The sequence below is a fragment of the Alsobacter sp. SYSU BS001988 genome (genome assembly GCF_054796215.1).
This window is the reverse complement of the sequence record NZ_JBTAMK010000007.1, coordinates 1-54,827: the sequence shown is the minus strand read 5'-3', so window position 1 is coordinate 54,827 and position 54,827 is coordinate 1. Positions and strand designations below refer to the sequence as shown.

At 68.9% G+C, this 54,827-nt stretch carries 57 protein-coding genes, 1 tRNA gene and 1 other RNA gene (1 of these 59 running past the window's edge); 35 read left to right on the top strand and 24 right to left on the bottom strand.

Going from position 1 to position 54,827, the window contains the following annotated elements:
- From ACYVO7_RS14715 to ACYVO7_RS14630, 18 genes are all read right to left on the bottom strand, one after another.
- Positions 1–294, bottom strand: partial view of a TPM domain-containing protein gene (locus ACYVO7_RS14715; protein WP_460450566.1) — the 5' portion only. The gene continues 324 nt to the left of window position 1, outside the view; the window shows 294 of its 618 coding nt (coding positions 1–294); it begins with the start codon at positions 292–294; its stop codon lies off the left edge, out of view.
- On the bottom strand, positions 294–1,091 hold the full coding sequence (locus tag ACYVO7_RS14710) for a TPM domain-containing protein (RefSeq protein ID WP_460450565.1): 798 nt from the start codon (positions 1,089–1,091) through the stop codon (positions 294–296). The genes ACYVO7_RS14715 and ACYVO7_RS14710 overlap by 1 nt, the downstream gene beginning before the upstream one ends.
- 26 nt (positions 1,092–1,117) lie before the next feature.
- Entirely contained in the window at positions 1,118–1,714 is a 597-nt protein-coding gene (locus ACYVO7_RS14705) for a LemA family protein (protein ID WP_460450564.1), read from the bottom strand.
- 110 nt (positions 1,715–1,824) lie between these two features.
- On the bottom strand, positions 1,825–3,177 hold the full coding sequence (tolB, locus tag ACYVO7_RS14700) for a Tol-Pal system beta propeller repeat protein TolB (RefSeq protein WP_460450563.1): 1,353 nt from the start codon (positions 3,175–3,177) through the stop codon (positions 1,825–1,827).
- A 59-nt stretch (positions 3,178–3,236) separates the two neighbouring features.
- The gene (tolA, locus tag ACYVO7_RS14695) at positions 3,237–4,583 is read right to left on the bottom strand and encodes a cell envelope integrity protein TolA (protein ID WP_460450562.1); all 1,347 of its coding nucleotides are present in this window, start codon (positions 4,581–4,583) and stop codon (positions 3,237–3,239) included.
- A gap of 34 nt (positions 4,584–4,617) precedes the next feature.
- Positions 4,618–5,079, bottom strand: a complete 462-nt coding sequence (gene tolR, locus ACYVO7_RS14690) for a protein TolR (RefSeq protein WP_460450561.1) — start codon at positions 5,077–5,079, stop codon at positions 4,618–4,620.
- Positions 5,080–5,103: 24 nt separating this feature from the next.
- A complete protein-coding gene (tolQ, locus tag ACYVO7_RS14685; protein ID WP_406854722.1) occupies positions 5,104–5,817 on the bottom strand; it encodes a protein TolQ in 714 nt (237 codons plus the stop codon).
- Between the two features lie 184 nt (positions 5,818–6,001).
- A complete protein-coding gene (ybgC, locus tag ACYVO7_RS14680; RefSeq protein ID WP_460450560.1) occupies positions 6,002–6,469 on the bottom strand; it encodes a tol-pal system-associated acyl-CoA thioesterase in 468 nt (155 codons plus the stop codon).
- Positions 6,459–7,334: a metallophosphoesterase gene (locus ACYVO7_RS14675; protein ID WP_460450713.1), complete on the bottom strand. Its 876-nt coding sequence runs from the start codon at positions 7,332–7,334 to the stop codon at positions 6,459–6,461. Before ACYVO7_RS14675 ends, ybgC begins: the two co-directional genes overlap by 11 nt.
- A gap of 41 nt (positions 7,335–7,375) precedes the next feature.
- A complete protein-coding gene (gene ruvB / locus ACYVO7_RS14670; protein ID WP_460450559.1) occupies positions 7,376–8,425 on the bottom strand; it encodes a Holliday junction branch migration DNA helicase RuvB in 1,050 nt (349 codons plus the stop codon).
- A 10-nt stretch (positions 8,426–8,435) separates the two neighbouring features.
- The gene (gene ruvA, locus ACYVO7_RS14665; RefSeq protein WP_460450558.1) at positions 8,436–9,053 is read right to left on the bottom strand and encodes a Holliday junction branch migration protein RuvA; all 618 of its coding nucleotides are present in this window, start codon (positions 9,051–9,053) and stop codon (positions 8,436–8,438) included.
- A gap of 18 nt (positions 9,054–9,071) precedes the next feature.
- Positions 9,072–9,593 carry a crossover junction endodeoxyribonuclease RuvC gene (ruvC, locus tag ACYVO7_RS14660; protein WP_406854716.1) on the bottom strand — a complete coding sequence of 174 codons (522 nt, stop codon included), beginning with the start codon at positions 9,591–9,593 and terminating at the stop codon, positions 9,072–9,074.
- Between the two features lie 59 nt (positions 9,594–9,652).
- Positions 9,653–10,399, bottom strand: a complete 747-nt coding sequence (locus ACYVO7_RS14655; protein WP_460450557.1) for a YebC/PmpR family DNA-binding transcriptional regulator — start codon at positions 10,397–10,399, stop codon at positions 9,653–9,655.
- 107 nt (positions 10,400–10,506) lie between these two features.
- Positions 10,507–11,328 carry a TIGR00282 family metallophosphoesterase gene (locus tag ACYVO7_RS14650; protein WP_406854714.1) on the bottom strand — a complete coding sequence of 274 codons (822 nt, stop codon included), beginning with the start codon at positions 11,326–11,328 and terminating at the stop codon, positions 10,507–10,509.
- 3 nt (positions 11,329–11,331) lie between these two features.
- A complete protein-coding gene (locus ACYVO7_RS14645) occupies positions 11,332–11,916 on the bottom strand; it encodes a 5-formyltetrahydrofolate cyclo-ligase (protein ID WP_460450556.1) in 585 nt (194 codons plus the stop codon).
- A gap of 12 nt (positions 11,917–11,928) precedes the next feature.
- Positions 11,929–12,085: non-coding RNA, 6S RNA (ssrS, locus tag ACYVO7_RS14640), on the bottom strand.
- A gap of 142 nt (positions 12,086–12,227) precedes the next feature.
- Complete coding sequence (locus ACYVO7_RS14635) at positions 12,228–12,596, bottom strand: cell division protein ZapA (protein ID WP_460450555.1); 369 nt, start codon at positions 12,594–12,596, stop codon at positions 12,228–12,230.
- A gap of 80 nt (positions 12,597–12,676) precedes the next feature.
- The gene (locus ACYVO7_RS14630) at positions 12,677–12,964 is read right to left on the bottom strand and encodes a DUF4164 domain-containing protein (RefSeq protein ID WP_406854711.1); all 288 of its coding nucleotides are present in this window, start codon (positions 12,962–12,964) and stop codon (positions 12,677–12,679) included.
- Between the two features lie 186 nt (positions 12,965–13,150).
- On the opposite strand from ACYVO7_RS14630, the gene tkt reads away from it, so the two are divergent.
- From tkt to ACYVO7_RS14565, 13 genes are all read left to right on the top strand, one after another.
- Positions 13,151–15,136: a transketolase gene (gene tkt / locus ACYVO7_RS14625; RefSeq protein WP_460450554.1), complete on the top strand. Its 1,986-nt coding sequence runs from the start codon at positions 13,151–13,153 to the stop codon at positions 15,134–15,136.
- A gap of 86 nt (positions 15,137–15,222) precedes the next feature.
- Complete coding sequence (gene gap, locus ACYVO7_RS14620) at positions 15,223–16,230, top strand: type I glyceraldehyde-3-phosphate dehydrogenase (protein WP_460450553.1); 1,008 nt, start codon at positions 15,223–15,225, stop codon at positions 16,228–16,230.
- Between the two features lie 199 nt (positions 16,231–16,429).
- Positions 16,430–16,750, top strand: coding sequence for a hypothetical protein (locus ACYVO7_RS14615; RefSeq protein WP_460450552.1), 321 nt, complete (start codon positions 16,430–16,432; stop codon positions 16,748–16,750).
- Positions 16,747–17,940: a phosphoglycerate kinase gene (locus ACYVO7_RS14610; protein ID WP_460450551.1), complete on the top strand. Its 1,194-nt coding sequence runs from the start codon at positions 16,747–16,749 to the stop codon at positions 17,938–17,940. Before ACYVO7_RS14615 ends, ACYVO7_RS14610 begins: the two co-directional genes overlap by 4 nt.
- Positions 17,941–18,017: 77 nt before the next feature.
- Positions 18,018–18,281 carry a hypothetical protein gene (locus ACYVO7_RS14605; protein ID WP_460450550.1) on the top strand — a complete coding sequence of 88 codons (264 nt, stop codon included), beginning with the start codon at positions 18,018–18,020 and terminating at the stop codon, positions 18,279–18,281.
- A gap of 90 nt (positions 18,282–18,371) precedes the next feature.
- Entirely contained in the window at positions 18,372–19,460 is a 1,089-nt protein-coding gene (fba, locus tag ACYVO7_RS14600; protein ID WP_460450549.1) for a class II fructose-bisphosphate aldolase, read from the top strand.
- Positions 19,461–19,600: 140 nt separating this feature from the next.
- Positions 19,601–20,260: a thiamine phosphate synthase gene (locus ACYVO7_RS14595; protein ID WP_460450548.1), complete on the top strand. Its 660-nt coding sequence runs from the start codon at positions 19,601–19,603 to the stop codon at positions 20,258–20,260.
- A 1-nt stretch (position 20,261) separates the two neighbouring features.
- Entirely contained in the window at positions 20,262–21,284 is a 1,023-nt protein-coding gene (locus ACYVO7_RS14590; protein ID WP_460450547.1) for a tetratricopeptide repeat protein, read from the top strand.
- Positions 21,285–21,382: 98 nt separating this feature from the next.
- A complete protein-coding gene (efp, locus tag ACYVO7_RS14585; RefSeq protein WP_406854704.1) occupies positions 21,383–21,949 on the top strand; it encodes an elongation factor P in 567 nt (188 codons plus the stop codon).
- 48 nt (positions 21,950–21,997) lie between these two features.
- On the top strand, positions 21,998–22,801 hold the full coding sequence (locus ACYVO7_RS14580; protein WP_460450546.1) for an inositol monophosphatase family protein: 804 nt from the start codon (positions 21,998–22,000) through the stop codon (positions 22,799–22,801).
- Between the two features lie 102 nt (positions 22,802–22,903).
- Positions 22,904–23,899, top strand: a complete 996-nt coding sequence (locus tag ACYVO7_RS14575) for a flagellar motor protein MotA (RefSeq protein ID WP_406854702.1) — start codon at positions 22,904–22,906, stop codon at positions 23,897–23,899.
- Positions 23,896–24,927 carry a peptidoglycan -binding protein gene (locus ACYVO7_RS14570; protein ID WP_460450545.1) on the top strand — a complete coding sequence of 344 codons (1,032 nt, stop codon included), beginning with the start codon at positions 23,896–23,898 and terminating at the stop codon, positions 24,925–24,927. Before ACYVO7_RS14575 ends, ACYVO7_RS14570 begins: the two co-directional genes overlap by 4 nt.
- A 3-nt stretch (positions 24,928–24,930) precedes the next feature.
- Positions 24,931–25,371 carry a GNAT family N-acetyltransferase gene (locus tag ACYVO7_RS14565; protein WP_460450544.1) on the top strand — a complete coding sequence of 147 codons (441 nt, stop codon included), beginning with the start codon at positions 24,931–24,933 and terminating at the stop codon, positions 25,369–25,371.
- 6 nt (positions 25,372–25,377) lie between these two features.
- Here ACYVO7_RS14565 and ACYVO7_RS14560 read toward each other — a convergent pair whose 3' ends face one another.
- Positions 25,378–27,240 carry an ABC transporter transmembrane domain-containing protein gene (locus ACYVO7_RS14560; RefSeq protein WP_460450543.1) on the bottom strand — a complete coding sequence of 621 codons (1,863 nt, stop codon included), beginning with the start codon at positions 27,238–27,240 and terminating at the stop codon, positions 25,378–25,380.
- A 138-nt stretch (positions 27,241–27,378) separates the two neighbouring features.
- On the opposite strand from ACYVO7_RS14560, the gene rpmE reads away from it, so the two are divergent.
- Positions 27,379–27,609: a 50S ribosomal protein L31 gene (gene rpmE / locus ACYVO7_RS14555; RefSeq protein WP_406854698.1), complete on the top strand. Its 231-nt coding sequence runs from the start codon at positions 27,379–27,381 to the stop codon at positions 27,607–27,609.
- A gap of 102 nt (positions 27,610–27,711) precedes the next feature.
- Here rpmE and rcdA read toward each other — a convergent pair whose 3' ends face one another.
- Both rcdA and ACYVO7_RS14545 read right to left on the bottom strand, forming a co-directional pair.
- On the bottom strand, positions 27,712–28,236 hold the full coding sequence (gene rcdA / locus ACYVO7_RS14550; RefSeq protein WP_460450542.1) for a protease adaptor protein RcdA: 525 nt from the start codon (positions 28,234–28,236) through the stop codon (positions 27,712–27,714).
- A gap of 431 nt (positions 28,237–28,667) precedes the next feature.
- Positions 28,668–28,862 carry a DUF1192 domain-containing protein gene (locus tag ACYVO7_RS14545; protein WP_406854696.1) on the bottom strand — a complete coding sequence of 65 codons (195 nt, stop codon included), beginning with the start codon at positions 28,860–28,862 and terminating at the stop codon, positions 28,668–28,670.
- Between the two features lie 87 nt (positions 28,863–28,949).
- Here ACYVO7_RS14545 and ACYVO7_RS14540 point away from each other — a divergent pair, with 87 nt between their 5' ends.
- The 15 genes from ACYVO7_RS14540 (at position 28,950) to ACYVO7_RS14470 (ending at position 48,845) form a co-directional block, all read left to right on the top strand.
- The gene (locus ACYVO7_RS14540; protein ID WP_460450541.1) at positions 28,950–29,966 is read left to right on the top strand and encodes an NAD(P)H-quinone oxidoreductase; all 1,017 of its coding nucleotides are present in this window, start codon (positions 28,950–28,952) and stop codon (positions 29,964–29,966) included.
- A gap of 242 nt (positions 29,967–30,208) precedes the next feature.
- On the top strand, positions 30,209–30,925 hold the full coding sequence (locus tag ACYVO7_RS14535) for a DUF1013 domain-containing protein (protein WP_460450540.1): 717 nt from the start codon (positions 30,209–30,211) through the stop codon (positions 30,923–30,925).
- 318 nt (positions 30,926–31,243) lie between these two features.
- Positions 31,244–31,774, top strand: a complete 531-nt coding sequence (gene pal / locus ACYVO7_RS14530; protein WP_406854693.1) for a peptidoglycan-associated lipoprotein Pal — start codon at positions 31,244–31,246, stop codon at positions 31,772–31,774.
- A gap of 157 nt (positions 31,775–31,931) precedes the next feature.
- On the top strand, positions 31,932–32,960 hold the full coding sequence (gene ybgF, locus ACYVO7_RS14525; protein ID WP_460450539.1) for a tol-pal system protein YbgF: 1,029 nt from the start codon (positions 31,932–31,934) through the stop codon (positions 32,958–32,960).
- Complete coding sequence (tilS, locus tag ACYVO7_RS14520; RefSeq protein ID WP_460450538.1) at positions 32,957–33,988, top strand: tRNA lysidine(34) synthetase TilS; 1,032 nt, start codon at positions 32,957–32,959, stop codon at positions 33,986–33,988. The genes ybgF and tilS overlap by 4 nt, the downstream gene beginning before the upstream one ends.
- Positions 33,989–34,157: 169 nt before the next feature.
- Entirely contained in the window at positions 34,158–36,080 is a 1,923-nt protein-coding gene (gene ftsH, locus ACYVO7_RS14515) for an ATP-dependent zinc metalloprotease FtsH (RefSeq protein WP_406854690.1), read from the top strand.
- Between the two features lie 141 nt (positions 36,081–36,221).
- Positions 36,222–37,580, top strand: coding sequence for a nucleobase:cation symporter-2 family protein (locus tag ACYVO7_RS14510; RefSeq protein ID WP_460450537.1), 1,359 nt, complete (start codon positions 36,222–36,224; stop codon positions 37,578–37,580).
- 165 nt (positions 37,581–37,745) lie between these two features.
- Entirely contained in the window at positions 37,746–39,089 is a 1,344-nt protein-coding gene (gene glmM, locus ACYVO7_RS14505) for a phosphoglucosamine mutase (protein ID WP_460450536.1), read from the top strand.
- A gap of 252 nt (positions 39,090–39,341) precedes the next feature.
- Positions 39,342–40,178: an outer membrane protein gene (locus ACYVO7_RS14500; RefSeq protein ID WP_460450535.1), complete on the top strand. Its 837-nt coding sequence runs from the start codon at positions 39,342–39,344 to the stop codon at positions 40,176–40,178.
- 172 nt (positions 40,179–40,350) lie between these two features.
- Complete coding sequence (locus ACYVO7_RS14495; RefSeq protein ID WP_460450534.1) at positions 40,351–41,523, top strand: phosphoserine transaminase; 1,173 nt, start codon at positions 40,351–40,353, stop codon at positions 41,521–41,523.
- A gap of 194 nt (positions 41,524–41,717) precedes the next feature.
- Positions 41,718–43,298 (top strand): phosphoglycerate dehydrogenase, encoded by a 1,581-nt coding sequence (serA, locus tag ACYVO7_RS14490; protein WP_460450533.1) that lies wholly within the window; start codon positions 41,718–41,720, stop codon positions 43,296–43,298.
- A gap of 115 nt (positions 43,299–43,413) precedes the next feature.
- The gene (locus ACYVO7_RS14485) at positions 43,414–44,271 is read left to right on the top strand and encodes a type 1 glutamine amidotransferase (protein ID WP_460450532.1); all 858 of its coding nucleotides are present in this window, start codon (positions 43,414–43,416) and stop codon (positions 44,269–44,271) included.
- Positions 44,272–44,372: 101 nt separating this feature from the next.
- Positions 44,373–46,037, top strand: a complete 1,665-nt coding sequence (locus ACYVO7_RS14480) for a mucoidy inhibitor MuiA family protein (protein ID WP_460450531.1) — start codon at positions 44,373–44,375, stop codon at positions 46,035–46,037.
- A gap of 208 nt (positions 46,038–46,245) precedes the next feature.
- Positions 46,246–47,538, top strand: a complete 1,293-nt coding sequence (locus ACYVO7_RS14475) for an adenylosuccinate synthase (protein WP_460450530.1) — start codon at positions 46,246–46,248, stop codon at positions 47,536–47,538.
- Positions 47,539–47,570: 32 nt separating this feature from the next.
- The gene (locus ACYVO7_RS14470) at positions 47,571–48,845 is read left to right on the top strand and encodes a histidine kinase (RefSeq protein WP_460450529.1); all 1,275 of its coding nucleotides are present in this window, start codon (positions 47,571–47,573) and stop codon (positions 48,843–48,845) included.
- Between the two features lie 33 nt (positions 48,846–48,878).
- Here ACYVO7_RS14470 and rpoH read toward each other — a convergent pair whose 3' ends face one another.
- A complete protein-coding gene (gene rpoH / locus ACYVO7_RS14465; protein ID WP_460450528.1) occupies positions 48,879–49,784 on the bottom strand; it encodes an RNA polymerase sigma factor RpoH in 906 nt (301 codons plus the stop codon).
- Positions 49,785–49,999: 215 nt separating this feature from the next.
- The gene (locus tag ACYVO7_RS14460; protein ID WP_460450527.1) at positions 50,000–51,025 is read right to left on the bottom strand and encodes an RluA family pseudouridine synthase; all 1,026 of its coding nucleotides are present in this window, start codon (positions 51,023–51,025) and stop codon (positions 50,000–50,002) included.
- Between the two features lie 119 nt (positions 51,026–51,144).
- Here ACYVO7_RS14460 and ACYVO7_RS14455 point away from each other — a divergent pair, with 119 nt between their 5' ends.
- Positions 51,145–51,564 (top strand): hypothetical protein, encoded by a 420-nt coding sequence (locus ACYVO7_RS14455; RefSeq protein WP_460450526.1) that lies wholly within the window; start codon positions 51,145–51,147, stop codon positions 51,562–51,564.
- A 12-nt stretch (positions 51,565–51,576) separates the two neighbouring features.
- On the opposite strand, the gene ACYVO7_RS14450 is transcribed toward ACYVO7_RS14455, so the two are convergent.
- Positions 51,577–51,642 (bottom strand) — tRNA-OTHER (locus ACYVO7_RS14450).
- Positions 51,643–51,767: 125 nt separating this feature from the next.
- Here ACYVO7_RS14450 and ACYVO7_RS14445 point away from each other — a divergent pair.
- From ACYVO7_RS14445 to ACYVO7_RS14425, 5 genes are all read left to right on the top strand, one after another.
- Positions 51,768–53,090 carry a tyrosine-type recombinase/integrase gene (locus tag ACYVO7_RS14445; RefSeq protein WP_460450525.1) on the top strand — a complete coding sequence of 441 codons (1,323 nt, stop codon included), beginning with the start codon at positions 51,768–51,770 and terminating at the stop codon, positions 53,088–53,090.
- A 22-nt stretch (positions 53,091–53,112) separates the two neighbouring features.
- Complete coding sequence (locus tag ACYVO7_RS14440; RefSeq protein ID WP_460450524.1) at positions 53,113–53,859, top strand: hypothetical protein; 747 nt, start codon at positions 53,113–53,115, stop codon at positions 53,857–53,859.
- Positions 53,860–53,951: 92 nt separating this feature from the next.
- Positions 53,952–54,164 (top strand): helix-turn-helix domain-containing protein, encoded by a 213-nt coding sequence (locus ACYVO7_RS14435; RefSeq protein ID WP_460450523.1) that lies wholly within the window; start codon positions 53,952–53,954, stop codon positions 54,162–54,164.
- A 214-nt stretch (positions 54,165–54,378) separates the two neighbouring features.
- The gene (locus ACYVO7_RS14430) at positions 54,379–54,555 is read left to right on the top strand and encodes a hypothetical protein (protein WP_460450522.1); all 177 of its coding nucleotides are present in this window, start codon (positions 54,379–54,381) and stop codon (positions 54,553–54,555) included.
- A partial coding sequence (locus tag ACYVO7_RS14425) for a DnaB-like helicase N-terminal domain-containing protein (protein WP_460450290.1) occupies positions 54,552–54,827 on the top strand: 276 nt, incomplete at its 3' end. The genes ACYVO7_RS14430 and ACYVO7_RS14425, both read left to right, overlap by 4 nt.

Genomic DNA, 54,827 nt, shown 5'->3' with positions numbered 1-54,827 from the left:
GGTCGCCCGGGGCACCAGGCGATAGCGCAGCGCCGGCGCGAAGAGGAGCGCGGCCACCGCCGCGAAGACGGCGAGTTGGGCGAGCAGGATCTGCTGCACGCTCCAGGCGGTCAGGAACACCAGCACCCAGGGCAGCAGCAGCGCCGCCGCCGCCGCATAGACGACGGGCACGAAGCGCCAGTCGCTGGCCCGCCGGGCCAGGACGCAGACGATCTCCGCGTCGGTCGCGGCCTCGGCCGCCCGGATCGCGGCCGCCACGCGGTCGTGCTCGGCTTGCGTCAAAAGCGGCGTCATCACCAGTCCCCCGAGGCGCCGCCGCCGCCGGACGAGCCGCCGCCGCCGGAGAACCCGCCGCCGAACCCGCCCGAGCCTCCGGACCAGCCGCCGCCGCCGCCGAACCCGCCGCCGAAGCCGCCCCCGCCGGTCGGAACGACGATCCAGTTTCCGCGGCGCGTGCGGTGCGCCGGCGCGCCCGGCCCGCCCCGTCCGCCCGACATCATCCGCCACAGGATGAACAGCACGATCGCCATGACGACGAGGTTCATGATCCAGTCGGACGAGCCGTCGTCCTGCGGCCGCACCTTGGCGCGTCGCTGCCAGTCCTCGGCGTCCCCGGTGAGGATGGAGACGATGGCGTCCACGCCGGCCTCGATCCCGCCTGCGAAGTCGCCGGACTTGAACTTGGGCGCGACGGCGGTGCTGATGATCACCTTGGACAGCGCGTCCGTGAGCGCGCCTTCCAGCCCGTAGCCGACCTCGATGCGGACCTTGCGTTCGTTGGGGGCCACCAGGAGCAGGACGCCGTTGTTGGTCTTGGCCTGGCCCAGCTTCCAGGCGCGGAAGAGCTGGTTGGCGTAGTCCTCCACGCTGGTCCCCTGCAGGGACGGCACGGTGGCGACCACCACCTGGTCGGAGGTCTTGTCCTCATGCGCCTTCAGCTTGGCGTCGATGCGCTGGACCGCGTCCGCCGACAGGATCGAGGCCTGGTCCACGACCCGGCCCGTCAGGGCCGGAAAGGTCAGGGCGGCCCAGGCGGCGGAGAGGCCGAAGGCGAGCGCCAGCAGCGCGGCCGCGAAGCGGTGCGTCGTCACGGGCCGGCCTCCAGCCGCCGCGCGGCTCAGAACGTGACCTTCGGGGCGGCCTGGTTCTCGGGCGCGGTCGTGAAGGTCTCCATCGGCTTGGCCGAGGGATAGAAGATCGCCGCGATCCAGCGGCCCGGGATCGTGCGGATCTCGGTGTTGTAGGCCTGCACCGACTGGATGTAGTCGCGCCGCGCGACAGCGATGCGGTTCTCGGTGCCCTCGAGCTGGGATTGCAGCGCCAGGAAGTTCTGGTTCGACTTCAGGTCCGGATAGGCCTCGCTCACCGCGATCAGCCGGCCGAGAGCGCCGGAGAGCTGGTTCTGCGCGTCCTGGAACTGCTTGAATTTCTCGGGATCGGTCACCGTGCTGGCGTCGACCTTGATGGAGGTCGCCTTGGCGCGGGCCTCGACGACGCGGGTCAGGGTCTCCTGCTCCTGCTTGGCGTAGCCCTTCACGGTCTCGACCAGGTTCGGGATCAGGTCGGCCCGGCGCTGGTACTGGTTCTGCACCTCGCTCCAGGAGCTCTTGGCCTGCTCCTCCAGCGTCGGGACGTTGTTGATGCCGCAGGCGGAGAGGGCGAGGGCGACGACGAGCGTCGCCGCGATGGCGCGAAGGCGGGACAGGACTGCCATGGGAACCCCCGAAACGGTTCGCCGGACAACGCCCGGCTGCGCGCTCGAATGTAGTGACGCATAAGCTTCACGCCAATGCGCCTTGCCAACTCGCTCGGGGGAGCGATGGTTCAGTTCAGCAAGGGACCCCAGGACGGGTCGGAGGCGTAGGCCGGCGACGGCACGGGCACCTCGACGCGGCCGGTGATGTCGACCATGAACACCTTAGCGCCGCCGCTGCCGCCTGCATCGCGGAAGAACATCAGGTAGCGGCCGTTCGGGGCCCAGGTGGGGCCCTCATTGTGGAAGCCCTCGGTGAGGATGCGCTCGCCCGAGCCGTCCGGCTTCATGATCCCGATCGCGAAGGTGGAGCCCTTCTGCTTGGTGAAGGCGATGTAGTCGCCGCGCGGCGACCAGACCGGCGTGGAGTAGCGGCCCTCGCCGAAGGAGATGCGCTTGGCGGGGCCGCCGCCGGCCGGCATCTGGTAGATCTGCGGAGCGCCGCCGCGGTCGGACTCAAACACCATCTGCGAGCCGTCCGGCGACAAGGAGGGCGAGGTGTCGATGGCGCTGGAGTCGGTGAGCCGGGTCGTCGTGCGGGACCGCAGGTCCATGACGAAGATGTTCGACGACGAGCCCTGGCTGAGGCTCATGACGATTTTCTGGCCGTCCGGCGAGAAGCGCGGCGCGAAGGTCATGCCGGGGAAGTTGCCGACGACCTCGCGCTGGCCGGTCTCGATATTCAGCAGGTAGACGCGCGGGTCGCCGCCGCCGAAGGACATGTAGGTCACTTCCTGGCTGGACGGCGAGAAGCGCGGAGTCACGACGAGGTCGTCGCCGCGGGTCAGGTAGCGGACATTGGCGCCGTCCTGGTCCATGATGGCGAGGCGCTTCTTGCGGTTGTCCTTCGGCCCGGTTTCGTCGACGAAGACGACCCGGCTGTCGAAGAAGCCCTTGTCGCCCGTCAACCGCGCGTAGATCGCGTCGGAGATGATGTGGGCGACCCGGCGCCAGTTGTTCGGATCGGTGAAATATTGCTGGCCGGTGAGCTGCTGGCCGGCGAACACGTCCCACAGGCGGAACTCCGCCTTGAGGCGGCCCGAGGGGTCGCGGGTGATGCGGCCGGTGACCAGCGCCTGGGCGTTGATGACCTTCCAGCTGTCGAATTGCGGGGCCGAGTCGACGCTGGAGACCTTCTCGACGAAGGCCTTCTTGTCGATGATCGAGAAGACGCCCGAGCGCTTCAGGTTGTTGGTGATCACGCCGGAGATCTGCGCGCCCAGATTAGGGTCCGCGCCGCCGAAATCGGTGATGGCGATCGGCATTGGCTGGAAGTTGCCGCGGTCGATGGTGATGGAGATCTCGGCCCCGGCGCCGGCGACGCCGGCCAGCGATGCGGCGGCGAAGCCGGCCGCCCCGAGCAGCGCGGAGCGGCGGGTGAGCGGCGGCAAGCCGAGGGGGAGGGCGGTCTTGGAAAGGGACATCGGACGAACCGTTGCTTTCTTTCAGGAAAGGATGGGGGAGGCGAAAAAGGCGGGTGGGATCAGCTCAACATTTCCTTGGCGTCGAACGTGATGTTCCAGTCGCTCCAGTCGCCATAGAAGGGAGCATATTGGGCGGGGATCCTGAACGGCGCGCATTTGCGGACGGCCCGCAGCGCGCTTTCCGCCATGGAGCGGAAGGCGGGGTCGCCCGAGGAGTTGGTCAATGTCGGCTCGGCCGAAAGGGATCCATCCTCTTTCAGCGACATCCGGATCCGCGGCTTCAGATTGTCGGCGTTGGCGAGCCCGGCGGGCGGGCTCCAGCACTGGGCCAGCTGCTCCTTGAGGAGCGAGCCGAGCGCGTCTTTCTGGCTGGGATTGAGCTTCTGGCCGGTCGCCTTCGGCGCGCCGAGGCTGGCGGTGCGGCTGATCTCCTTGCCGGTGGAGCCCGCCTGTGACGGCTTCTCCTTGGAATGCAGCATTTTCTCGATCGCCGAGGGATCGAATTTGCTCTCGGCCTTCTCGGCCGCCTTGGCCTGTTGCGCCGCCAAGGCGGCGAGCTTTTGCTGCTCTGCGGCGCGCTGGCGGGCCTCGACCTCGCGGCGTTTGGCTTCGGCCTCGGCCTCCTTGCGGCGCATGTCGGCCAGGATCTTGGCCTCGCGCGATTCCGCCTCCGCCTTGAGGCGGGCCTCTTCCTTGCGCTTGGCCTCGGCCTCCGCCTTGGCTTCTGCGAGGGCCTGAGCCTTGGCCTCCGCATCGGCCTTCGCCTTGGCGTCGGCGCGGGCCTTGGCTTCCGCCTGGGCCTTCGCTTCGGCCTGGGCCTTGGCCTCCTGCGCCTTCTCGAGCGCCTCCTGGGCTTCCTCGGCGGCTTTGGCCTGGGCGGCGGCCTTGGCCTGGGCCGCAGCGGCCGCCTTGGCGCGGGCCTGGGCCTCCGCGCGGGCCTGGGCGTCAGCGGCGGCTTTCGCCTCGGCTGCGGCGGCGGCCTTCTGAGCCTCGGCGGCGGCTTTCTGAGCCTCGGCGGCGGCCTTGGCCTCCGCGTCGGCGCGGGCCTTTTCGGCCTCGGCCTGGGAGTCGGCGGGGCGCTCGGGCGGCATCGGGACGGCGTCGGCCTGGGGCCGGCTCGGCGGGGTCGGCACGTCGCGCTTCAGGTCCAGCGTCTCGGGCTTGGTCTCCTCGCGCTCGGCGACCTTGTCGACGCGGGTCTTGGCGTCCGGCTTGACCTCCTTGGCGGTCTTCTCGCCCTTGGTGATCTGCGACAGCTGGCTCTCGGTGATGACCTCGACCGGAACGGCCTCGGACGCGTCGTCGAACTTCTGCGTGTCCGAAAAGGCGACGAGCGTCAGCCCCAGCAGGCCCACATGGACCGCCGCCGAGATGATCGCGCCAGGTCGGGACCGGTCGAACTTCACGCCGCCGCATCCCTCTTCGGAAGGGGCGCGCGGCTCATTTCTTGAGATCCTGCTCGGTGATGAGCGCGACCTTGCGATAGCCCGCCGCCGTGATCACCGACATCACGTCCGCGATCGCGCCGTAGTTCACGGCCTTGTCTCCGCGCACATAGATGCGCTCGTCCTGGCCCTGGCCGGCGCCCGCCACCGCGGTGAGCTTGGCCACGATCTCGTCGCGCGGGACGGCGGTCTCCATCAGGTAGATCTTGCCGTCCGCCTTCACCGAGATGGTCAGCGGCTGCTTGTCGATGTTCAACGCCGCCGCGCGGGTCTGCGGCAGGTCGAGCGGCACGCCCGCGGTCAGAAGCGGGGCGGCCACCATGAAGATGATGAGCAGCACCAGCATGACGTCGATGAACGGCGTCATGTTGATGTCCGACATCGGGCGATGGCGCTTGCCGCCGCGGCGGCGGCGTCCACCGCCCTGGGCTCCAGCGCCGGCTGCCGACATGGCCATGGGGGCGTCTCCTTGCGGACCGGATCAGGCTGCGATCCGCTCGTCGATCTGGCGGGACAGGATGGCGGAGAACTCGTCGGCGAAGCCTTCCAGCCTCGCCTGCTGCTTGGCCGCCTCGGCCTGGAGCTTGTTGTAGGCGATGACGGCCGGAATGGCGGCGAAGAGGCCGATCGCGGTGGCGAAGAGCGCCTCGGCGATGCCGGGCGCGACGACGGCCAGCGAGGTGTTCTTGGAGGCCGCGATGGAGCGGAACGACGTCATGATGCCCCACACCGTGCCGAACAGGCCGATGAAGGGGGCGGAGGAGCCGATCGTGGCCAGCACCAGCAGCTTGGATTCAAGCCGCTCCACCTCGCGGTTGATTGTGACGTCCAGCACCTTGTCGATGCGCTGGGAGAGGCCCATCACGGCCCGGCTGGAGCCCTCGAAGGAACGCTTCCACTCCCGCATCGCGGCGACGAAGACCGCCGCCATGGTGCTGGTCTGGCGCTCGTTGAGCATGCGGTACAGTTCTTCCAGCGACTGGCCCGACCAGAACACCTCTTCGAAGCGGTCCATGGCCTTGCGGGTCCGCGAGAACAGCAGCGTCTTGTCGATGATGATCGCCCAGCACCAGACGGAGGCGGCCAGCAGGCCCAGCATCACGAACTTCACCACGAAGCTCGCGTTCCAGAACATGTGCCAGACGGAGATCTCCGGGGCGGCGAGACCGCTCGCCATCACGTCGGTCGGATTCATCGGCAATGTCCTTTCGTCCTGCGGACCCGCACGGCTGCGGGCGGCCGGAACGTTGACGCGGGACAGCTTGATGCGAGCCCGTGTCAGTCGCCCCGGAATCCGGCGAAACTAAGGGCGCAGGCCCTTCTGGCGCCGCGCCTTTCACCCTGTTTCGAGTTAAGGCCCCGTCAGGGTTAACGTCGGGTTACCGGCGCGTCTTCGGGGACACATCCACCCCGGCGTCCTGCGCGGCGGCGGTGATGCGTTCGCGGATGTCGGGCGGCAGCCTCGACGGCCGGCCATGCACGACCGACGCGATGAGCACCTCGGCGGCGACGAGCGTCGCCTCGCCCAGCATCACCCGCTGGGTCAGCGTCATGCTGGCGGCCTTCAGCAGCGCCGGGCGGGTCTCGACCACGACCACGTCGTCCATGCGGGCCGGCTTCAACCAGTCGATGGTCATGCGGCGGACCACGAAGCCGAAGCCATGGTCGCCATGCAGCAGCGCCTGGTCGACGCCAAGGTCCCGGATGAACTCGGTCCGTCCGCGCTCCAAGAAGCGCAGATAGGAGGCGTGGTACACGACGCCCGAGAAGTCCGTGTCCTCGTAGTAGACGCGGATCGGGAGGGAGTGGGGAGCGGGGAGACGGCCGGCTTCGCTCTCAGGCGCCATCCTGGGCCTCGCCGAGTTCGAGCACGACGATCTCCGGCGGGCTGCCCAACCGGAGCGGCAGGATCGAGCAGCCGAGGCCGCCCGACACCACCAGATGCCGGCCGGACTCCTGGATGTGCCCATAGACGTAGCGGCGCCCGAACGCCGACGGCACCACCGGGGCGAAGCCGAAGAGGCGCACCTGCCCGCCATGCGTATGGCCGCTCAAGGTCAGGCAGACGCGGTCCGTCGCCTCGGAGAAGACGTCCGGCTCATGCGCCATCAGGATCAGCGGGTCCGAGGTGGTCACGCGCGACAGCAAGAGGTCCATGTCGTCCCGTCCACGGGGGCGTCCATCGCGTGGAAGGACGTGGAAGGCCCATTGGTCGCCAAGGCCGGCGAGCCAGAAGGAGAAGCCGTCCTTGTGCAGCAGCACCGCGTCATTCTCGTGAACGCGAATGCCCGCCGCGCGCAGCGCCTCGCCGGCCTGCGTCGGCCCGTCGCGACGCGCCATGGCGTCGGCGTCGTCCCACCAGTCGTGGTTGCCCAGGATGGCGTGAACGCCGAGCGGGGCGGAGAGGCCGGCGAGCAGCTTCGACCAAATCTCCGGCTCCATCGGCTGCGCGCCGATGAGGCGGCCGTGGGAGTAGTCGCCCAGCAGGACGACCAGATCCGGCCTGAGCGCATTGGCCCGCGCCACGATCTCCGCCCCGCGCCTCTCGGACATGAAGGGCCGGCAGAAATGCAGGTCCGCCAGCGCGGCGATGCGCAGTGTTCGACCGGCCGGCCAGCCTGGCGGGGTCAGCCGGTAGGCCTGCGTCCGCAGGCGGATCCACGGTTCGACCAGAGCCGCATAGGCGCCGCTGGTCGCGCCAACGAAGCCCATCGTCAACAGCGCCTTCAGGAGGCCGCGACGCGAGACAGTCCTCAAGCGTCGTCGCCTTCGGTGAAAAGCCCGAACTGGGCCGGCCCGTTGCGAGGTTCGGCCAGGCCCATGTGCCGGAAGGCATGGGGCGTGAGCAGGCGCCCGCGCGGCGTGCGCTGCAGGAAGCCCTGTTGCAGCAAGTAGGGCTCGATGATGTCCTCGATCGCGTCGCGCGGCTCTGAAAGGGCGGCCGCGATGGTCTCGATGCCCACCGGGCCGCCGCCGAAATTCACCGCGACCATCTTCAGATAGCGGCGATCCATCATATCGAGGCCGATCGCGTCGACGTCGAGCAGGCGCAGCGCCTTGTCGGCGACGGCGCGCGTCACCGTCTCGGCCCCGTCCACGATGGCGAAGTCGCGCACGCGGCGCAGCAGGCGCCCGGCGATGCGCGGCGTGCCGCGGGCGCGCTTGGCGATCTCGTTGGCCCCGTCCGGCGCCATGTTGAAACCGAGCACCCGTGCGCCGCGGCTGACGATGAGCTCCAGCTCGTCGACCGTGTAGAAATTGAGCCGGATCGGGATGCCGAAGCGATCGCGCAGGGGCGTCGTGAGCAGGCCGGCGCGGGTGGTGGCGCCAACGAGCGTGAACTTGGCGAGGTCGATCTTCACCGAACGGGCGGCCGGGCCCTCGCCGATGATGAGGTCGAGCTGGTAGTCCTCCATAGCCGGATAGAGGATTTCCTCCACGGCCGGGTTGAGCCGGTGGATCTCGTCGATGAAGAGCACGTCGCGCTCTTCGAGATTGGTGAGCTGCGCCGCGAGGTCGCCCGCCTTGGCGATGACAGGGCCCGAGGTGGAGCGGAAGTTCACGCCCAATTCGCGAGCCACAATCTGCGCCAGCGTGGTCTTGCCGAGGCCGGGCGGGCCAACGAAGAGCACGTGGTCCAGCGCCTCGCGCCGGGCCTTGGCGGCCTCGATGAACACCTTGAGGTTGGCCCGGGCCGCGGCCTGGCCGACGAAGTCGCCGAGGATCAGCGGGCGGATGGAGGACTCGAGGTCGTCCTCGCGCTTCTCGGGCTGCACCAGGCGGCGGGGCGGAGGGGTCACCATCGGTCAGCCCTCACCGCGCCAGCTCCCGCAGTCCCAGCCGGATGAGCTGCGGAGCCTCCGCGCCTTCGCCGCCATTCTTGAGCGCGGCCGCCACGGCCGCCGAGGCCTGGGCCTGGGCATAGCCCAGATTAACCAGCGCCGACACGGCGTCCGCCACGGGCTTCGGCGCGCTCCGGTCCTCCACCGCGCCGGCGAGGCGCACGAGGGCGGGGTCGAGCGAGCCCAGGCCCGGCGCCTTGTCCTTCAACTCGGCCACGATGCGGGCCGCGAGCTTGGGTCCGACGCCCGGCGCGCGGGCGACCGCGGCCTTGTCCTGCGTCCCGATCGCGGTCGCCAGCGCGCCGCCGTCGAGCACCGAAAGGATGCCAAGCGCCACCTTCGCGCCGACGCCCTGCACGGTCTGGAGCAGGCGAAACCACTCGCGCTCCTGGTCGGTGCGGAAGCCGAAGAGCCGGATCGCGTCCTCGCGCACCTGCGTCTCGATCGACAGCGCCACGGCCTCGCCGGCCGCCGGGAGCGCGCCCAGCGTCTTGGCGGAGCACTGCACCACATAGCCGACGCCGTGGACGTCAAGGACGATGGAGTCCTCGCCGAAGCTGTCGATGGTGCCTTTGAGCTTTCCGATCATCGCGTCATTCCAGCATGCTCAGCGGGCTCTCGCCAGCACGGCGGCTTCCAGGGCGCGGGCGCCGCGGTGCTGGGCGTGGGTGAGCGCCACCGCGAGGGCGTCGGCGGCGTCGGCCGATTGCGGGTCGGCCTTGGGCAGCAGCACCCGCACCATCATGTGGATCTGGTCCTTCTCGGCGTGCCCGGCCCCCACGATGGTCTTCTTCACCAGGTTAGGGGCGTATTCGGCCACCGAAAGACCGGCCTGGGCGGGCGCCAGCAGAGCGATGCCGCGGGCGTGGCCGAGCTTCAGGGTGGCGCGCGCGTCCTTGTTGACGAAGGTCTCCTCCACGGCGCACTCGTCGGGCTGGTGGGCGTGGATGACCTCGGCGAGTTGCTCGTGCAACTGCCGCAGGCGATCGGCCAGCGTCAGCTTGCCATCCGAATGCACCGATCCGCAGGCCACGAAGCTGAGGCGCGATCCCAGCGTGTCGACGACGCCCCAGCCGGTGTTGCGGAGGCCGGGGTCGATGCCGAGGATGCGAATCGCCTGAATGCTCATGCGCCCGAGTTAGCCCGAGCGCAGGCTGCGCCGCCAGTGCGGCGCCGCCTCGCCTTGTATCAGCCTGCCATCTTGGCCATGAGGGCGTCGGAGAACTCGGCGTTGGAGTAGACGTTCTGGACGTCGTCGTTCTCTTCCAGCGCGTCGAGCAGCTTCAGGATCTTCTCGCCGGCTTCGTCGTCGACCGAGACAGCGTTTTGCGGGCGCCAGACCAGGGCGGCCTTGCGGGGCTCGCCGAACTTCGCCTCCAGCGCCTTCGCGACGTCGCGCAGCGAGTCCATGGAGGTGACGACCTCGTGGCCGCTCTCGCCCGACGACACGTCGTCGGCGCCGGCGTCGATGGCGGCCTCCATCATGGCGTCCTCGGAGGCGACCTTCTGGTCGAACTCGATGACGCCGACCCGGTCGAACATGAACGACACCGCGCCGGTCTCCGCCAGGCTTCCGCCCGCCTTGGTGAAGGCGGAGCGCACCTCGCCGCCGGTGCGGTTGCGGTTATCGGTCAGGGCTTCGATGATCACCGCGACGCCGCCGGGCGCATAGCCCTCGTAACGGATTTCGTCGTAGTTCTCGGCGTCCGCGCCGATCGCCTTCTTGATGGCGCGGTCGACGTTGTCCTTCGGCATGTTCTCGGCGCGGGCGGCCTGGATCGCGGCGCGCAGGCGCGCGTTCATGTTGGGATCGGGCAGGCCCATCTTGGCCGCGACTGTGATTTCGCGGGCCAGCTTCGAGAAGAGCTTCGACCGCATGGCGTCCTGGCGGCCTTTGCGGTGCATGATGTTCTTGAACTGGGAATGGCCGGCCATGGCGGATCCTCGAAGACGCGTGGGACCGGACGGCGGCGCCGCGCGCGACCGGTCGGAATGGAGCGCGGGCCTTATACGTCGGGGCGCTTCGGAAATAAAGAAACCGGCTATTCCCAGAAGTGCGGACGCGCCTCGGCCACGTGCGGGCCGATCCGCACCGGCGCGACGTTCAGGGCCAGCCCCGTCTTGTCGGACACCTCGACGGCCACGCCCGCGAGGGCGCCGGGGCCGTTGGCGGGCTCCATGCGGGCCCCGGGCGTCTTCTGCAGGAAGCGCCGGATCGGCTCCTCCTTGGCCATGCCGAGGATGGAGTCATAGTCGCCGCACATGCCGGCGTCTGAAAGATAAGCCGTCCCGCCGCCGAGGATGCGGTGGTCCGCCGTGGGCACATGGGTGTGGGTCCCCACCACCAGCGTAGCGCGTCCGTCGACGAAATGCGCCATGGCGAGCTTCTCGCTCGTGGCTTCGGCGTGCATGTCGATCAGCACCGCGTCGCAGACCTCGCCCAGCGGGCACGAGGCGAGCTCGCGCTCAACCGCCGCGAACGGGTCGTCCAGCGGGTCGATGAAGAGCCGCCCCATGGCGTTGACCACCAGGACGCGGGCGCCGTTGCGGGCCTCCACGACGGTGGCGCCTCGGCCGGGCGTGCCGGGCGGAAAATTCGCCGGGCGCAGGAGCCGGGGCTGGCGCTCGATGAACACCAGCGCCTCGCGCTGGTCGAAGGAGTGGTTGCCCAGCGTCACCGCATCCGCGCCGGCGGCCAAGAGGTCGTCGCAGATCGCCTCGGTGATGCCGAAGCCGCCGGCCGCGTTCTCGCCGTTGATGACGACGCAGTCGAGTTTCCATCGCTCGCGCAGGCTGGGAAGCTGCTCGACGACCACGTTGCGGCCGGATCGCCCGACGACGTCGCCTAGGAAGAGGAGTCGCATTGATCATTCTCGAACGAGGGTTGCACGAATGACCTCGCTCTCAGTGACGATCCAGTCAAGGCGCCGGTCGTGGAGTTCCGTCGGGACGCGGTCGACTTCCTGCATCGAGAACGCGACTCCCACAGTGGTGAGAGGGCCGCCATCTGCGGTGAAGCGCGCGATGGCGCGGTCGTAATAGCCGGCGCCGTAGCCGATGCGGTCGCCGCGTCGGTCGAAGGCGGCGAGCGGGACCAGCATCAGCCTGGGGCGGACCTCCGGCGCGTCCTCGCCGGGCTCGCTCAGGCCGAAGCCGGCGCGCACGAGGGCGTCGCCGGGCCGATAGGCGCGGAAGGTCAGGCCCGACTTGCGCACCACCGGCAGGCAGAGCCGGGCGCCATGGGCCGCGAAGGCCTCCATGAGGGGCCGCGGATCGATCTCGCTGCGGATGGGCCAGAAGCCCGACACGGGCCCGGCATGGATCTCGGCCCGGAAGGGCAGGGCGTGGGAGGCGAGCGCCGCGGACATGCGCGCGCGGTCGCCCTCGTCCAAGGCGTCGCGTCTGCCAAGAATATCCTGGCGGATGGCGGCCTTGTCGAGGGTGAGCGTCATTGGAAAGCCGAGTGCGGAGCCACAGTGGCCGTGGGACGACCGATCCCGGGAAACCTACAGCGTAGGTGGGCGCCGTGTGCCCGAGTCCAGGGACAAGGGCGGGGACAGCTCCCGTTAGGATCGATAAGGCCCCGGGGATACATGGTCCTCACGCACCCCGCAGCCCCGCGAACCCGAATCTAGGTAGACCACGAACGAATTGCCAGCCCTATTTGCGAAGATCGCGGGCGTTGATGGTGTGCGATGCCGCACAGACGCAAGCTTGACGGCGGCGCTCCGCACAGGAAAGCCGAGCCGGAACGGCCGGCCGCTCAGCCCTGCGGCGGCGGCGCGAGGCTGCGGGCGACGGCCTCGATGCGGTCGGCCGCCTCGACGATGGCGGAGGTGATCTCGGCCTCCGTCTCGCCCAGGGAGCTCTCCACCTGGTGACGGGCCGCCCTCAGGCTGGCCACCTCGCCCTCGAGCCGCGCAATGCGCGACTTCAGCTCCTGGCGTTCGTCCAGGAAAGTGATGGCCGCCATGACGGTGAGCCGGTTGTCGCCGATCTCCCCGAACGCCTTGCGCATTTCGGCGATCTTGTCGTCGACGTCCGCGGCGAGGCTGCGCAGGTGGTCCTCCTGCCCGTCGTCACAGGCGATGCGGTAGATCTTCTCGGCGATCGTGACTGTGACTTGACCCAAACCCTTACTCCCGATCGTCGGCGAAACGCGCCGGCCGCTTCCGATGTCCGATGGCCGGAGCGCGGGTCCGGCCGCCCTTCTCAGCCCTGGCCCGCCGCGCCGTCGAGCACCGATCGCACCGAGCCCAGGGCGCGGTCGATCCGCTTGGCGAGTTCGTCGGTCGTGGCCTCCAACCGCTTGCCGTGCGACAGCGCGCCGTCCAACTCCATGGCCAGCCGCGCGCGGTCGTCCTGCATGAGGGCCAGCTCGGTTTCGAGCGTGCCCTTGGATCGGTCGGACTCCGCCCGGCGGGCGGCAGCGACCTCCAGCACGCTGATGGAGGCGAGCAGACGGGCGAGCGCTTGGTCGACGGCGGCAGAGCTTGGCATGGGCCTCTCGAAACGGCGCCGGGGGGCGAGCGGGACGCTCCTCAGAATCACATTGGGCTGAGCTTAATGGCGAAAGTTTAGTTTCGGCGAGAAGGGAGCGTCAACGTCGCCTCTGGGACCCGCCCTCACATTGACTCGCTTTGTCATGATGCTATCTGTCCCGCCGCCTCCAGACCGGATCAGACCATGACCTTCCGCGACCAGCACGTTCCCATGGCCAACGCCATCCGTTCGCTTGCGATGGACGCGGTCGAGAAGGCCAAGTCGGGGCATCCCGGCCTGCCCATGGGCGCCGCCGACATGGCGACGGTGCTGTTCACCCGTTTCCTGAAATTCGATCCCGCCGATCCGCACTGGCCCGATCGCGACCGTTTCGTGCTGTCGGCCGGCCATGGCTCCATGCTGCTCTATGCGACGCTCTACCTGACGGGCGTGCAGGGCGTGGAGCTCGACGACCTCAAGGCGTTCCGCCAACTGGGCTCCAAGACGCCGGGCCATCCCGAATACGGCCACACGCCCGGGGTGGAGACCACGACGGGTCCGCTGGGCCAAGGGCTCGCGACGGCGGTCGGCATGGCGATGGCCGAGCGCCACCTCGCCGCGCAGTACGGCGACGGCATCGTCGACCACCACACCTATGTGCTCGCCTCGGACGGCGACCTCATGGAGGGGATCTCGCACGAGGCGATCGCGCTCGCCGGGCACCTGAAGCTCTCCAAGCTCATCGTGCTCTATGACGACAACGGCATCTCCATCGACGGGCCGGTCTCGCTGTCGGACTCCGTCGACCAGGTGAAGCGCTTCCAGGCCGCGGGATGGGCCGCCGAGCACGTCGACGGGCATGACCCCGACGCGCTGTTCGAGGCGATCGAGCGCGCCCGCAAGGCGGACCGCCCGACCATGCTGGCCTGCAAGACGATCATCGGCTTCGGCGCTCCCCACCGCGCCGGAACCTCGAAGGCCCATGGCGAGCCGCTCGGCGCCGAGGAGCTCGCCGCCGCCAAGGCGCATCTGAACATCTCGCCCGAGCCGTTCTCGGTGCCCCAGGACGTCCTGGAGCATTGGCGCGAGGCGGGCCGTCGCGGCAAGCCCGCCCATGAGGCGTGGCGCGAGCGCCTCGCCGCCCTCGACGCCGATGTGCGCGCCGAGTTCGAGCGCCGCCAGCGCGGCGACCTGCCGTCCGGCTTCGGCCAGGCGATGCAGGGCCTCAAGGCCAAGCTCGTCGCCGATCCGCCGACGCTGGCGACCCGCAAGTCCTCCGAGCTCGCCCTGGAGACGATCGTGACGGCGGTCCCCGAGCTGGTGCTGGGCTCGGCCGATCTCACGGGGTCCAACAACACGCGCACCAAGGACCTGCCGCAGGTCACCCCGACGGATTTCTCGGGCCGCTACATCCATTACGGCATCCGCGAGTTCGGCATGTCGGCCGCCATGAACGGCATGGCGCTGCATGGCGGCGTCATCCCGGCCGGCGGCACCTTCATGGTGTTCACCGACTATTGCCGGCCGGCGATCCGCCTTTCCGCCCTGATGGGGATCCGGGTGGTCTATGTGATGACCCACGACTCGATCGGACTGGGCGAGGACGGCCCCACCCACCAGCCGGTGGAGCACCTGGCCGCATTGCGGGCTATTCCCAACCTGAACGTGTTCCGGCCCGCCGACGCGATGGAGACGGCAGAGTGCTGGCAGCTCGCCCTGGAGCACCAGCGCACGCCCAGCGTGCTCGCCCTCACGAGGCAGAACCTGGCGCCGTTCCGCACCACGCCTCAGTATCGCAATCTCTGCGCGGCGGGCGCCTACGAGTCCGCCCCGGCCGAAGGCGGCGAGGCTCAGGTCAGCATCTTCGCCTCGGGCTCCGAGGTCGAGCTCGCCCATGCGGCGCGCAAGCTTCTGTCCGACAAGGGCGTGCGGGCCCGCGTGGTGTCGGTGCCCTGCATGGAGCTCTTCATGGCGCAGCCCGAGGCCGTGCGGACCGCCGTGATCGGCAAGGCCAAGGTCAACATCGCGGTCGAGGCCGGCCTGCGCATGGGCTGGGACGAGATCATCGGCTCCGACGGGCTGTTCGTCGGCATGACCGGCTTCGGGGCCAGCGGCCCGTACAAGGAACTCTACGCGCATTTCGGCATCACGGCCGAAGCAGTCGCGGAAAAGGCGGCGGCGCGGGTGTGAACCGGGCCGTTTTTTTGACCGGAGGTCGGCAACGCCAAGCCTAGGGTGCGCGTTGCGGGCGTGACGAGACACGAGAGGATGAGATCATGACCGTACGCGTCGCCATCAACGGATTTGGCCGAATCGGCCGCAACGTGCTGCGCGCCATCATCGAGTCCGGGCGCACCGACATCGAGGTCGTGGCCATCAACGATCTCGGTCCCGTCGAGACCAACGCTCATCTGGTTCGCTACGACAGCGTCCATGGCCGCTTCCCCGGCACGGTCACGGTGGAGGGCGACACCATCAATGTCGGCCGCGGCCCGATCAAGGTGACGGCGATCTGCAACCCGGCCGAGCTGCCCCACAAGGATCTTGGCGTCGACATCGCGATGGAGTGCACGGGCATCTTCACGGCGCGCGACAAGGCCACCGCCCACCTCCAGGCAGGCGCCAAGCGGGTCATCGTCTCGGCCCCGGCCGACGGCGCCGACCTCACGGTCGTGTTCGGCGTGAACCACGACAAGCTGACGAAGGACCACCTCGTCATCTCCAACGCGTCGTGCACCACGAACTGCCTCGCCCCGGTCGCCAAGGTGCTGAACGAGGCCGTCGGCATCGAGCGCGGCATGATGACGACGATCCACTCCTACACGGGCGACCAGCCGACGCTGGACACCATGCACAAGGACCTCTACCGCGGCCGCGCGGCGGCGCTGTCGATGATTCCGACCTCCACGGGCGCGGCCAAGGCCGTCGGCCTCGTGCTGCCGGAGCTCAACGGCAAGCTCGACGGCTTCGCGATGCGCGTGCCGACCCCGAATGTGTCGGTCGTCGACCTGAAGTTCATCGCCAAGCGGGCGACCTCGAAGGACGAGATCAACGCCGCCATCAAGGCCGCCGCCGAGGGGCCCCTGAAGGGCATCCTGGGCTACACGACCGAGAAGAACGTCTCAATCGACTTCAATCACGACCCGCACTCGTCCATCTTCCACATGGACCAGACCAAGGTCATGGAGGGCACTCTCGTGTCGATCCTGTCCTGGTACGACAACGAGTGGGGCTTCTCCAACCGGATGTCCGACACGGCCGTGGCGATGGGCAAGCTGCTCTGAGAGCCCACCCCGTCGTTTTCTCGCTCCCCGCTTTCAAGCGGGGGGCCCTGCTCTAACGGTTCTTCTCTTTCGGCGGGCGTTTGGCCCGCGTCTCGAATTTTCAGAACGCATTGCTCGGAGCGCTCCAGTGGCTCACATTCAGATTGCGTACAAAGCCGAGAATGACGGCGGTGGCGGCGGAAGCGTTCCGGAGGGCTCGATGGAGCAGCGTGTGGCCAAGCTTGAGGGAGACGTCTCGCGGATCGCGGCCTTGCTCGAGCGCCTCGAGCCGAAGATCACCGAAATCCTGCTCACCGGCGCCAAGCAGGCCGACCTCGCCAGGACGCAACTCGACATCGCCGACATCAAGGGCCGCAGCGTCGGCGTCGACGGGCGCATGGCCGGCCTCGAAGGGCGGATCGCAGGTTTGGGCGACAAGATCGCGTCGCTTCCCACCACCTGGACCATCCTGGGTATCGTATTCTCCACCTGGGCCATCGGGTCCAGCATCGTGTTCACCATCGCAAAGCTGGCGAAATGACGACATTCCGCACCCTCGACGGCGTCGACCTCTCAGGCAAGCGCGTGCTGCTGCGCGTCGACCTCAACGTGCCGATGGAGAACGGCAAGGTGTCCGACGCCACACGCATCGAGCGCGTTCTGCCGACCATCCGCGAGATCGCCGACAAGGGCGGCAAGGTGATCCTGCTGGCGCATTTCGGCCGGCCGAAGGGCCGGGACCTCAAGGAAACGCTGCGGCCCGTCGCGGCCGTGGTGGCCGAGCATCTCGGCCGCCCGGTCGGCTTCGCGGAGGATTGCGTCGGTCCCGCCGCCAAGGCCGCCGTGGACGGGATGAAGCCGGGCGACGTGGTGCTTCTGGAGAACACCCGCTTCCACCCGGAGGAAGAGAAGAACGACCCGGCCTTCGTGAAGGCTCTGGCCGAGAACGGCGACATCTGGGTGAACGACGCTTTTTCGGCGGCGCACCGCGCCCACGCGTCCACCGAAGGACTGGGCCATGTGCTGCCGGCCTATGCGGGCCGCACCATGCAGGCCGAGGTCGAGGCCCTCGCCAAAGCGCTGGACGCGCCGCAGCGGCCGGTTCTGGCCGTGGTGGGCGGCGCCAAGGTGTCGTCCAAGCTCGAGCTTCTCGGCAATCTGGTGAAGAAGGTCGACATCCTGGTGATCGGCGGCGGCATGGCCAACACCTTCCTGGCCGCCCAGGGCAAGGCGGTCGGCAAGTCGCTGTGCGAGAAGGACCTGCTCGACACGGCGCGGTCGATCCTGGAAACCGCCAAGGGCGCGGGTTGCGAGATCGTGCTGCCGGCAGACGCCACCGTGGCTGCCGAGTTCAAGGCCCATGCCGCCAACCGGGTCGTGTCGGTCGACGCGGTCGGCCCGGACGACATGATCCTGGACATCGGCCCGGCCTCGATCGAGACCGTGAAGGGCAAGCTCGCGCAGGCGAAGACGCTGGTGTGGAACGGACCCTTCGGGGCGTTCGAGCTGGAGCCCTTCGACAGCGGCACCAATGCTGTCGCGCGCGAGGCGGCCCGCCTCACCAAGGCCGGCCGGCTGCTCTCGGTGGCCGGCGGCGGCGACACCGTCTCTGCGTTGAACCATGCAGGCGTGGCGGACGATTTCTCCTACGTCTCGACGGCGGGCGGCGCGTTTCTGGAATGGCTGGAAGGCAAGCCGCTGCCGGGCGTGGAGATCCTGCGGTCTCGGTGAAGCTCAGCCACGCGTTCGACTGTTCGGACGCGGCAAGCTGCGCTATCGTCGGCGTGGTGCGATTTCAGAGATTTGCCATGTCCGACAACGTTCAGATCTTCACGCTGGAGATCCTGAGAGGCGTCCAGGAGAGCATTTCAGTCCTCCGATCCGAAATGCTTGCGCGCTTCGATGAGAGCCACCAGCGCTTCGACCGGATTGAGAGTCAGATGAAGCGGATACGGCGGGACAACCTGGGCGCCCTTTTGATCACCCGATCAACCGCGGGCGCGCTGACGGAGCGGATGGACGCGATGCAAGAGCGTGTCAGCGCAATCGAGAGCGGCCGGCGGCCGACCTGACGTCCGCGAAGCTGCTTCGGCCCGTCCGGGCCACAACAATCGCCACAATGCGCCGCCACTGGCTGGCGCAGAACGAGGAGAAAGAAGACCATGGCGCGCATCACCCTGAGGCAGCTTCTGGACCACGCCGCCGAGCACGGCTATGGCGTCCCGGCCTTCAACATCAACAACATGGAGCAGGCGCTCGCCATCATGTCGGCCGCCGACGCGGTTGACGCGCCGGTGATCATCCAGGCCTCGCGCGGAGCCCGGTCCTACGCCAACGACATCATGCTCAAGCACATGATGGACGCGGTCACCGAGATCTACCCGCACATCCCGGTCTGCGTGCATCTCGACCACGGCAACAACGCCGCCACCTGCATGACGGCCATCCAGGCCGGCTTCACCTCCGTGATGATGGACGGCTCGCTCAAGGAAGACGGCAAGACTCCCGGCGATTGGGAGTACAATGTCGGCGTCACCAAGACGGTGGTCGACATGGCGCATCTGGGCGGCATCTCGGTGGAAGGCGAACTCGGCGTGCTCGGTTCGCTGGAGACCGGCATGGGCGAGAAGGAGGACGGCCACGGGGCGGAGGGCAAGCTCAGCCACGACCAGCTCCTCACCAACCCCAAGGAGGCCGTGGACTTCGTGCGGGCCACCAAGGTGGACGCGCTCGCGATCGCGATGGGCACCTCGCACGGCGCCTACAAGTTCTCCCGCAAGCCGGACGGCGCCATCCTGGCGATGAACGTCATCGAGGAGATCCACCGCCTGCTGCCCAACATGCATCTCGTCATGCACGGCTCGTCGTCGGTGCCGCAGGACCTGCAGGACATCATCAACGAGTTCGGCGGCAAGATGCCCCAGACCTGGGGCGTGCCGGTCGAGGAGATCCAGCGCGGCATCAAGCACGGCGTGCGCAAGATCAACATCGACACCGACAACCGGATGGCGATGACCGGGCAGATCCGCAAGGTGTTCGCCGAAAACCCCGGCGAGTTCGACCCGCGCAAATATCTGAAGCCCGCCATGGACGCGATGACGAAGCTGTGCAAGCAGCGGCTGGAGGAGTTCGGCACGGCCGGCAAGGCGTCGAAGATCGGCAGGATCGCGACCCTGGCCGACATGGCCAAGCGATATGCGTCCGGGTCGCTCGACCCGCAGTTCGGCGCCTCGGCCAAGGCCGCCGAGTAACGCGCATTCCGGCGCGCAGCCTCGCGCCGGCCACTTGATCAGGCTCCGGGTCCCGGCCCGGAGCCTTCGCACGACAGCCAGCGGTTCACGCCTTCGCCAGGTTTCGACGCCCGGCCAGGCCATCACACCCCTCCAGGATCATGACCGCAGAACATTCCAGCGCCCGCCTCGTGCTCGTCACGCCCCGCGTCGACGACCCTTCCGGCTGGCCCGGCCCCTTGACCGCGTCGCTCGAGAAGGCCGTCGCGGCCGGTCCGGTCGACGCGGTGGTGCTGCGTCTGCCCAAGGCCGACGAGCGCACGCTGATCAAGCTCATCAAGCCGATCGCCGCGGCCGTGCAGGCCCACAACACGGCGCTGCTGCTGGAGGACGCTCCGGACCTGGTGAACCGGTCGGGCGCGGACGGCGTGCATGTGAGCGACCCGACGAAGCTGCGCGCCGCGCTCGACGCCCTGAAGCCGCATGACCGCATCGTCGGCGTGGGCGATCTCAGGGCCCGGCACGACGCCATGGAGGCGGCCGAGGAGGGCTGCGACTACGTGCTGTTCGGCGAGCCGCGCCTGGACGACAGTCTGCCGCCGCTCTCGGGCGTGCTGGAGCGCGCGCAGTGGTGGGCGGAGCTGTTCCAGACGCCCTGCGTCGCGTTCGCCCCGACCCTTGACGACGTCGCGGCCCTGGCGGCGACCGGCAGCGAGTTCGTGGCCCTGGGCGATGCGGCCTTCGGCCATCCGGGCGGACCCGCGGAGGCGGTCCGGCTCGCCCATGAGGCGCTTTCGGCAGCGCCCGTCGCGGTGCGCTGACATGCGGGCGTGCGGCGTCGCGGCCGCAACCGCGTGCATCCTGGCATGGCTGGCGGCCGGTCCGGCGCTGGGGCAGAGCACGGACGCTCCCGCCCCTGCGCCGGCTTCCCCGGCTGCTCCCGCCCAACCCGCGCCCGCCCAACCCGCGCCCGCCGAGGCGAAGCCCGCCGAAGCGGAGGCGACGCCGCCGGATCCCAAGCTGGACGCGGCCTTCGGCGCCTACCAGCGCGGCCTGTTCCTGACGGCGTTCCGCGAGGCGACGAAGCGCATCGCCGACGACCCGAACGACGCCGCCGCGATGACGCTTTTGGGCGAGCTCTACAGCACCGGGCTCGGGGTCGCGCAGGACTGGGCAAAGGCGGCCGAGTGGTACCGCCTTGCGGCGGCGCGGGGCGACTCCCAGGCCGCGTTCGCCCTCGCCATGCTGAAGCTCGACGGAAAGGGCGTCGCCCGCGACCCCGCCGAGGCGCGCAAGCTCCTGGAAAGCGCCGCCGACGCGACGCCGGGCGCCGCCTACAACCTCGCGCTGCTGCTGCTGCGCGAGAACAAGGCGGAGACCGACCGCAGGGCCGCATCTCTGTTCCGCGAAGCGGCCGACGGCGGCGACGCCGACGCTGAATACGCGCTGGCGGTGGTGCTGCGGGACGGCCGCGGGGTCGATCGCAACGTCGCCCAGGCGGCGCTGTGGATGGGCCGCGCCGCGCGCGACCGGAACATCTCCGCCCAGGTCGAGTACGCGATCATGCTGTTCAACGGCGACGGGGTCCGCAAGGACGAGGCCGCCGGCGCGAGGATGTTCCGCAGCGCCGCGGAACTCGGCAACCCGGTGGCGCAGAACAGGCTGGCGCGCATCTATGCGGCGGGCCGCGGCGTCCCGCGCGACCTCGTCCAGGCCTCCAAGTGGCACACGATCGCGACCGAGCAGGGCATCAAGGATCCGTGGCTCGACGACGCGCTCAAGGGCATGACGGCGAGCGAGAAGCAGGCCGCCGCCGAGGCGGTCCGGAAGTGGCTCGGCGACTGACGCGTGCGCCCCCGGCGCCCGCCGCGCCCCGGGTTCCTGCTTGACCTGGCTGGCGTCCTCGTGCTCTTGGGCGCGTTCCCCGTTCAGGAAAGACCACCATGGCCCGTATCAGCGGCAACGACATTCGTCCCGGCATGGCCATCTCGCATGACGGAGGCCTGTGGGTGGCGGTGAAGACCGAGCGGGTGAAGCCCGGCAAGGGCCCGGCCTACAACCAGGTCGAGTTGAAGAACCTGATCGACGGCCGCAAGCTGAACAACCGCTTCGGCACCGACGACCGGGTGGAGGAGACGGAGCTCGAATATCGCGAGTTCCAGTTCCTCTACAAGGAAGCCGACAAGCTCATCTTCATGAACAATGAGACCTTCGAGCAGATCGAGCTCTCCGAGGAGTTCGTCGGCGAGCGCGCCGCCTTCCTCCAGGACGGCATGACGGTGACCCTGCGACTGCATCAGGAGACGCCCATCAGCGTGCGGCTGCCCGATCAGGTCGTGCTCACGATCACCGAGGCGGACCCGGTGCTCAAGAACCAGACCGCCGCGTCGTCCTACAAGCCCGCCCGCCTCGAGAACGGCCTGCGCATCCTGGTGCCGCCTTTCATCGGCTCGGGCGAGAAGGTCGTGGTCGACACCACCGAAATCACCTATGTGCGCCGGGCCGACTGAGGCCCGACCGCCGCGCCAGCCCCCGCCTGACCGAGCCAGAGACACGCCATGATCCGTTCCGCCCTGATGACCGTGATGGTCGACGCCGTCATGAAGGCCGCCAAGGGCCTGCGCCGCGACTTCGGCGAGGTCGAGAACCTGCAGGTGTCGCGCAAGGGGCCGGGCGACTTCGTGTCCATCGCGGATCATCGCGCCGAGAAGACCCTGCGCGAGTCGCTGGAGAAGTCGCGTCCCGACTTCGGCTTCGTCATGGAGGAGAGCGGCGAGGTCGTCGGCAAGGACAAGTCGCATCGCTGGCACATCGATCCGCTCGACGGCACGACCAACTTCCTGCACGGCATCCCGCATTTCTGCATCTCGGTCGGGCTGGAGCGGGATGGGATCCCGGTCGCCGGCGTCGTGTACGACGTCATCAAGGACGAGCTCTTCATCGCTGAGCGCGGCAAGGGCGCGTTCCTCAACAACAAGCGCATGCGCGTGGCCGGGCGCGGCGACCACCATGACGCGGTGTTCGCGACCGGCATCCCGACGCTGGGCCGGCGCGACCATCCGGGCTACCTGAAGCAGCTTTCGCGCGTGATGCTGAAGACCAGCGGCGTGCGCCGCATGGGCGCGGCCGCGCTCGACCTCGCCTGGGTGGCGGCCGGCCGCTTCGACGGCTACTGGGAGCAGGGGCTGAATTCCTGGGACCTCATGGCGGGCGCGCTGCTGGTGCGCGAATCGGGCGGCTATGTCTCCGACGCCTTCGGCAAGGACGACCTGCTCGGAGCCGACACGCTGGTGGCCGGCAACGAGGACATGCACCGGGCGCTGCTCGGCATCCTCAAAGAGGCCCGCGGGGCCACTGAATAGCCTAGCCGCGCCGTCCGGCGTGCGGTTTCTCGCGATCCGCGGCGCTTCGGCTTGATTGACGCGGTCGGGACGGCCAACATGCCGCTTCCACCGCGAGGCCCCATGGCGATTCCGCTCGAGATCCAGCGTCTGTCCTCCCCGCGCCGGCACCTGCTGCGGATGGCGGTGTTCCTGATCCTCGCCGGTTTCGTGGCGCTGATCCTCTACAAGGCGATCTGGGCCGCGTTCCTGGCCAATCCCGGCCTCAACGCCCTCATCATCGGCGTGCTGTTCATCGGCGTGATCCTGGCGTTCCGTCAGGTGATCCGGCTGTTCCGCGAGATCCGCTGGGTCAATGCGGTGCGCGCGCCGAATCTCGACAACCGCAATGTCGAGCCTCCCGTGCTGCTGGCCCCCATGGCGACGATCCTGCTCAGCCGACAGGGGCCGAGCGCCGGGACCATGACGGTGACGCCCGCCATGCTGCGGTCGCTGCTGGACTCGGTCGGCATGCGTCTCGACGAGTCGCGCGACATCGGGCGCTACCTCACGGGGCTGCTGGTGTTCCTCGGCCTGCTCGGCACCTTCTGGGGCCTTCTGGAGACGGTGGGCTCCGTCGGGCGGGTCATCCAGAGCATGAAGAGCGGGGCAGACGCGGCCCTGATGTTCGAGGACCTCAAGAGCGGTCTCGCGGCGCCGCTGTCGGGCATGGGCATCTCCTTCTCGTCCTCGCTGTTCGGCCTCGCCGGCTCGCTCGTGCTGGGCTTTCTCGACCTGCAGGCCGCGCAGGCGCAGAACCGTTTCTACAACGAGGTGGAGGACTGGCTCTCCACAGCGGTGGCCGAGCCTGCGCCCGAGAGCCTGCCGATGATCGGGACCGGCAACACCACCGATGTCCGCGCCGCGCTGGACCGGCTGTCCTTCGCCGTGCAGGAGGCCACCGGCAGCCGCGGCACCACGGCGGCGCTCGCCAATCTGGCGGAAGGCATCCAGGCCCTCGTCCACCACATGCGCTCCGAGCAGCAGCTCATCCGCGATTGGGTCGAGTCGCAGGCCGGCCGCGACGCGGAGATGAAGAAGCTGCTGGAGCGCCTCGCCGCGGAGGATGTCCGCCGATGAGCCTCGTCCGCACCCGTCGAAGCCAGCGCGGCATCGACTACTGGCCGGGCTTCGTGGACGCCCTGTCGACGCTGGTCCTCGCCATCGTGTTCCTGCTCTCGGTGTTCGTGCTGGCGCAGTTCTTCCTGAGCCAGCAGGTCACCGACAAGGACCAGGCCCTGACGCGCCTCACCCGGCAGATTTCGGAGCTGACGAACCTGCTGGCGCTCGAGCGGGTCGGCCGCAAATCGGCCGAGGACAACATCACGCTGCTCACCGACACGCTGAAAGCCACCGAGGCCGAGCGTGGCCGGCTCCAGTCGGCCGTCGAGGCCGGGTCGGCCAGCACGGCGGCGGCCGGAGGGCAGGCGGCGGCGCTCGGCAAGGATCTCGACGCGCAGCGCCAGCTGGCCGCCCGGGCCCTGAGCCAGGTGGAGGTGCTGAACCAGCAGATCGCCGCCATGCGGCGTCAGCTCGCCGCGCTCGAGGAGGCGCTGAACGCCTCCGAATCGCGCGACAAGGAGAGCCAGGCCCGCATCGCCGATCTCGGCTCGCGCCTGAACGTCGCGCTCGCCCAAAAGGTGCAGGAGCTGAACCGTTACCGGTCCGACTTCTTCGGCCGCCTGCGGCAGGTGCTGGGGAACCGGCCGGACGTCCGCGTCGTCGGCGACCGCTTCGTGTTCCAGTCCGAGGTGTTCTTCGATCCTGGCGCGGCGGGGGTCAACCCGGCCGGGACGGCGGAGCTGGACAAGCTCGCCGCCGCCCTGGTCACCCTGGACCGCGAGATCCCGGGCGATATCTCCTGGATCATGCGCGTCGACGGGCACACCGACCGGCGGCCGCTCTCCGGGGCCGGCGTCTACAAGAGCAACTGGGACCTCTCGGCCGCCCGCGCCATCGCGGTCGTGCAGTATCTGGCGTCCAAGGGCGTGCCGCCGCAGCGGCTGGCCGCCACCGGGTTCGGCGAGTTCCAGCCACTGGAGCTGGGCGACACGGAGGAGGCCTACAAGCGCAACCGCCGCATCGAGCTGAAGCTCACCGAGCGCTAGGCGATGCGCATCCGCCCCATGCAGGACGCGGACATGCCGACCATGACGGATCTCTGGGTCGAGAGCTGGCGCGACGCGATGCCCCAGATCAATTTCGAGGCGCGCCGCGGCTGGTTCGCGGATCGCATCGGCAGCCTCCGGTCGGCGGGAGTGAGCGTGTTCGTCGCCGAGGACGACGACGGCCTGGCCGGGTTCGTCACCATCGACGAGGATTCGGGCCATCTCGATCAGCTCGCGGCGGCCCGCCGAAGCTGGGGCCGGGGCGTCGGCGTCGCGCTTTTGGACCACGCCAAGGCGTCATCGCCGTCCGGCGTGCGCCTGGAGGTCAACGCCGGCAATGCGCGGGCCGTCCGCTTCTACGAGCGCGAAGGTTTCGTGCGGACCGGGGAGGGCGTCAGCGCCGCATCGGGGCTGCCGCTTCACCATTACGCCTGGGCGCCCTGACGCGAGCTACTCGGCCGCGCGGTCGGCCAGCGCCGCGGCGCCAGCCTCGAACTGGAGCCGAGCCAGCCGGCTGTAGAGTCCCTTGCGGTTGACGAGGTCGGCGTGGGCGCCCTCCTCGACGATCCGCCCCTGGTCCATGACCAGGATCCTGTCCGCCTTCAGGATGGTGGCGAGGCGGTGGGCGACCACGATGGTGGTGCGGCCCTCCATCAGCCGGTCGAGCGCGTCCTGGACGAGCGTCTCGCTTTCGGCGTCGAGCGCCGAGGTCGCCTCGTCGAGCAGCAGGATCGGGCTGTCGCGCAGCACGGCGCGGGCGATCGCGATGCGCTGGCGCTGGCCTCCCGACAGGGTGACGCCGCGCTCGCCGACGCGGGTGTCGTAGCCCTGGGGAAGCGCCTCGATGAAGCGGTCGGCGGCGGCGAGCCGCGCCGCCTCGCGCATCTGGGCGTCGGTGGCGTCCGGGCGGCCGTAGCGGAGGTTCTCGGCGATGGTCGCCCCGAACACGACGGGATCCTGCGCCACCAGCGCGATGCGCCGGCGCAGCGCCTGCGGGTCCGCCTCGGTCAGCGGCACGCCGTCGACCAGCACGCGGCCGCCCTGCGGGTCGTAGAAGCGCAGGATGAGCTGCACAATCGTGCTCTTGCCTGCGCCCGAGGGCCCGACCAGGGCGACGCGCTCGCCCGGCGCGACCGAGAAGGTCAGGTCCGACACGACCGGATGGTCGTCGCGGCTCGGATAAGCGAAGCGCACATGCTCGAAGGCGACGGAGCCGACCGCCGGCTGCGGCAGGGGCGTCGGGTGCGCGGGGGCCTTGATGCGCGGCTCGACCGACAGGATCTCGGCGATGCGGCCCGCGGCTCCCGCCGCGGCGCTGACCTCGCTCCAGACCTGGGAGAGTTCGCCCAGCGCTCCCGCGCCGAACACCGCGTAGAGCACGAATTGCGAGAGCCTTCCGCCGGTGAGCCGGCCGGTGAGCACGTCCTGCGCGCCGTACCACAGCACGGCCACGACGCTGGCGAAAATCAGGAAGATCGCCACGGCGGTGAGGATGGCGCGCGACAGCGTCGCCGTGCGGGCGGCGTGGAAGGCGTCCTCGGCGGCCTGGGAGAAGCGCGCCAGGGTCGCGCCCTCCGCCGTGAACGCCTGCATGATGCGGGTCGCCCCAATGGCCTCGGTGGCGTAGGCGGAGGCGTCCGCGAGGCGGTCCTGCGCCAGTCGCGAGCGCTGGCGCACGGAGCGCCCGGACGCCACGAGCGGCAGCACGATGACCGGGATGGCGAGGAGCACGAGCCCGGACAGGCGGGGGCTGGTCACCACCATCATGATCACCGCGCCGATGAAAAGCACCAGATTGCGCAGCGCCACGGAGGCGCTCGCCCCGAAGGCGGACTTGATCTGGGTGGTGTCGGCCGTGAGCCGCGAGACGATCTCGCCCGACTTGACGGTGTCGTAGAAGCCGGCGTCGAGCCGCGTCAGATGGGCGAAGACCGCATTGCGGATATCCGTCATGACGCGCTCGCCCAGCGTCATCACGAGGTAGTAGCGCGCCGCGCTCGCCACCGCGAGAACGCCGACCACGAAGATCATCACCGAGAAATAGCGGTCGATGATGCCGGCGCCCTCAGGCGAGAAGCCGAGGTCCACCATGCGGCGGACCGCCACCGGGATCGCCAGCGTCGCCATCGAGGCCAGCACCAGCGCCGCGACGGCGGCGGCGATGCGGCCCTTGTAGCGCAACCCGTAGGGCAGCAGGGGCCGCAGCGCGCTCAGGGGCGCCCGGTCGCGCCGCTTGCCCTCGGTCGCCGCGTCGGCTCCTGCGAGCGCGGGCGCTGTGGGCTGGGTGGCGTCGGTCATTGGTTCGCCGTTCATGTCCGCCGGTTCATCCACTTGCTGAGACGCTTGCGCGTGCTTGTGTCGGGCGCCTGCCTGCGCTATAGGGGCGCAACCTCATTCCAGGCTCCTATAGACGATATCGGGCCGCTGCGGCGACCCTGCGAGGACAATCTCATGAAGCCCGATCTGCACCCCGACTACCACACCATCAAGGTCGTGATGACCGATGGCACGGAATTCTTCACGCGCTCCACCTGGGGCAAGGAGAACGACGTGATGCAGCTGGACATCGACTCCAAGTCGCATCCGGCCTGGACCGGCGGCCAGCAGCAGCTCATGGACCGTGGCGGCCGCCTGTCGCGCTTCAACAACAAGTTCGGCGGCTTCGGCCTCGGCAAGAAGTAATCGGGCGGCCCTCGCGTCCTCAACGAAAAACCCCCGGTTCGGCCGGGGGTTTTTTGCGTCTGGACGTCAAGTCAAAGGGCGCCCCGGCCGGAGCCGCGTCCCTCAGGAGCGGAAGGCCGACTGGAGCAGGCGCTGCTGCATGGCCACCGGGTTAGGGGCCAGAGGCGCGTCGTCGAACTTGCCTTCCATCAGCCGGTCGAGATGCAGGATCCGGCCCTGCAGGCGCAGCGAGCTGCCGATCAACATGCGCAGCTGCGCCGGGAGAGCCTCCATGGCCTCGGGGCTGGACGCCCCGTTCTGGCTCGACAGGCGGACCTTCTCCTTCTGGCGCTGGGCGTCGGCCGAGCTGAGCTCGCCCTCGGCGACGGCGCGCTGCAGCAGGAGCCACGACGCCAGTTGCATCAGCCGCGTGGTCAGCCGCATGCTCTCGCTCGCGTAGGCCAGCGCCGCCAGCCGGGGCAGGTCCTTGGATTCCTCACGGCCCTCGCCGTCCAGATAGGCGGCGGTCGCCTCCACCAGCGACATGCCTTCGCGGAACAATGTCCGGAACGCGTCCGAGCCGACGAAGCTCTGGGCGAAGGACACCGGCCTCGGGACGGAGGCCTGCGGCTGGACGTCGTTCATCATGATACTCTCCCGCTCAAACACGGCGCGCGGATCACAGACCTGACCGGGGAACGATCCCGGATCGAGAACCGGCTGCCTTCACGGCGGTACTCAGCAAACATACTGCCACACCCGAGCCGGAAGCCAATTTAACGTTGCGTTAACCCTAACGCTGTGGACATCACGATAACGCTACGCTTGCGTCAGAGATCCATCGCGTTTGCGCTTGACGGTGGAAAACAAAAAAAAGCCGCCCGGAGGCGGCTTTGCGAAGTGGGTAAACAGGGAGGCGTCAAACAGAGTGGACAGGAGCCACTCGACATCCAGAGGGAATCTGGATGCCCGATTCATAGTCCCGAAAGCTTAATGGCCGGTTAACCTCGTCCGCGGCCTTCTCGGGACGTGTTTCGAAAAGGGTCAGTCCGGCGCGGCCGTCCCGGAACGCCACAGCGCTACCGGAAGAACGCGTCGGCGGCGTCGCGGGACGCCCGCTTGGCGTTCCTGACCTCCTCGATCCGGGCGATTTCGGCCCTGAGCTGCTCGACGCGCTCGTCCAGTTCGTCGAGGGAGAGCGCGGCGAGGTCCTGGCCGAGCGCATGCAGCGTCGGCTTGCGCTGGGGAAGGTCGTCTGCGAAGGGATCAGCCATGGCGTCGCTCCATCGTCCATCGCGGCGCGGACACGATACGCAAGGCCGGCCCCGCCGCAAGGGGCGGCCGCAGACCGGGAGATCCTGATGAACGAGACTGGCTCGAGCGCAACGCCGCAGACCATGACGGCGATCGGCGTCAAGGCTCCGGGCGGACCCGAGGCGCTGGCTCCCGAGACCCGGCCGACGCCGCGCCCGGCTCCCGGCGAGATCCTCGTCAAGGTCGCGGCGGCGGGCGTCAACCGCCCGGACGTGATGCAGCGCAAGGGGCTCTACCCGCCGCCGCCCGGCGCGTCCGACATCCCGGGGCTGGAGATCGCCGGCGAGGTCGTGGCCCTGGGCGAAGGCGTGACGCGCCATGCCCTGGGCGACCGGGTCTGCGCCCTGGTCGCCGGCGGCGGCTACGCCGAATACTGCGTCGTCCACGAGACGAACGCGCTGCGCGCGCCCGAAGGCGCCTCGATGATCGAGGCCGCCGCCATCCCGGAGACGTTCTTCACGGTGTGGACCAACGTGTTCGAGCGCGGGCGGCTGCAGCCCGGCGAGAGCTTCATGGTGCATGGCGGCACGTCCGGCATCGGCACCACGGCCATCATGCTGGCCAAGGCCTTCGGATCGCGCGTCTTCGCCACCGCCGGATCCGACGAGAAGTGCGAGGCCTGCCGCAAGCTCGGGGCGGACGTGGCGATCAACTACCGCACGCAGGATTTCGTGGCCGAGGTGAAGGCCGCGACCGGCAAGAAGGGCGTCGACGTCATCCTCGACATGGTCGGCGGCGACTATATCGGCCGCAACTACGAGGCCGCCGCCGTCGAAGGGCGGATCGTGCAGATCGCCTTCCAGGGCAAGTCGGAGGCGACGGTCGACTTCAGGCGCATCATGCTGAAGCGGCTGACCCATACGGGCTCGACGCTGCGCAGCCGCAGCCCGGCCGAGAAGGCCGCGATCGCGGACCAGCTCGTGGCCCGGGTCTGGCCCTTGATCGCGGCCGGCACGGTGAAGCCGGTGATCCACGCCACTTTCCCGTTCCGGGAGGCCGCGAAGGCTCACGCCCTGATGGAGTCCAGCCAGCACATTGGCAAGATCGTGCTCACCATGGCGTGAGCCGGCCCGCAGGGATGAAAACGGCGCGCGGCGCAATTGCGTCCGCGCCGGCGGCGGACTATATAGGCGCCATCCCCGTTCAGTCCTGTTGGCATCCGGGGCTCCGACCGAAAGGTTCGGCCGGAGCACGCGAGGCTTGTGCCTGCGCAAGGGTGGCCCAATAGAACGAAGCGAGGCGACGGATTCGCCCGGACGCCATCCGGGCGCGGATGAGCGGCGCCGCAAGAAGAAGGAGCGCGATCATGAGCACTGGACCGCTGATGCCGAAGGCGACGGCCGTCTGGCTCGTCGACAACACATCGCTGTCGTTCGAGCAGATCGCCGACTTCTGCAAGCTGCACCCCCTCGAGGTGAAGGGCATCGCCGACGGCGAGGTCGCGGCCGGGATCAAGGGCCTCGACCCGATGGTGGCGGGGCAATTGACCCGCGAGGAGATCGAGAAGGCCGAGAAGGACCGCAACTACCGCATGAAGCTGGCGGTCTCCAGCGTCCGCATCCCCGAGCAGAAGCGCAAGAAGGGGCCGCGCTACACGCCCCTGTCGCGCCGCCAGGACCGGCCCAACGCCATCCTGTGGCTGCTGCGCAATCACCCCGAGCTGAAGGACGCGCAGATCATGCGCCTCGTCGGCACGACCAAGACGACCATCCAGCAGATCCGCGACCGGACCCACTGGAACGCCGCGACCCTGACTCCGCTCGACCCGGTGACGCTGGGCCTCGCCTCGCAGATCGACCTCGACTTCGAGGTCGCCCGCGCCGCCAAGGACCGGCCCGCGCAGGTCGAGGAGAGCGGCCAGACGCTGCTGCCCGCCGAGATCACGACCGCCAAGGAGCCCGTCTCGGTTCCGTTCGCGTCGCTGAACGCGCCGAAGGAGCAGGAAGAGAAGATCGATCCTGAATCCGTGTTCGCGAAGCTGAAGACCCTCAAGGGCCGCCGCGACGAGGACGACGAGGACTAGGCTTCCCGCCGCGGGCACCCCGAGAGGGTGTCGCCCTTCCGACACAGCCACGATCAATGGCCGGGTTCAGCCCGGCCATTCGCATTTCAGGCCCCATTTCGCCGCAAAGCGGCGTTGTGAAGCTCAAGCGGGCCGCGTTGCTTTGAGTCGCCCCACATCCTCTCGGGCCGGCTCCCGCCGGTTCACCCACCGTTAACCATGCGGGCAATCGCTCGAATGCAACACTTCCGCGAAAGCCTTCGGCAAGGTTGACGGAACCTTCGCTTAACCACCCCGGCGTAAGCGTCGAAGCAATCGGACATCACAAGGAGCGATATCATGACGGGTGCAATAGCGGTCGCGAAGGCGGCGAAGCTCGGGATCGTGCTCGCAGCGGCGCTGACCCTGGCGGCCTGTTCGTCCAACAAGGCCGCGGACGGCGCCGACGCGCTGGGCGGAGCCGGCGCGGGCCGGTTCGGCGCGGGCGGGGCGGGCGCTCCTGGTTCGGCGCAGGACTTCATCGTCAATGTCGGCGACCGCGTCTTCTTCGAGACGGACTCCACCGACCTGACCCCCACCGCGACCGCGACCCTCGACAAGCAGGCGCAGTGGCTGGGCCAATATCCGCGCTACGCCATCACCATCGAGGGCCACGCCGACGAGCGCGGCACGCGCGAGTACAATTTCGCCCTCGGCGCCCGTCGCGCCCAGGCGGCCCGCGACTATCTGGTCGCGCGCGGCGTCAACGGCTCGCGGCTGAAGACGATCTCGTTCGGCAAGGAGCGTCCGGTCGCCGTGTGCGACGACATCTCCTGCTGGTCGCAGAACCGTCGCGCCGTCACGGTGCTGGGCGGCGGCGCGGGCTCCTGAGCCTGCTCTCGGTCGACGGCGATCCGGCGTCCTTCGGGACGCCGGTTTCGTTTCGGGGCGCCGCCACGCTCAAGCCGGAGTGGCGACATATTTTGGCCCCCCGCCCGTCCCATGCTAGACGGGCCCTGGAATGTTCATCCCCGGAAGATCCTCCGCCATGATCCGTCGCTCCGTGTGGGCCTTCTCGGCCCTCGCCCTGGCCGTCCTCGCCGCCCCCGCGAGCGCCCAGGACGCGTCCGAACTTCTGGTGCGCACCAACCGGCTCGAGGGGCAGGTGCGCCAGCTCTCCGGCCAGATCGAGCAGCTCCAGTTCCAGAACAGGCGACTGGAGGATCAGCTCAAGAAATTCCAGGAGGATGTGGAGTTCCGCTTCCAGGAGCGGGCCGGCCGGCCCGCCGCATCGGGCGCGACGCCTCCGGCCGCCGCGCCCGGCCCGCCCAAGCCGCAGAAGCGCGGCGACGCCTTCGATCCCTCGACTCAGCCGGCGGCGCCCGGCTCGCCCCGCGCGCTGGGCGACGTCGCGTCCGCGGCCCCCGCCGCCCCGCAGGGCCAGCCCGGACGCGACCGGCGCATCGCGGACCTGATCGAGGACGATCCCGGCGCCCCGATGGACCTCAACCAGATGAACCGCAGCGCCGGGCTGCCGCAGGGCGCGGTTCCGTCGGCGCCGCACGCGCCGCCCCAGGCCTATCCGCAGGGCATGAACCCGGCCTTCCCGCAGGGCGTCGCGCCGGCGGGAACGCCGCGCGCCGCCGGGACGGGCCAGACCGGCACGACCGTCGCGTCGGCCGGGACGGGCCTCGCCAAGGACGAGTACGACCTCGCCTATGGGCTCGTCCTGCAGCGCCAGTACGAGCAGGCCGAGCTGGCGTTCAAGCAGTTCCTGCAGGCCCATCCCAAGGACCGCATGGCGGCCAACGCCACCTATTGGCTCGGCGAGACCTATTTCCGCCGGGCGCAGTACCCGGACGCGGTCGAGCAATATCTGAAGGTCTACCGCACCTACAACTCCTCGAAGGTCGCGCCCGACAGCATGCTGAAGCTGGGCCTCTCCTTGCGGGGCATGGGCCAGCCGGACCAGGCCTGCGCGACGCTCGCCGAGGTCAACCGCCGCTACCCGGAAGCCTCCGCCGAGGTGCGCGCCAGCGCCGAGCGCGAACTGAAGCGCGGCTCCTGCGCTCCTTGAGCGCCGGCGACGACGAGCCGATCTCCCCGGGCGAGGCCGAGGGCCTGTTCGCCTGCCTTCTCGATCATCGCGCCGTGCTGCTCGCCGTCTCTGGCGGCCGCGACTCGGTCGCCCTGATGCTGCTGGCCGCCCGCTGGCGCGCCGCGCGCCCTGGCGGCCCGGCGCTGGCGGTCGCCACCGTCGACCACGGGCTGCGGCCCGCCTCGGCCGGGGAGGCGGCCCTGGTCGGGCGATGGGCGCAGGATCTCGGCCTGCCCCATGCGGTCCTGGCCTGGCCGGGCGACAAGCCGCGCACGGGGCTGCAGAGCAAGGCCCGCGAAGCCCGCTACGGGCTCCTCGTCCGCCATGCGGCCGGGATCGGGGCGGAAGCCCTCGTGACGGCCCATCACGCCGACGACCAGGCCGAGACGGTGCTGATGCGGCTCCTGCGCGGGAGCGGCGTCGCGGGCCTAGCCGGCATGGCGAAGGCGAGCCGGCGCGGGCCGCTCGTCCATCGGCGGCCGCTGCTCGACATTCCCAGAGCCCGGCTCGCGGCGACGCTCGCCGAGGCCGGCCAGGCCTTCTGCGAGGACCCGTCGAACGCCGACCCGCGTTTCGCCCGCACCCGCATCCGCAGCCTGCTGGGCCGCCTCTCGGGAGAGGGGCTCGCCCGCGACGGACTGCTGACGCTGGCAGCGCGGGCGGCGCGGGCCGAGGATGCGTTGTCGCAGGCCTCCGAGGCGGCGTTCTCCAGGCTGGCGGAAACGGCCGGGGAGGGCGTGCGGCTCGGGCCGGGGCTTTTCGACGAGCCTTCCGAGATCCGGCTGCGGGCGCTGCTGCGCGGGATCGACAGCGTGCGCCCGGCGGGGAAGGACCACATCCGGTTGAAAAGGGCCGAGGATCTCTCCGACGCCCTGGCGCGCGCCGCCGCGGAGAAACGGGCCATTCGGGCGACCTGCGCGGGATGCGTCGTCAGTCTCGACCGCCTTGGCGCGGTCACGATCATGACGGAAAAAGAACGCCGAAGGGGGGGAAGCCGTCAAGGTTAGCGGCCGAACGGGCTCGCCATGCGGCGAAGCTCTTGCTAAGAGCCCTCTTCCGCGTACGTGCTTCCGGGACCTTCCCTTGGCAAGGGCGGGCCTCAATCCTACATTAGGCAAACGCAACGCCTCGCGATCGCCCTTGCGGTCCGAGCCTCACCAAGGCGATCGATCGGTAATGAACCCGAACGTGCGCAATTTCGCCCTCTGGGTGATCATCTTCCTGCTCGTGCTCGCGCTCGTGACCCTGTTCCAGAATCCTGGGCAGCGCGGTCAGGCCTACGACATGAGCTACAGCCAGTTCCTCAACGAGGTGGAATCGGGGCGGGTCGCCAGCGCGGTGATCCAGGGTCCGGAGATCCACGGCTCGCTGTCGGACGGGCGCAGCTACCAGACCTACGCGCCGAACGATCCCAACCTGGTGCAGAAGCTCTCCCAGAAGGGCGTGAACTTCTCGGCCAAGCCTCTTGGCGAAAACCTGCCCTGGTTCCTGCAACTCCTGGTCAGCTGGATGCCGCTGATCGTCTTCATCGCGGCCTGGATCTTCCTCTCCCGGCAGATGCAGGGGGCGAGCGGCAAGGCGATGGGCTTTGGCAAGTCCAAGGCCAAGCTCCTCACCGAGGCCCATGGCCGCGTGACGTTCGAGGACGTCGCCGGCGTGGAGGAGGCCAAGGAGGACCTGCAGGAGATCGTGGAGTTCCTGCGCGACCCGCAGAAGTTCCAGCGGCTCGGCGGGCGCATCCCGCGCGGCGTGCTGCTCGTCGGCCCGCCCGGCACGGGTAAGACCCTGCTGGCGCGCGCAATCGCGGGCGAGGCCAACGTTCCGTTCTTCACCATCTCGGGCTCCGACTTCGTCGAGATGTTCGTGGGCGTCGGCGCCAGCCGCGTGCGCGACATGTTCGAGCAGGCGAAGAAGAACGCGCCCTGCATCATCTTTATCGACGAAATCGACGCCGTGGGCCGCCATCGCGGCGCCGGCCTCGGCGGCGGCAATGACGAGCGCGAGCAGACGCTGAACCAGCTGCTGGTCGAAATGGACGGCTTCGAGGCGAACGAGGGCATCATCCTCATCGCGGCGACCAACCGTCCGGACGTGCTCGACCCCGCGCTGCTGCGTCCGGGCCGCTTCGATCGCCAGATCGTCGTCCCCAACCCGGACGTCATCGGCCGCGAGCGCATCCTGCGCGTCCATGTCCGCAAGGTGCCGCTGGCGCCGGACGTCGACCTCAAGACCGTCGCGCGCGGCACCCCGGGCTTCTCGGGCGCCGACCTCATGAACCTCGTCAACGAGGCGGCCCTGCTGGCGGCGCGCCGCGGCAAGCGCATCGTCACGATGAGCGAGTTCGAGGACGCCAAGGATAAGGTCATGATGGGCGCGGAACGCCGCACCCTGGTGATGAGCGAGGAGGAGAAGCGCCTCACCGCCTATCACGAGGCCGGCCACGCCATCCTGGCCTTCAACGTCAAGGCGACGGACCCGGTGCACAAGGCGACCATCATTCCGCGCGGCCGCGCGCTGGGCATGGTCATGCAGCTCCCCGAGCGCGACAAGCTCTCGATGAGCTACGAGCAGATGACGTCCCGCCTCGCCATCATGATGGGCGGCCGCGTCGCCGAGGAGATCGTCTTCGGGCACGACAAGGTCACGTCCGGCGCGGCCTCGGACATCGAGCAGGCCACCCGGCTGGCCCGCATGATGGTGACCCGCTGGGGCTTCTCCAGCGAGCTCGGCACCGTGGCTTACGGCGAGAACCAGGACGAGGTGTTCCTCGGCATGTCGGTCTCCCGGCAGCAGAACATCTCCGAGGCGACCGCGCAGAAGATCGACGCGGAAGTTCGCCGGCTCGTCGAGGAGGGTCTGGTCGAGGCCACCCGCGTACTCACCGAGAAGCGCGAAGACCTGGAGAAGCTCGCCGGCGGCCTCTTGGAATACGAGACCCTGTCGGGCGACGAGATCCGCGACCTGCTGAACGGCAAGCCGCCGGTCCGCGACGTCTCCGACGACCCGCCGAGCCGCTCGGCCCCGGTGGTGCCTTCGGCCGGAAAGGGCCGGCCCCGGCAGGAGCCGGACGCCGGTCTGGAGCCTCAGCCCCAGGCCTGACCTTCCGAACGTCAAAGTTGCAACGCCCGGCCTCTGCGCCGGGCGTTTTGCGTTTGTTGCCGCCCGATCTCGCCTCGGTCTAGACTTTGCGCCGGACTTCGCATCGGACAGGGTCCGACGTGTTCGAGGCTGGGGGCTGGAATGATGAATACGGTTCGTCCGGTGGACGAGATGCTGCCTGCGCCGCGGCTTGCGGCGCTGGGGCTCCAGCACGTGCTGGTCATGTATGCGGGCGCGGTCGCGGTGCCGCTGATCATCGGGCGCGCGCTCAAGCTTCCGCCCGAGCAGGTGGCCTTCCTGATCAGCGCCGACCTGTTCGTCTGCGGCGTCGTCACCCTCATCCAGTCCTTCGGAGCGCCGGGCGTCGGCATCCGGTTGCCCGTCATGATGGGCGTCACCTTCGCGGCCGTGGGTCCGATGGTCGCCATGGCCGGCAACCCGGCGATCGGCCTCCTGGGGATCTACGGCGCCGTCATCGTCGCCGGGGTGGTCGGCGTGCTGCTGGCCCCGTTCATGAGCCGGCTGCTGCCGCTGTTTCCGCCGGTGGTGACGGGCACGATCATCACCGTGATCGGGATCTCGCTGATGCGCATCGGCATCAACTGGGCCGGCGGCGGCCTGCCGACGAGCCCCAGCTTCGGCTCCCCGTTCAATCTGGGCATGGCGCTCTTCGTGCTGCTGGTGATCCTGGCGATCACCAAGTTCGGCCGCGGCTTCGTCGCCAACGTCTCGGTGCTGCTCGGCATCGTGGCCGGCTGCCTGGCCGCTGCCGCCCTGGGCGAGATGAGCTTCGCCAAGGTCGGGGCCGCCCCCTGGTTCGGGCTGGTCCTGCCGTTCCAGTTCGGGCTGCCCACCTTCGATCCGGTGGCCTGCCTGACCATGTCGCTCGTCATGGTGGTCGTCATGATCGAGTCGACGGGCATGTTCCTGGCCGTCGGCGAGATGACGGCGACCAAGATCACGGGCGACGACCTCACAAAGGGCCTGCGCGCCGACGGCGTGGGCACGATCCTGGGCGGCGTGTTCAACACCTTCCCGTATACGTCCTTCTCCCAGAATGTCGGGCTGGTGGGCGTCACCGGCGTGCGGTCCCGCTTTGTGGCCGTGGCGGGCGGCCTGATCCTGGTCGTGCTCGGCCTCATTCCCAAGCTGGGCGCGCTGGTGGAGTCGGTCCCGACGGCCGTGCTGGGCGGGGCTGGAATCGTGATGTTCGGCATGGTGGCGGCCACCGGCATCCGCATCCTGGGGGCCGTCGACTTCAAGGCCAGCCGGAACAACCTTTTCGTCGTGGCGATCTCGATCGGTTTCGGAATGATCCCGCTGGTTGCGCCGACCCTGTTGAAGAAGCTGCCCGAGACGCTGCACCCGCTGCTCGACTCCGGCATCCTGCTGGCCTCGATCGCGGCGGTGCTGCTGAACGCCTTCCTGAACGGGCTTGGAAGCGCCGAGGCGTCGGCCGCCGACCTCGCGCAGGCGGCGACCGCGTCCGACCACGCTTGAGGCGCGCGCGAAAGCGCTCCACGATCTCGTCCAACCCCGCCTCGAAATGCGTCGCTCCCGCGGCGTGTTTCGCTTTGAAAAGATTTGTGAGTCACAATCGATCGCCGGCCGCTGCATAAAGGGGGGCCGGGTTCGGCGAAGCCGGACGTCATGCAAGGACGGATCATGAGCAGAAAGTATTTCGGCACGGATGGCATTCGTGGTCTCTCGAACCGAATCATCACGCCTGATCTGGCCCTGCGCGTGGGCCAGGCGGCCGGAATAGCCTTCCAGCGGGGGGATCACGCGCATCGCGTCGTGATCGGCAAGGACACGCGCCTCTCTGGCTACATGATCGAATACGCCATGGTGGCCGGGTTCACCTCCGTGGGCATGGACGTGATGCTGCTCGGCCCGATGCCGACGCCCGCCGTCGCCATGCTGACGCGCTCGCTGCGCGCCGATCTCGGCGTCATGATCTCCGCCTCCCACAACCCGTTCCAGGACAACGGCATCAAGCTGTTCGGGCCGGACGGCTTCAAGCTCAGCGACGAGACCGAGAGCGAGATCGAGGCGCTGATCGACGCGGAGCTCCACAACCGGCTGTCCGCGCCGGCGAATCTGGGGCGCGCCAAGCGCATCGAGGGCGTCCACGCCCGCTACATCGAATTCGCCAAGCGCACTCTGCCGCGCAATCTCGACCTCGACGGGCTGCGCATCGTGGTCGATTGCGCCAATGGGGCGGCCTACAAGGTGGCGCCGGAAGCCCTGTGGGAGCTGGGCGCCGAGGTGGTGGCGATCGGCGTCGAGCCGGACGGGTTCAACATCAACAAGGATGTCGGCTCCACCGCGCCCGAGGCATTGAGTCGAAAAGTGAGGGAGCTGCGCGCCGACATCGGCATCGCGCTCGACGGCGACGCCGACCGCGTCGTGCTCGTGGACGAGAAGGGCCAGGTGGTCGACGGCGACCAGCTCATGGCGGTCGTGGCCAAGAGCTGGAAGGACGACAACCGCCTGACCCAGCCGGGCGTGGTGGCCACCATCATGTCCAATCTGGGCCTCGAGCGTCACCTTGCGACCCTCGGCCTCACGCTGGCGCGCACGGCGGTCGGGGACCGCTACGTGCTCGAGCATATGCGCGAGCACGGCTACAATCTCGGCGGCGAGCAGTCCGGCCACATCATCCTGTCCGACTACGCCACCACCGGGGACGGGCTCATCGCGGCCCTGCAGGTGCTGGCGGTCGTCAAGCAGCAGGGGCGGCCCGTCAGCGAAGTCTGCCACTGCTTCCAGCCGCTGCCGCAAATTCTCAAGAACGTCCGGTTCCGGCAGGGCGAACCCTTGAAGAACGAGACGGTGGTGAGCGCCATCGCGGCGTCCCGCGCCAGGTTGGGCGCCGATGGGCGCCTGGTGATCCGGCCCTCCGGCACGGAGCCCGTGATCAGGGTGATGGCGGAAGGCGACAACCGGGACGTGGTCGAGCGCGCCGTGGACGACGTCGTCGAGGCGCTCACGGCCGCGGCGGCCTGATCGGCGCCGGCTTGCGGGGGCGGCGGCCGACGCCGGCGCTCCCCCCGAGAGCTTTCGTGGCGAATGGACGCTCGAATGCTTGGGCGTTGAAGTTCTTAATGCAACCTAAACGAGAATTTCCAAGACCATAGGTCCGTAACCTTAATCGTTAGGGTTAAGTTTGCTTTAACTTTCGACTGCCAATGTCTCCCTGTCGTATCGCGGCTGGACGGTTCCGAAGGCCTGTCCATGCCCCAGTAGGGAATACAAGACATGGGCAGCCTGAAACTTCTCGCTCTCGCGGGCGCCATGGCGATCGGGGCGATCGGCGTCGCCCAGGCCGCCGATATGCCGCTCCCGCCGCCGCCTCCGATGGCGCCGGAACCGCTTCCCGAATTCTCCGGCTGGTACCTGCGCGGCGACGTCGGCGCTGGCATCACTCAGATGGGAGAATTGCACTCCACCTTCGACGCCGGCTTCGACGTGCCGGGCCTGCTGGTCGCGCGCAAGAGCGTCGAAGATCAGTTCTTCGTCGGCGCGGGCGTCGGCTACCAGTTCAACAATTGGTTCCGGGCCGACCTGACCGGCGAGTATCGCGGCGGCGGCAAATATGCGGCCATCGAGAGCTACACCACCTCCAACTGCGGCGGCGCGGTCTGCTTTGACAACTACAACGGCAACATCCGCAGCTCGGTGTTCTTGGCCAACGGCTATGTGGACCTGGGCACCTGGGTGGGCGTGACCCCCTTCGTGGGCGCGGGCGTCGGCTTCGCCAATCACAAGCTCTCGGGCCTGACCGACGTGGACCACCAACTCGGGGGCTATGGCTTCGCCAGCGACCATTCCAAGACGAACTTCGCCTGGGCGCTCATGGCCGGCCTCGGCTACAACGTCTCGCCGAACCTCAAGCTCGAGCTCGGCTACCGCTACCTGAACATGGGCGACGTCGAGTCGGGCGCGATCCGCTGCCAGAACACGCCGTTCTGCGGCAACGAGGTCCACAAGTTCTCGCTGGCGTCACACGATCTTCGCCTTGGCATGCGCTGGATGCTCGGCGGACCGACTTACATCCCCGAGGCGCCGCAGATGCCCCTCATCCGGAAGTACTGAGAGTCTTCGCGACAACGGGACCGGCGCCGGGCGCCGATCCCCGACTGAAAGGCGGCCCGCGGATGTACCGGGCCGCCTTTTCGTTTGACGCCGTACGCTCGTTCGCCTACCCCGGTCGGCGGGACACTCCGCCCCAACGCGGAGCGCCCATCTGCAAGGATGGAGTACATCGATGGCGACGACCGCACCCGGCCAAAAGCCGGCCAATCCCCTTTTCTCGTCCGGCCCCTGCGCCAAGCGCCCCGGCTGGTCCCTGGACGCCCTCAAGGACGCGCCGCTCGGCCGCTCCCACCGGGCCAAGCCCGGGAAGGCGAAGCTGAAGCTCGCCATCGACCTCACCCGCGAGGTGCTGCAGGTCCCGGCCGACTACCGGATCGCCATCGTTCCCGCTTCCGACACCGGCGCGGTCGAGATGGCCATGTGGTCGCTGCTCGGCGCGCGCGGCGTCGATATGCTGGCCTGGGAGAGCTTCGGCGAGGGCTGGGTGACGGACGCCGTCAAGCAGCTGAAGCTGAAGGACGCGCGCGTCCTGAAGGCCCACTATGGCGAGATCGTCGACCTCTCGACCGTGAACTTCGACAACGACGTGGTGTTCACCTGGAACGGCACGACCTCCGGCGTGCGCGTGCCGAATGGCGAATGGATCCCGGCGGACCGCGCCGGCCTGACGATTTGCGACGCGACCTCGGCCGCTTTCGCGCAGCGGCTCGACTGGCCGAAGCTCGATGTCGTGACCTTCTCCTGGCAGAAGGTGCTGGGCGGCGAGGCCGCGCACGGGATGCTGATCCTGTCCCCCCGCGCCGTCGAACGGCTGGAGAGCTACACGCCGTCCTGGCCGATGCCCAAGATCTTCCGCATGACCAAGGGCGGCAAGGTCACCGAAGGCCTGTTCGAGGGCGAGACGATCAACACGCCCTCCATGCTGTGCGTGGAGGACTACATCGACGCGCTGCAATGGGCGAAGTCGATCGGCGGGCTCGACGCCCTGATCGCGCGGGCGGACGCCAACACGAAGGTCCTGGCCGACTTCGTGGCGCAGAACGACTGGATCGCGTTCCTGGCGAAAGACGCGGCGATCCGCTCCAACACCAGCGTGTGCCTGGTGTTCTCCGACCCGGCCGTGCAGGCTCTCCCGGCCGACGCCCAGGCGGCCTTCGCCAAGAGCGTGGCCGGCGCCATCGAGAAGGCGAGCGCGGGCTTCGATATCGGGGCTTACCGCGATGCGCCTCCCGGCCTGCGCGTCTGGTGCGGCGCGACGGTGGAGCGCGCAGACCTCGAGGCGCTGACGCACTGGATCGCGTGGGCCTTCGCCGAGGCCAAGGGCGGCCTCGCCAAGGCGGCCTGAGCCTTCTGGAGCCCCTCGTCCTTCGCGACGCGGGCTATCGCCCGCTCCTCAGGATGAGGGGAGTTATAGCCCAAACCTGAGCCCTCATCCTGAGGAGCCGCCGCAGGCGGCGTCTCGAAGGACGAGGGCGACCTGCATCCGCAAGGCGCCCGGCGCCGCCCCTCCCGCGGGAGGGATGAAGGAGAACGCATTCCATGGCTCCCCGAGTCCTCATTTCAGACAGCCTGTCTCCCGCCGCCGTCGCGATCTTCAAGGAGCGCGGCGTCGACGTGGACGTGAAGCCCGGCCTCGACAAGGACGAGCTCGCCCGCATCATCGGCGACTATGACGGCCTCGCCATCCGTTCGGCCACCAAGGTCACCGCCAAGCTGCTGGAGAGCGCCACGCGCCTGAAGGTGGTGGGCCGCGCCGGCATCGGGGTCGACAATGTCGATATCCCGGCCGCGACCGCCAAGGGCGTGATCGTGATGAACACACCGTTCGGCAACTCCATCACGACGGCCGAGCACGCCATCGCGCTGATGTTCGCGGTGGCGCGCGAGATCCCGGCGGCCGACGCCTCCACGCAGGCCGGCAAGTGGGAGAAGAACCGCTTCATGGGCGTCGAGATCACCGGCAAGACGCTGGGCGTGATCGGCTGCGGCAATATCGGGGCGATCGTCGCCGACCGGGCGCTCGGGCTGAAGATGCGCGTGATCGCCTTCGACCCGTTCCTGTCGCCCGAGCGGGCGCTGGATCTCGGCGTCGAGAAGGTGGAACTCGACGACCTGCTGGCCCGCGCCGATTTCATCACCCTGCATACGCCCATGACGGCGCAGACGAAGAACATCCTGTCGGCCGAGAACCTGGCCAAGACCAAGAAAGGCGTGCGCATCGTCAACTGCGCCCGCGGCGGGCTGGTGGACGAGGTCGCGCTGCGCGCCGCGCTGGACAGCGGCCATGTGGCGGGCGCCGGCTTCGACGTGTTCACGGCGGAGCCCGCCAAGGAGAACCCGCTGTTCGGGCATCCCAACGTGGTTTGCACGCCGCATTTGGGCGCCGCCACCAACGAGGCGCAGGAGAACGTCGCCCTGCAGGTGGCCGAGCAGATGTCGGATTACCTGATCCGCGGCGCGATCACGAACGCGATCAACTTCCCGAGCATCACGGCCGAAGAAGCCCCGAAGCTGAAGCCCTTCGTGGCGCTGGCCGAACGGCTGGGATCCTTCGCGGGGCAGCTCACCGAGACGGACCTGAAGGAGGTCCGGATCACCTATGAGGGCGCCGTGGCGGGCCTGAAGATCAAGGCTCTAACGGCGGCCGCCATTGCGGGCGTGCTGCGCCCGGCGCTGCAGGACGTCAACGTCGTCTCCGCGCCCATCGTGGCCAAGGAGCGCGGCATCGTGGTGGAGGAGACCACCCGGGCGTCGGAGGGCGACTATGAATCGCTCATCACCCTGACGGTCGTCACCGAGCAGCAGGAGCGCTCCGTCGCCGGGACGGTGTTCCACGACGGCAAGCCGCGCTTCGTCGCCATCAAGGGCATCAAGGTGGACGCCGAGTTCGGCCCCTCGATGATCTACGTCACCAACGAGGACAAGCCCGGCTTCATCGGCCGTTTCGCGGGCCTGCTCGGCGACGCGGGCGTCAACATCGCCACCTTCGCGCTCGGCCGCGACGCCCAGGGCGGCTCGGCCATCGCGTTGGTGGAGGTGGACGGCGAGGTCCCGGCGTCCGTGCTGGCGCAAATCCCCGGCCTGCCCGGCGTGAAGCAGGCCAAGGCGCTGCGGTTTTGAACCAGAACGGCGCGCCGGCTGAGTGAGCCGGCGCGCCTTCTGACTCACCGCCCCCTCTCTTGAACCTGCATGCGGGCCTGCTATCAGGGGCTATCGCAGCACCCGAGCGCTCCCCATGCGATTCCTGGTTGTCGAAGGCAACACCCGCGAGGCGCGGCAGCGGCATCGCGACGAGTACGGCCTGACGCCGTCCGAGTCCTATGGCGACGTGCTCCAGGCGCTGGAGCCGGGCGCGGTCACCGACATCGCATTCCCGGCCGACGATGGCGCGAACCTGCCGGACGGGTCGGGCCTGGAGAGCTACGACGCCATCGTGCTCACGGGATCGGCGCTCAACGCCTACAATGTCGAGCCCGCCGTCACGCGGCAGGTGGACCTGGCCCGCGCCGCTTACGCATCCGGCACGCCGATGTTCGGATCGTGCTGGGGCATCCAGATGGGAGCGCTGGCGGCCGGCGGCGACGTGCGTCGCAATCCGGCAGGCAGCGAGATCGGCTTCGCCCGCCGCATCGTCTCGACCGACGCCGGGCGGGAGCATCCGCTGCTGGCCGGCCGGCCCATGGCGTGGGACGCGCCCGCCGTGCATCTCGACGCCGTCACGACGCCCCCGGGCGACGTGACCGTGCTGGCGTTCAACGCGATGACGCCCATGCAGGCCGCCGAGATCCGGCACGGGGGCGGCGTCTTCTGGGGCGTCCAGTATCACCCCGAATTCAGCCTCGGCGAACTCGCCGTGATCCTGCGCCGCTATGGCCGACATCTGGTCGCGGAAGGGTTTTGCCGGGGCGAAGACGACCACGCCCGCTATGTCGACGAGTTGCTGGCGCTGCACGACGATCCGGCGCGGTTCGACCTGGCTTGGCGGCATGGGCTCGATGCGGAGGTCCTCGATCCCGCGCGTCGCCTGACCGAAATCCGCAACTTCATCGCGCATCGGGCCAAGCCGATCCGCTCGCAGCGGGGTCGCGCCTGAGTCTGGCTGGAACATACCTCCGCACAGCCACGTCCACGCCGTATTCCGTCCCGAATTCTGCGTCGTGATCCGTGCCGGATCCATCCCGCGGAGCGACCTTCATGCGTATCGGCCTCGTCACAATCCTGCTGGCCAGCGCGTCGGGAGCGGCGTTCGCCGCCGACATGGAGGCGGCGTCGCGCATCGAGGCCGTGACGGTGCATCCCGACGGGGCCGCCGTCACGCGCAAGGCCGCGATCGAGCTTCCGGCGGGGCCCTCGGTCGTGATTCTGCGCGGGCTGAGCCCCACCATCGATCCCGCCTCGATCAGAGTGGAGGGCGAGGCCGACGCGCCGCTCGTCATCGGGTCCGTGGAGACCCGGATCGCGCCCGGCGAGGCGAGGGCGGCCGTCGACGAGCGCCGCCTGGACGACCTGCGGGCGGAGCGCGACCGGATCTCCGGCCAGATCGAGGCTGCGGAAGGCAAGCGTAGGGCCATCGAGGTCTATGCCAAGGCGAGCCCCGAGAAGCTCTCGGCGGAGGCCAGGCCGCTGGACGTGGAGCGCTGGAGCGCGGCCTGGGACGCCGTCGGGGACGGCCTCGCGCGCGTCATCGAGCAGATCAGGACGCTTCGCGCCAGCCAACGCGCCCTGGAAGCTGAGATCTCCGCCCTGGAGCGCGGCCGCCCGCAGCCCGGGCCGGCGGGCGCGCCCAGGCGCGATGTCGCCATTGCGCTGGAGGCCGGGGCGCCGCTCAAGGGCGCGCTGACGATCGCCTACCGGGTCGCTGGCGCGAGCTGGAAGCCGTCCTACGACGTCCGGCTGGACACGGGCGGTCGGGACCGCAAGCCGTCGCTGGAGATGGTCAGGCGGGCGCAGGTTACGCAGCGCACCGGCGAGAGCTGGACCGACGTCGCCCTGACGGTCTCGACCGTTCGGGCGGCCCGGGGCGTGGCCGCGCCCGACCTGCCGCCCCTGGTCGTGAACCTGTTCGATCCCTCCGTCGTTTCCGAGGCGGCGCGCTCCGCCCGGGGCAAGGCGGCGTCGGAGGCGGCGCAGCGGCTGGACGCGCCGGCGCCGTCGCCCCGCGCCATGGCGGCGGCTCCGGCGATCGCCCCGGCCGTGGAGCAAATGGCCGAACTGGACGCCGGGGAATTCCAGTCGGCCTTCAGGGTGGCCGGCCCGGTCAGCGTCTCGGCCGACGGCGCGCCCCGGTCCGTGGCGCTCGGCGCGCGCCGGGCGGAGCCGGCGCTGACGGTCAAGGCGACGCCCGCGCTCGACCAGACCGCTTATCTGGAAGCCTCCTTCGCCAACGCCGAGGACGCGCCGGTGCTGCCCGGCGACGCGGCCCTGCACCGCGACGGCGTCTATGTGGGGCGCGGCCGGCTCGGGCTGGTCGCCCCCGGCGACAGGATCGAGCTCGGCTTCGGGGCGGACGACCGCGTCAAGGTCGTGCGCGCGCCCGTGAGGCGAAAGGAGAACGAGCCCGGCTGGATCGGCAACCAGAAGACCGAGCAGCGCGAGTTCAAGACCACCATCCGCAACCTGCACGACGCTCCGGTCCGCATCAGCGTGCTCGACCGCATGCCGACCTCCGAGAACTCGGCCGTGACGATCGAGGCGCTGCCTGGGACGCCCCCGACCGAGAAGATCGTGGCCGACAAGCGCGGGGTCATGGCCTGGACCTGGGACTACCAGCCGGGAGAGCAAAAGGAGATCCGGATGGGATACCGCATGAAATGGCCGGCGGATCGCGACATCGTCATGGACGGGGCCCCGCCGCGCTGACGCGGTCCGGGCTCGCGGTCCGGCTTGCGCGGCCGCGGCGCATTCCGGCGCGGCTGGCGCTTTACGCCCCGGCCCTTTGCGGGTAATGCTCCCGCGCAAGCCCCGGCTGATCCGACTTGCGGAACGGCCGGGGCTTTTGTTTTCGAACTGCAGGGCTTGACCCGGGACGACGCCGCGCGCCGCCCCGCCGCCGGATGGAGAGATCGCCATGGCCAACGTGGTCGTCGTGGGAGCCCAGTGGGGCGACGAAGGCAAGGGCAAGATCGTCGACTGGCTCTCGGAGCAGGCCGACACGGTCGTCCGGTTCCAGGGCGGCCACAACGCCGGCCATACGCTCGTCATCGGCGAGAACGTCTACAAGCTCTCGCTGCTGCCGTCGGGCGTCGTGCGCCCCAACAAGCTGGCCGTCATCGGCAACGGCGTGGTGCTCGATCCGCACGCGCTGGCGGCCGAGGTGGAGAAGCTGCAGGCCCAGGGCGTCGCGATCTCGCGCGAGAACCTGCGCGTCGCCGACAACGCGCCGCTGATCCTCTCCGTCCACCGCGAGCTCGACGCGCTGCGCGAGTCGGGCGCGCCCGGCACCAAGATCGGCACCACCAAACGCGGCATCGGCCCCGCCTACGAGGACAAGGTCGGCCGCCGTGCGATTCGGCTCATGGACCTCGCGGAGCTGGACACGCTGCCGGCCAAGATCGACCGGCTGCTGACCCACCACAACGCGCTGCGCCGCGGGCTCGGCCTGCAGGAGATCGACCCGAAGGCGATCTACGAGGAGCTGGCGTCGGTCGCCCCCAAGGTCCTTCCCTACATGGACACGACCTGGCGGCTGCTGGACGAGCAGCGCCGGGCCGGCAAGCGCATCCTGTTCGAGGGCGCTCAAGGCGCGCTGCTCGACATCGACTTCGGCACCTACCCGTTCGTGACGTCGTCCAACACCATCGCCGGCCAGGCCGCGACCGGCTCCGGCATGGGGCCGCGCAATGTCGGCTATGTGCTGGGCATCGCCAAAGCCTACACGACGCGGGTGGGCGAGGGGCCGTTCCCGACCGAGCAGGACAACGCGACCGGCGAGCGCATCGGCGAGCGCGGGCGGGAGTTCGGCACCGTGACCGGCCGCAAGCGCCGCTGCGGCTGGTTCGACGCCGTGCTGGTGCGCCAGACCGTGCGCACCTCCGGCATCGACGGGATCGCGCTGACGAAGCTCGACATCCTGGACGGCTTCGACGAGATCCAGGTCTGCACCCGCTATCGGCTCGACGGCAAGGAGATCGACCATCTGCCGGCCAGCCAGGGTGCGCAGGCCCGGGTACAGCCCATCTACGAGACCATAGAGGGCTGGAAGGGCACGACCGCCGGCGCCCGGTCCTGGGCGGACCTGCCGGCCCAGGCCATCAAATATGTGCGACGGATCGAGGAGCTGATCGGGGCGCCCGTGGCGCTCGTCTCCACAAGTCCCGAGCGTGACGATACGATTCTCGTGCAGAATCCCTTCGAGACTTGACCGAGCGGGGGCTTGTGCCCCACTGAGGCTCCATGGCCGACTACTATCCGCTGATTTCGCGCGCTGTCGCCAATATGGGCGAGAGCACGCCCGAGCAGCGCCGAGCCCTTTATGAGCGCGCCACGAATGCGCTGCTGGGCCAATTGCGGAACTCCGACCCACCGGTCTCGGAGCCGGACATCGCGCGCGAGCGCCTGGCCCTGGAAGACGCGGTGCGCCGCGTCGAGACGGAGTTCGGCGGCGGCGTGCCGATGGTCGCCGAGCCGCCCCGGACCGAGGTCGCCGAGGCTCCCGCGCCGGCCCGGCGCGACGAGCCGGCCCAGCCTGTCCAGCCGAGCTCGCCTCCGGCGGAGCCGGCCCGCGCCGCCGCCGCCGCCGCCCCGCCCCTGGAGGCTGCGGCCACGCCGCCGCGGCGGCCCGAGACCCCCGACGAGGCCCCGTCCGAGCGCATGCGCCCCGCCGCGCCCCGCGCGCCGAGCGGCGACCGCCGCAGGTGGCTGCGCGCCGCCGTGATCGGCGCGGCGATCGCGCTGGTGGTGGGCGCCACGGCCACCACGGCGCTCTACCTCAAGCAGTCACCATCCGAGTTCGTCCCCACCCGCCAGGCCGCCACCGCGCCGTCGGCCGACCAGGAGCGCAAGTTCCAGGACAGGCTCCCTGGCGAGGCCCCGCCCCAGCCGGCCGAGCAGGCCCAGCGCGCCCCCGCCGCCCCGGCCGGCGGACAGCCGCAGGCCGCGGGCGGCTCCGTCGCGATCGGCGTGCTGCAGCGGGCGCTGCTGGTCGAGGAGGCGGCGGAAGGCGCGACGGAGATCCGTCAGACGGTCGGACGGGTGCTCTGGCGCCTCGACAACGTACCGGCCGGCGCCGGCGAGCCCCTGGACGTCGCGGTCCGGGCCGATGTCGACATCGCCGATGCGGGCCTCAAGGCCGACGTTCTGATCCGCCGCAACCGCGACGCCGCGCTGCCGGCCTCGCACACCATCGAAATGCGGTTCACAGCCGGCGCGAAAGCCGCCAATGGCGCGGTGCGCGACCTCGGCGTGCCCGAGATGCGCAACGAGGAGACCGTGCGCGGCACGCCGCTCGCCGGCATCGCGGTGCCGGTGACCGAGAACATGTTTCTGATCGGGCTGTCGAACCTGCCCGCCGACATCACCCGCAACATCGAGCTGCTGCGCCAGCGCAACTGGCTGATGACGCCGCTGCGCTTCGCCAACGGGCGCCGCGCGCTGCTGTTGTTCGAGAAGGGCCCGACGGGCGACCGCACCGTCAGCGACGCCTTCAACGGCTGGCAGCAGGGCGGCTAGGGACGCGCTCCAGGATCGGGGACGGGTTCGTCCTCAGGCGCTGGCGGGCAGCGCGAGGCGGCCGGCTTCCTGCCGGGCCACGGCCTCCCGCACGGCCTTCTGGACCTTCTCGAAGGCCCGAACCTCGATTTGGCGGACGCGCTCGCGCGACACGCCGAACTCCTCGGAGAGCTCCTCCAGGGTGATCGGATCCTCCACGAGCCGACGCGCCTCGAAGATGCGGCGCTCGCGCTCGTTGAGCACGCTCAGCGCGTCGCGCAGGGCGACGTGGCGGTTGTCCGCCTCTTCCTGGGCGACCAGGATGCTCTCCTGGCTGGCGCTGTCGTCGGCGAGCCAGTCCTGCCACTCGCCTTCGCCCTCGCCGTCCGAGCGGATCGGGGAGTTGAGCGAGGAATCGCCGCCCAGGCGGCGGTTCATCTCGATCACCTCCTGCTCGTGGACGCCGAGCTTGGTGGCGATCTGCTTCACCTGGTCGGGGCGCAGGTCGCCCTCGTCCAACGCCGAGATCGAGCTCTTGGCCTTGCGCAGGTTGAAGAACAGCTTCTTCTGGTTCGCGGTCGTGCCCATCTTCACGAGCGACCACGAGCGCAGGATGTATTCCTGGATCGACGCCTTGATCCACCACATCGCGTAGGTGGCCAGCCTGAAGCCCTTCTCGGGCTCGAAGCGCTTGACCGCCTGCATCAGGCCGACATTGCCTTCGGAGATCACTTCCCCGATCGGCAGGCCGTAGCCGCGATAGCCCATGGCGATCTTGGCCACGAGGCGCAGATGCGACGTGACGAGCCGGTGCGCCGCCTCAGAATCCTCATGCTCCCGCCAGCGCTTGGCGAGCATGTATTCCTCTTGCGGCTGCAGCATGGGGAATTTGCGGATCTCGTCGAGATACCGCGACAGGCCGCCTTCGGCGGCGATGATGGGAAGTGAGGCGGACGCCATTCTCTCCTCCTGTGGCCCCTCGCAAGCAGGCCATCACGGGCCGCCACGAAGCACGGCCACGACAACAGTCTATCATCGGCGTGACATTGGCCGAAAGAGGGCGAAGCTTCGCCGCTCATCACATCGGCGAGCGCCACGGGGGCCTCGTCCCGCTAATGCGCGAAGCGCGACGAGGTTCGCCAGGGTTCGTTGGCGCATGGCGGCTCCGGCCCGGCTCACGCCGCCTTGCGCAGGGCCGCGGCGAGCGCCTCGAGGTCGGCCGGGGGCTCGCTCGTGAACATCATCTCCTCGTCGGTCACCGGGTGGGCGAAGCCCAGCTCCGCCGCATGCAGGGCCTGGCGGGGGAAGCCCTCCACCACCGCCCTGGCGTCCGGCGCCAGCAGCGTCGCCTTGGTGCGGAAGCCGGAGGCGTAGAGGCGGTCGCCGATCAGCGGATGCCCGATATGGGCCATATGCACGCGGATCTGGTGGGTGCGCCCGGTCTCCAGCCGGCAGACGACGAGGCTGGCCACCGGCTCGCCGTTGGAGCCGGCGAACACCTCCTCGACCTCGTAATGGGTGATCGCCTCGCGTCCCTTCTCACGAGACACGACGGCCATGCGGTCGCGGTGCTTGGTCGATCGGTCCAGGTTGGCGTCGACGACGCCGTGCTTGCGGTCCGGTTTGCCCCACACGATCGCCCGGTATGCCCGCACCAGCGGGCCCGTGCGGCCATGGTCGGCGAATTGCTCGGCCAGCTTCTTATGCGCCCGGTCGGTCTTGGCGACGACCAGCAGGCCGGTGGTGTCCTTGTCGAGCCGGTGCACGATGCCGGGCCGCTTAACGCCGCCGATGCCCGACAGGCTGTCGCCGCAATGGGCGATCAGCGCGTTGACGAGCGTGCCGGTGTCGTGGCCCGCGGCCGGGTGCACGACCAGCCCGGCAGGCTTGTCGATGACCAGCAGCTGGTCGTCCTCGTAGACGACCTCCAGCGGGATGGACTCGCCTTCCGGCTCCGGCGGGACGGCGGGCGGGATGTCGACCGCGATCTCCTGCCCGGCGTCGACCTTGCGGCCGGGGTCCTCCTGCACGGCGCCGTCGATGCTGACCTTGCCATCGAGAATCAGGCCCTTGAGTCGCGTCCGCGACAGGGACGGCACGTTGCGGGCCAGGAACCTGTCCAGCCGCTCGCCTTTGTCTTCCGGCCGGGCTACACACGCCAGGCGGCCCTCCGCCGGGGCCTCGGTCTCTGTCGCGTGCACGCTTCGTCCTTCCGCTTCGCCTGGGTCGCCGCTCAAGGCGGGGCAGACCGGCCGCTCCCTGGTTCGCCGCGGGAGCGGTGTCCTATCCGACACTCCGCCCTCTTCAGCAAGCGCCCAGCATGACTCCCGCCGATTTCACGCCCGCCTCCCACCCCGCCGCCGAAGATCCGGCCACGGCCGCCGCGAAGGCCAAGGAGGCGTCGCGCCTCATGGCTCTCAAGATGGTGGTGATCACGCTCGGCGTCATCCTGGTGGCGCTGCTCGTGGTCGTGTTCGCGACCTTGGCCATCCGCGCGTTCAGGGGCTCCAGGCCGGAGGCCGCCGCCTTGGCGCCGCCGCCCGCGCTCCCGGGCGAGGCCCGCCCCGGCCGGACGCCCGTGCAGGCCACCCTGCCGCCGGGCTACAGGCTGGTCTCCACCACCCTCGGCGACGGTCGCCTCGCCGTGACGGCCGACGGGCCCGACGGCGCGCTGGTCATCCTGTTCGACGTCCGCACCATGGCCGAGATCGGCCGGATCCGGGTGTCGCAGGACAGGTGAGGGGTGAAGGCTTGGCGCTCCCAAGGGGACTCGAACCCCTGTTTTCGCCGTGAGAGGGCGAATCATCCGGGCATCAATGTCCACCCAAGTCCGCCAAATTCGTTCAAACACAAGGGTGTGCATAGCCCCACGTCCACGATTGTCCGCCGCGGTGCGGCAGCGTATATTTGATCCATATTGGACAAGTGGGGCGGCTGGGGTTGGTGAAGGTTCTCAAAGAGGCGGCGCTGACCACCAGGAGCGCTCGTTCCAAGTTGCCGCCCGGCAGCCACTGGCGCTCGATCGATCCTGACACGCACCTGGGCTACCGCAAGGGCGTGCGCGGTGGCCGATGGCTGGTGCGCTGGTACAAGGGCTCTGGCTCATATGCGCAAGCAACCCTGGCGACCGCGGATGATGCGTTCGAGGCCGACGGCGCCGATGTCATCGACTTCAGCCAGGCTGTCATACGCGCGCGCGCCTATGTCGAGAAAGCCCGGGCTGATGAGCGTGCGGAAGCAGCCGGCCCCGTGGTGACGGTTGCGAGCGCAATCCGTGCCTATCTTGAAATGAGGGAGGCGCGAGAGCGAGCGCATGCGGGCTCCGGTGGATTGAAGCGCGATGCTCGGTCACGGCTGCAGAGATATGTGCTCGGGACAGATCTCGCCAAGCAGCCCCTGCATCGGCTTGATGAGGCTGCACTTCGCCGGTGGCGCACACAGATTCCTGATGACCTCGCCCCGGGTTCTGTCCGCCGGCTGGTAAACGACCTCAAGGCGGCCCTCAATGCAGCTGCGCGCACCCACCGTGTTCGCCTCCCAGCCGAGCTCCCTGGGACGATCAGGGCCGGGCTGAAGGCGGATGAGATCGTGCAGGCAGAGCCCCGCAGGCAGGTCCTCTCGGATGCTGAAGTACGTCAACTCATCACGGCAGCATGGGAGGCGGATCGGGCAGCCGCCCACGACGGCGACGTTGCCAGGCTAGTCCTCGTTTTAGCAGCGACAGGAGCGCGATTCTCGCAAGTGGCCCGACTTACCGTGGCGGACGTTCAAGCCGCCGAGAGCCGCCTCATGGTGCCTACATCTCGTAAAGGGCGCGGACCCAAGCGCAGCGATCGAACAGGCGTGCGGGTAGGAGATGACGTTATCGACGCGCTCCGGCCGGCGACAGCAGGACGAAAAGGACCGGAGCCGCTGCTACTGCGATGGCGCTCGGTTCAGACCGCGTCGGGGCAGTGGCAACGTGACAGCCGTGGCCCGTGGCGCGCTGCCTCGGAGTTATCGCGCATCTGGGGACATATCGTCGCTGCGGCTGGTCTGTCCGGCGACACGGTCCCTTATGCCCTAAGGCACTCGTCAATTGTGCGCGGGCTGCGAGCAGGACTACCCGTTCGGCTTGTGGCGGCGCTTCACGACACCTCGTCAGCTATGGTGGAACGCCACTATGCTGCTTTCGTGGTCGACGCCATGGACGAACTCGCGGCCAAGGCAGTGGTGCCGCTCATGACGTCTCCAGCCCGGGTGCTTTCGTTTGAACGAAAGGCCTGACACACGGCGATAAGGTACGACGATGGCTCGACCTAAGAACATTATGCAGAGTGGTGGATACACTCCGCCTTCAAAGGTCGACTTCTCGGAGGAGCAATGGGAGTCATTGAGATCCGCGCTCGGTTTGGCGGAGCCCTTCGATGGTGAACTTCGCTGCTCAATCGTCAGGATCTCCGACGAGTATCTGGCTTCATTGGCATACGCCGAATCCGCCTCATCCGTGGCAACTGTTCGGCGGGAGCTTGAAAGATGGTCTGATTCGCTCGGTCGTCTCAACGCGATGTGGCTTGCGTTGCGAAACGACGACAGTAACACGACCCAGTTCATCCGCCGCGCGATGATGGAATTTGACCGCTTCAGGTTTTCCCGGTGCGCAAATAACGAACTCGACGAGTATGATAATCTGGATGAAACGAAAGAGGCTTCGAGCCCTCCTTCAAAGGGGCGAAGACTAGACCAAACATTTGAGTCTATTCGTGACGTGTCAGATGGCGTCAATCTCGCGCTGGCCCGAGTGGTCGCGCAGCTCGCCGCATCAGGCGAAAGTGGCGGCAACCCAGTCCCATTTTATCCGTTCGTCCGAATGCTCAGAGACGAGTTGGCTCTGCGCGGGGTGAAGGCTACGGCAAGACAAGATTACGACGCCTACGAACGGCGATCGCCATTTTTAGCTTTTGTGCGGGAGCTGCAGATTTCATTGAAGCTGTTCCCTCAGCACGATCGAACTGTTGCTCGGGCTCTGGCATGGAAGCCGGACAGTTCGAGCTGAGTTCCAAATTTATTTGTCACGGTTAAGGCCGGCGTCGCTCGTCTACTCATCCTTTCGTCCGCAGACATCGGCGGACTTGAGGAGAAGCAGGAATGTCCACCAGCGGAATTGAAGAGCTTGGGCTGTCTGTCCCGGACGCAGTGCGGGCTACGGGCGTGAGCCGCTCGAAACTCTATGACGCCCTCGCGTCAGGCGAGCTTAGGGCCAAGAAATATGGACGCCGTACGATCATCCTGCGGGATGAACTCAAGGCCTGGCTCGCCAGCTTTCCCGACCTCACCCCTTCCAAGGCCAAGGCGGCCTGAGAGTGCTGCGGGCGAAGAAGAACCCGGTTCGATCCATGCTTGGGCAAGCGGAGGGAATCGGAACCGGGCTCGGTGGGCCTTGCGAAAATGCGGGTCTGTACGGGGAAAAACATAACACACAGCGGCTCGCAGTGGAATGGCTGGCGAGGCGCTACTTGATCTCCGCCGCTCTCGCGGGCGCCATCGCCGACATCACTGGATTCGGAGGTCGCGCATGACCTCCATCATCCAATTGCGAGACCGTCGGACGCTAGAAGTAACCCCCACTCACGCCCTTTCTGACGAGCAGATTTTTCGGCTCCTCACCGAGAGGATGAAGCGCGACTTCGCCGCTAACTGGTGGAGCGCTCGGGAAGGCAAGCGGCTGCAGCCGGTGGGAGGGCGGTCATGAGCGCCCTTACGCAAGACGCTCTCCAGGCGGAGCAGGCCCTTTTAGGGGCTGCTCTGGTCGATCCAGCTACAATCGACCGGGTACGCGGGATCGTGGTTTCCGACGACATCGGCGAGCCGGTCCACAAGCTGTTGTTCGATGCGATGACGGCGCGCCGGGACGAGGGGGGCGGCTTCGATGTCGCCCTGCTCAGAATGGCCATCGGCGATCACGACCTCGGCGGCATGACCGTGGCTCAGTACATCGCCCGGCTCGCGGCCGACGCGACCACG

What these genes read in the sequence shown, in the direction of transcription:
- ACYVO7_RS14705 (WP_460450564.1), bottom strand. Translation starts at nt 1,714, where the DNA reads ATGGCAGTCCTGTCCCGCCTTCGCGCCATCGCGGCGACGCTCGTCGTC.
- tolB (WP_460450563.1), bottom strand. Translation starts at nt 3,177, where the DNA reads ATGTCCCTTTCCAAGACCGCCCTCCCCCTCGGCTTGCCGCCGCTCACC.
- tolR (WP_460450561.1), bottom strand. Translation starts at nt 5,079, where the DNA reads ATGGCCATGTCGGCAGCCGGCGCTGGAGCCCAGGGCGGTGGACGCCGC.
- tolQ (WP_406854722.1), bottom strand. Translation starts at nt 5,817, where the DNA reads ATGAATCCGACCGACGTGATGGCGAGCGGTCTCGCCGCCCCGGAGATC.
- ybgC (WP_460450560.1), bottom strand. Translation starts at nt 6,469, where the DNA reads ATGGCGCCTGAGAGCGAAGCCGGCCGTCTCCCCGCTCCCCACTCCCTC.
- ACYVO7_RS14675 (WP_460450713.1), bottom strand. Translation starts at nt 7,334, where the DNA reads ATGGGCTTCGTTGGCGCGACCAGCGGCGCCTATGCGGCTCTGGTCGAA.
- ruvB (WP_460450559.1), bottom strand. Translation starts at nt 8,425, where the DNA reads ATGGTGACCCCTCCGCCCCGCCGCCTGGTGCAGCCCGAGAAGCGCGAG.
- ruvA (WP_460450558.1), bottom strand. Translation starts at nt 9,053, where the DNA reads ATGATCGGAAAGCTCAAAGGCACCATCGACAGCTTCGGCGAGGACTCC.
- ruvC (WP_406854716.1), bottom strand. Translation starts at nt 9,593, where the DNA reads ATGAGCATTCAGGCGATTCGCATCCTCGGCATCGACCCCGGCCTCCGC.
- ACYVO7_RS14655 (WP_460450557.1), bottom strand. Translation starts at nt 10,399, where the DNA reads ATGGCCGGCCATTCCCAGTTCAAGAACATCATGCACCGCAAAGGCCGC.
- ACYVO7_RS14650 (WP_406854714.1), bottom strand. Translation starts at nt 11,328, where the DNA reads ATGCGACTCCTCTTCCTAGGCGACGTCGTCGGGCGATCCGGCCGCAAC.
- ACYVO7_RS14645 (WP_460450556.1), bottom strand. Translation starts at nt 11,916, where the DNA reads ATGACGCTCACCCTCGACAAGGCCGCCATCCGCCAGGATATTCTTGGC.
- ACYVO7_RS14630 (WP_406854711.1), bottom strand. Translation starts at nt 12,964, where the DNA reads ATGCCAAGCTCTGCCGCCGTCGACCAAGCGCTCGCCCGTCTGCTCGCC.
- tkt (WP_460450554.1), top strand. Translation starts at nt 13,151, where the DNA reads ATGACCTTCCGCGACCAGCACGTTCCCATGGCCAACGCCATCCGTTCG.
- gap (WP_460450553.1), top strand. Translation starts at nt 15,223, where the DNA reads ATGACCGTACGCGTCGCCATCAACGGATTTGGCCGAATCGGCCGCAAC.
- ACYVO7_RS14615 (WP_460450552.1), top strand. Translation starts at nt 16,430, where the DNA reads ATGGAGCAGCGTGTGGCCAAGCTTGAGGGAGACGTCTCGCGGATCGCG.
- ACYVO7_RS14610 (WP_460450551.1), top strand. Translation starts at nt 16,747, where the DNA reads ATGACGACATTCCGCACCCTCGACGGCGTCGACCTCTCAGGCAAGCGC.
- ACYVO7_RS14605 (WP_460450550.1), top strand. Translation starts at nt 18,018, where the DNA reads ATGTCCGACAACGTTCAGATCTTCACGCTGGAGATCCTGAGAGGCGTC.
- fba (WP_460450549.1), top strand. Translation starts at nt 18,372, where the DNA reads ATGGCGCGCATCACCCTGAGGCAGCTTCTGGACCACGCCGCCGAGCAC.
- ACYVO7_RS14595 (WP_460450548.1), top strand. Translation starts at nt 19,601, where the DNA reads ATGACCGCAGAACATTCCAGCGCCCGCCTCGTGCTCGTCACGCCCCGC.
- ACYVO7_RS14590 (WP_460450547.1), top strand. Translation starts at nt 20,262, where the DNA reads ATGCGGGCGTGCGGCGTCGCGGCCGCAACCGCGTGCATCCTGGCATGG.
- efp (WP_406854704.1), top strand. Translation starts at nt 21,383, where the DNA reads ATGGCCCGTATCAGCGGCAACGACATTCGTCCCGGCATGGCCATCTCG.
- ACYVO7_RS14580 (WP_460450546.1), top strand. Translation starts at nt 21,998, where the DNA reads ATGATCCGTTCCGCCCTGATGACCGTGATGGTCGACGCCGTCATGAAG.
- ACYVO7_RS14575 (WP_406854702.1), top strand. Translation starts at nt 22,904, where the DNA reads ATGGCGATTCCGCTCGAGATCCAGCGTCTGTCCTCCCCGCGCCGGCAC.
- ACYVO7_RS14570 (WP_460450545.1), top strand. Translation starts at nt 23,896, where the DNA reads ATGAGCCTCGTCCGCACCCGTCGAAGCCAGCGCGGCATCGACTACTGG.
- ACYVO7_RS14565 (WP_460450544.1), top strand. Translation starts at nt 24,931, where the DNA reads ATGCGCATCCGCCCCATGCAGGACGCGGACATGCCGACCATGACGGAT.
- ACYVO7_RS14560 (WP_460450543.1), bottom strand. Translation starts at nt 27,240, where the DNA reads ATGAACGGCGAACCAATGACCGACGCCACCCAGCCCACAGCGCCCGCG.
- rpmE (WP_406854698.1), top strand. Translation starts at nt 27,379, where the DNA reads ATGAAGCCCGATCTGCACCCCGACTACCACACCATCAAGGTCGTGATG.
- rcdA (WP_460450542.1), bottom strand. Translation starts at nt 28,236, where the DNA reads ATGATGAACGACGTCCAGCCGCAGGCCTCCGTCCCGAGGCCGGTGTCC.
- ACYVO7_RS14545 (WP_406854696.1), bottom strand. Translation starts at nt 28,862, where the DNA reads ATGGCTGATCCCTTCGCAGACGACCTTCCCCAGCGCAAGCCGACGCTG.
- ACYVO7_RS14540 (WP_460450541.1), top strand. Translation starts at nt 28,950, where the DNA reads ATGAACGAGACTGGCTCGAGCGCAACGCCGCAGACCATGACGGCGATC.
- ACYVO7_RS14535 (WP_460450540.1), top strand. Translation starts at nt 30,209, where the DNA reads ATGAGCACTGGACCGCTGATGCCGAAGGCGACGGCCGTCTGGCTCGTC.
- pal (WP_406854693.1), top strand. Translation starts at nt 31,244, where the DNA reads ATGACGGGTGCAATAGCGGTCGCGAAGGCGGCGAAGCTCGGGATCGTG.
- ybgF (WP_460450539.1), top strand. Translation starts at nt 31,932, where the DNA reads ATGATCCGTCGCTCCGTGTGGGCCTTCTCGGCCCTCGCCCTGGCCGTC.
- ftsH (WP_406854690.1), top strand. Translation starts at nt 34,158, where the DNA reads ATGAACCCGAACGTGCGCAATTTCGCCCTCTGGGTGATCATCTTCCTG.
- ACYVO7_RS14510 (WP_460450537.1), top strand. Translation starts at nt 36,222, where the DNA reads ATGATGAATACGGTTCGTCCGGTGGACGAGATGCTGCCTGCGCCGCGG.
- glmM (WP_460450536.1), top strand. Translation starts at nt 37,746, where the DNA reads ATGAGCAGAAAGTATTTCGGCACGGATGGCATTCGTGGTCTCTCGAAC.
- ACYVO7_RS14500 (WP_460450535.1), top strand. Translation starts at nt 39,342, where the DNA reads ATGGGCAGCCTGAAACTTCTCGCTCTCGCGGGCGCCATGGCGATCGGG.
- ACYVO7_RS14495 (WP_460450534.1), top strand. Translation starts at nt 40,351, where the DNA reads ATGGCGACGACCGCACCCGGCCAAAAGCCGGCCAATCCCCTTTTCTCG.
- serA (WP_460450533.1), top strand. Translation starts at nt 41,718, where the DNA reads ATGGCTCCCCGAGTCCTCATTTCAGACAGCCTGTCTCCCGCCGCCGTC.
- ACYVO7_RS14485 (WP_460450532.1), top strand. Translation starts at nt 43,414, where the DNA reads ATGCGATTCCTGGTTGTCGAAGGCAACACCCGCGAGGCGCGGCAGCGG.
- ACYVO7_RS14480 (WP_460450531.1), top strand. Translation starts at nt 44,373, where the DNA reads ATGCGTATCGGCCTCGTCACAATCCTGCTGGCCAGCGCGTCGGGAGCG.
- ACYVO7_RS14475 (WP_460450530.1), top strand. Translation starts at nt 46,246, where the DNA reads ATGGCCAACGTGGTCGTCGTGGGAGCCCAGTGGGGCGACGAAGGCAAG.
- ACYVO7_RS14470 (WP_460450529.1), top strand. Translation starts at nt 47,571, where the DNA reads ATGGCCGACTACTATCCGCTGATTTCGCGCGCTGTCGCCAATATGGGC.
- rpoH (WP_460450528.1), bottom strand. Translation starts at nt 49,784, where the DNA reads ATGGCGTCCGCCTCACTTCCCATCATCGCCGCCGAAGGCGGCCTGTCG.
- ACYVO7_RS14455 (WP_460450526.1), top strand. Translation starts at nt 51,145, where the DNA reads ATGACTCCCGCCGATTTCACGCCCGCCTCCCACCCCGCCGCCGAAGAT.
- ACYVO7_RS14440 (WP_460450524.1), top strand. Translation starts at nt 53,113, where the DNA reads ATGGCTCGACCTAAGAACATTATGCAGAGTGGTGGATACACTCCGCCT.
- ACYVO7_RS14435 (WP_460450523.1), top strand. Translation starts at nt 53,952, where the DNA reads ATGTCCACCAGCGGAATTGAAGAGCTTGGGCTGTCTGTCCCGGACGCA.
- ACYVO7_RS14430 (WP_460450522.1), top strand. Translation starts at nt 54,379, where the DNA reads ATGACCTCCATCATCCAATTGCGAGACCGTCGGACGCTAGAAGTAACC.